A 57,671-nucleotide genomic window follows, 5' to 3' on the forward strand; every position below is an offset into this window, starting at 1 on the left:
TACTTCTCCTTCTCTCAACCAAACTCTTGGATCATAGATTTTTTTGTTCGGTTTATCGTCTCCTTCCGGATTTCCGATTTGCGCTTGTAAATAATCTTTTTTCGCATCAAAATATTTACGCACACCTTCCATAAATGCAAATTGCAAATCGGTATCGATGTTCATTTTGATCACACCATATCCGATGGCTTCTCTGATTTCTTCTAGTGTAGAACCAGAACCTCCATGGAATACGAAATCAACCGGATTTTTATTTGTTCCAAATTTTTCTTCGATGAATTTTTGCGAATTATCCAATATCTTTGGTGTCAAAACCACATTTCCGGGTTTGTAAACACCATGCACATTTCCAAATGCCGCAGCTACCCAGAAATTGTCACTTACTGATTTCAATTGCTCATAAACATAAGCAACTTCTTCCGGTTGTGTATATAATAAAGAATTGTCCACACCACTATTGTCAACTCCATCTTCTTCTCCACCCGTGATACCCAATTCGATTTCCAATGTCATTTCAACTTTGGACATTCTTTCCAAATATTTCTTCGAAATCTCCATGTTTTCTTCCAATGGTTCTTCTGAAAGATCCAACATATGTGAGCTAAAAAGCGTTTTTCCGGTTTTATGGTAAAAGTCTTCGTTTGCATCCATTACTCCGTCGATCCATGGCAATAAATTTTTGGCGCAATGGTCTGTATGCAAAATAACCGTCGCTCCATAAGCCTCTGCCAAAGCATGAATATGTAAAGCACCTGCGATAGAACCTTTGATGGCTGCTAATTGGTTTTCACCTTTCAAACCCTTTCCGGCATTATAAGCAGCACCTCCATTTGAGAATTGAATGATCAATGGAGAATTTACTTGAACTGCAGCTTCCATAGCGGCATTCACAGTACTTGACCCAATAACATTACAAGCCGGCAAAGCATAGTGATTTTCTTTTGCGTCTTGAATGATTTCTTTTACTAATGAGCCGGTAGCTACACCGGCAGGAAATTTTCTACTCATAATTGATTTTTTGATGCTTTATCTCTCGACAAATATAGAGAACTTAAATTATTTAAAAAGGATAATTGATTCCAAATGCTAAGCGTGGTTTGAGAATATTCAAATTGTCAAATTGCCATCGGTCGCCAAGCGGATAACTCGGGTCGTGAATTTTATAAGCCAAATCCAAACGAATGATCAAATAGGTCAAATCCAAACGCAAACCAAATCCTGAACCTATACCCAATTCTTTGTAAAAATCCTTGAATCTAAAGAGTGTCAACTCATTGTCTTTATCAGTCCCCCAAATATTTCCGGCATCCACAAAAAAAGCACCGTGAAATAAATCGGTCATTTTAAATCGGTATTCGACATTGAACAATAATTTCAAACGCTCGATAGCAAAAACATCATCTCCTCCTGCATATCTCGGGAAATCTGCAGGGCCCAATGTTGCTGCCGTCCAACCTCGGACGTCATTGGCTCCACCTGCGGTGTAACTACGTGAAAAAGGTATGAAATCCGTATTTCCATAAGGTTGGATAAATCCAAATAATGCACGAGTTGCCAATGTTGATTTGGAATTGATATTAAAATATTTGCGGATGTCAACATCCAATTTTACAAATTGCGAATAAGGAACATTGAAAACCATCCCTGACTCATCTCCTTGTTCGTTTTCTGTTTGGTAAAAACCAAAAGCATTATCGAGTAAACTCAAAATATTTCCTGAAGTTTCTACTCTTCCTTTGAATAACCAAGGATTTTTTACATTTCGACGCTGACTTTGGTCCCAAGTGTATTGATAAATCAGCGATGTAATCAACACGTCTTGCGTAATGGTTTGTCTTCTGAAATTCATGTTTTCAAAAATGGACAAAGATTCTAAACCATCTTCATCAAGAGAAGTTAAAAAAGCTTGATCATCATAAATCATTTCTATTACATCTATGTCCGATAACTCTCCATTATAATGCTGAATTGCCGCTGCAGGGTTATACATAAAGTAATATTGATTGAAAAAATTATTTTTAATGTTTTTATCACCTTCAAATACATTGAAATAATTTTCCTTTTGAAGATTGTTCACAAACTCTGTATTCAACACACTCAACATGTGCGAGTGAGTGTCCCGGTAAGAAATATTATAATCCAATCCGGTCGAATAAGTAACCCTTCCCAATCCGATGTTTCGCTGAACGGAAGTACCGATTCTGAAGTCGGTTTGTTTATAAAAGCGTTTGGAAAATAGATTATCTACTTTTAAAGGAAATAATAAATACGGAAAACCGATTTTTGACTGAAAAGCCAATTCAAAAGCATTGAAAAAACTGCCTTCGTCTGTAAATTTTTTGTTGACATTTCCGAGCGTTCCTCTTACGGTTGTTTCCAGATTTTCTCCTCCACCAAAAAGATTTCGAGCCACCAAAGACACTCTAGGTGAAATCCCGAAATTCATGAATTCAGACCAAGAAAGTTCTGCACCATAATAGATATCGTATTTCTTTTTTGCCCGGAAATACAAATCCACATCTAGGATACTGTCATTTCTGATCAATTCAGCATTTTGTTCATCCCATTTATAGGAAAAGGATGTTAAATTGATTCCTTCCCTTTTGGAGAAATTTCGTTTGGTTTGAGATTCAGAAATAAATCGATACAGTGAAGAATCACGAACAACCATTGCGTCTGTAAAAAATTTAGGACGGTATTTCATCTTTGGATCTACATAGTGCAGATGATAACCTTCATAAATGGTATCATAATAAACCGGCGGTTCTTTATCTTGCGGAACAGGGTCAGAATCGGGATAAAGGTGGATTTCTCCATAACGGTATTTTGCAAACTTTTCTTTCACCCTTATGGAATCTTTATCGGCTCCTTTTGGGATCAATAACGTAATTGCGAGTTGTTTATCACTCAAAGTCGTATCAGCCGTAAATTCTACCGCTTGACCGTCTTCATTGAACTTCCAATATCCTCTGTTTTTAAAATATTCTTCTATTTTATCGCGTTCTGACATGAAGTTATCCATGTCATAACGCTCTCCCACTTTGATATCAGAACCTCTTTTTACCAAATTTTCATATTGGCGCAATAGGGCTGTATCTTTTATGATGTGTGCATAAGATTCGATTATAGAAACTTCACCGGGTTGGATGTTATAAATCACTTCACCCTTTTTTGCAGCACTGTCCAAATCATGTTCAGATTTCACTTCGGCATCAAAATAGCCGCGATCAAAATAATAATTCTCCAAATTTTCTTCCGAAAAAGCGGACATCGCAGTATCGATTAAAACCGGAGGTTCGCCTTGGTTGTATCGAAATCTTTTTAGCCAAAGAGAATTCCCGGTATATTCTTCCAAACCATTTTTCTGCAACAAACTATCCAAAGACTCTTGCGTCCTACGCTTTTTGGTCAAATCATAATATTCGGCAAACGTGGTATCAAATTTAGCCGGAACAGAATTGTACAATAATAATTTTAAAGGAAACAATCCAAAGAGCGCTCCACCATTTGGCTTTTGTTTGACGTAATCCGGTAAATTGGATTTAAAAGGTTTTTCTTTTTCTTCGAATTTGAATTCGTTTTTGGTAAGCAGATGTTGTCCCTCAGGAACTTTTTTTGTTACGTTACAACTATAGACAATCATCAACAGAATAACGAATAATATTATCTTTGCATTTAGATACTTCATTTCAGATGCTTACAAATAATGAAACCAAACTAATCAATTCTTTGGTCAAAAAAAAATTTAGGCAAAAATACAATAACTTTATCGTTGAGGGTGTTAAAATCATCGATGAAGCATTGAAAAGCCCGCTGAAAATACACAAAGTTTATTCCATAGATCATGTTTTTGGAGAGAAAAATGCTTTTGTAGAATTGATTTCTGAAAGAGAATTAAAAAAAATCAGCCAATTGGTACAACCCAATACAGCATTGGCTCTCTGTGAAATACCTGATGAAAAACCCATTCAAACCGAAGGATTGATTTTGGTTTTGGATGACATCAGAGATCCGGGAAATTTAGGAACAATCATTCGTTTGGCAGATTGGTTTGGTATCGAACAAATCGTTTGTTCTACAGAAACAGTTGACGTTTACAATCCAAAAGTGATCCAATCCACGATGGGCTCTTTCCTACGCGTTCAGATCAATTATACCGATTTACCTACTTTTTTTGATCAGTATAAGTATCCGGTTTTAGGAACTTTCATGGAAGGTAAAAATATCTACCAATCTCAATTTCCTGAAAATGCAGCGTTGGTTTTAGGTAATGAGGCCAATGGAATTTCTGATGAATTGGTTCCCTATATTTCAGAAAAAATCAGCATTCCACGTCTTGGCAACCTTCAACAAACGGAAAGTTTAAATGTAGCGATGGCAACGGGAATTATTCTCGGCGAAATCGCTTCACATCATTTTAAGCTGAATTCTTAGCAAAAAGTTAATTATTTGTTTTGGAAATTAGTTTTGCAGTAAATTGGCTCGCAAACAAAACACACAAAAGAAATTTGACGAAATGAAACCTACATGATTAAAATTATTATTAGTCACACAGTGAAATGATTATTTTAATCTTCAAAGGTTACATGTGAACATTGAAAAGCAATAAAAATAAACACATGAAAAATTGGAACTGGCTTCTACTTATCCCTTTACTTATCAACTTTACACAATGTAAGAATTCTAAAACCGACCAACTTCAAACTTCAAAAAACATCAACGACACGATCCCTCAATTTGATTCGATCAATTGGGCATCAGCATATCAATTTCAAAAAATAGATCTGGTTGACCAAGCCAACAAATACCGGTTTTTGGACAAATTTTATCATGATTTTTGGATGCATAAAAATGTAAGCGGCGGCTTTTTAGTTGCCCAACATGGAAAAATCATTTATGAAGGTTATTCGGGATTTTCAGACATTGAAAATCAAATTCCGCTCACTGCTGAAACGCCCATCCATATAGCGTCAATCACAAAGGTACTTACAGGATTGGCCATATTAAAATTGGTAGAATTTGACAAAATCAAATTGAACCATAAAGTTTCAAAATACCTCAAAGGATTTCCTTATGAAGATGTAACGATTGAAGATCTCATGAATCATCGAAGCGGTTTACCCAATTATCTTCATTTGTCGGACGATAAAAACTATTGGGACAATTCAAAAAAAATGACCAATCAAGATGTTTTGGAGATATTGATTCAGAAAAAACCGGAAGCAACCGGGCCAGCCGGTAAAAATTTCTCCTATAACAATACCAATTTTGTATTGCTAGCGCTTATCATAGAAAAAGTAACCGGACTGAGTTACCCAAAAGCCATGAAAAAAATGGTCTTTAACCCGCTGGGGATGAAAAACACCTTCGTGATGGAATTTGAAAAAGATTCAGCTCGCGTTTCCAAATCTTACTATAATAATGGACGCCCTTGGAACTATGATCACCTCGATGTTACGTACGGTGATAAGAATATTTATTCGACACCCAGGGATTTATTCCAAATGGATCTTGCGATGTATTCGGACCAATTTTTACCCAAAAAATTAAAAGAAAAAGCATGGAAAGGCTATAGTTATGAGTCGAAAGGAGTGAAAAATTATGGACTGGGAATCAGGCTTATGGAATGGGACAATGGTGGCAAAATCCTTTACCACAACGGTTGGTGGCATGGAAACAACACGACTTATGTAAGGGATTTTGAAAATGAAGCAACCATCATTTCACTTGGCAACCGAAAGAACAGAACGATTTACAGTACTTTCAGATTGGTGAGTTTGTTTGGGGATTACCCATTTCGGTTTCCGGACGCTTCCGATAGCCACTCTGGAAAATCGGAAGATTCCTTAAAAAATCTAGAAAAACAAATGGACAGTGTGAAACAGAAAACGCGAAAAGATAAAGTTGAACATTTGGAAGAAAAAGTGGATTCCATCAAGGGGAAAATAAAAAAATAAATAAAAAAAGGTGTCTGATGCTGACACCTTTTCTATTTTGCAGAGAGGAAGGGATTCGAACCCTCGATACAGTTACCCGTATACTACCTTTCCAGGGTAGCTCCTTCAACCACTCGGACACCTCTCTGTTTGGGTTGGCAAATGTAAAAAAATAAATTCAGTTTGTATCAATATTCTTTTAAATAGGTCAATTCCCCTCTTAAATCCATCTCATACAGCTTCTTAAATTCTGCAGAATTAAGATTTTGACCTAACAAATAAATGGTTTTAGCGATAGAAGCCTCTGTCGTCAGATCAAATCCATTGATCGCACCGATTTCCTGAAAGATCTCACTGGTTTCATAACGACCGATTTCTACCATTCCACCCGCACATTGCGTGTTGATGATAAACAATAAGCCTTCTGCTGATTTTTTACGAAGTAATTCTTTGAACCAACCGAACGAAAAAATATTGCCTGACCCAAAGGCTTCGATGATCATCACTTTCATTTCATCCGTTCGAAACATACTTTCTATAAAAGCTCGGGACATTCCCGGAAAAATTTTCATCAAACCTAAATCTGTATTTAAATCTGTGTGAATGGTAAAAGGAATACTTGGATCTTCAGTCCTTAAAACATGCGACCGAACATCCAACCTTATCCCCGACTCTCCTAGATCAGGATAATTGGGAGATGCAAATGCATCAAAATTCTCGGCATTGATTTTAGTGGTGCGATTGGCACGTAAAAGTTTATATTCGAAATAAATACAAACTTCCTTGATACTTGGTTTCCCATTTTCTTGTAAAGAAGCAAAATGGATAGAAGTAATTAAATTCTCTTTTGCATCCGTTCTGAGGTCACCCACCGGCAATTGAGATCCGGTAAAAATCACAGGTTTCTGCAAACCACTCAACATGAAACTTAAAGCAGAAGCCGAATAAGCCATCGTATCAGTTCCATGCAAAACGACAAACCCATCGAAAAATTCATAATTCTTTTGAATAATTTTGGCCAACTCTACCCAATGATCAGGATTCATGTCTGAAGAGTCGATGGGAATTTCAAAGCCGGTAAATTGGATCTCACTATCGATCAAACTCAATTCCGGTATATGTTTCAAAAGATTTTCAAAGTCAAAAGGCTTCAAAGATTGCGTTTCATAATCTTTGGCCATCCCGATCGTTCCACCGGTATAGATCAATAATAATTTGGTTTTCATGTTTGAATTTACGATTGGCCAATTTAAAGAATTCATGGAATCTAGGCAAGGTTTCGTTCCAATTGGTACAGAAATTGTGTTATAAAAGGAAAATTCTTAAATCGTTAAAAAATTTTAGGGTTAATTTAAAACTAATGGAACAATAATTGTTTACTTTTACTTACTATTAACCAATAAAAAATAGAGAATTATGGGATTATTTTCATTTATTAAAAATGCAGGTGAGAAAATCTTCGGAGGAAATGAAACTCCAGAAGAAAAAGCTCAAAAAGTTAAAGACCATGTTTCAAAATATGGATTTGACCTATCACAAGTTACCTTTTCCGCAAACGGAGACAAAATTGCGGTAAATGGTTCCGCCAAAAATTTGGACGAGAAACAAAAAATTCTTGCAACTGCAGGAAATGTAGACGGAATTGAAGGTGTTGAGGATAATCTTACGCTTGTCGAGCCTTTAAAATTTGAAATGCCAGACTTTTCAAAAACCATGTACACCGTAAAAAGCGGAGACAACCTTTCCAAAATATCAAAAGAAGTATATGGTGACCCAAATAAATACAATACGATATTTGAAGCCAATACCCCAATGCTCTCAGATCCAGATAAAATTTATCCGGGACAAGTATTGTACATTCCGCCACAAGGATAAAAAATAGGCAGAGTTCCGGGATTACTCCCGGAATCTGTTTTAATTCTGACCAATAAACTAAAACCTTTTATTTAACGTTGTAATCAAGTATAATAAATAAAGTTCTTATGAGATTAACCAGTTTTTCAGTAGTTGCAATTGCCGCAATAGTGTTGGCAGGATGTGTACCGCAAAAAAAGTACGATGAGCTACAAAACAGATTTAACAGTGTTTATGCAGAAAACCAAGGCTGTCAAACCGAATTGGCTTCGGCTAAATCCAAAATTGAAGGATTAGAGGATGCCATTCGTTCTGAGAGAGGAAATTTGGCTTCACTACAAAATGCTTTGGCTGAATGTTTGGCCGGAAGCAAACAAGGTGGCGCAAACATCGCTAAACTAGTAGACGAAATCAATGCTTCAAACAAATACATCAAGCATTTGACAGAAATCAACCGTAAAAATGACTCGTTAAATATGGTTTTGACCAACAACTTAACACGTTCTTTGAGTCGTGAAGAAATGAAAGATGTTGATGTTCAAGTTTTAAAAGGTGTAGTATTCATTTCATTGTCAGACAATATGTTATACAAATCAGGAAGCTACGAAATCAGCCCTGCTGCCAATGAAACCCTTTCAAAAATTGCAAAAATCATCAAAGATTATAAAGATTATGATGTGATCATTGAAGGTAATACTGACAATGTTCCTATCAGCAGACCTAACATCCGAAACAACTGGGATTTAAGTGCATTGCGTGCTTCATCCGTGGTCCAAGAGCTTCAAAATGCTCATGGAGTTGATCCAAAACGTATGACTGCCGGTGGTCGTGGTGAGTACAATCCGGTTGCTTCCAATGCTACTGCAGAAGGTAGAAATAAAAACCGTCGTACACAAATCATCATCACACCTCAGTTAGATGAGTTCATGGAATTGATCGGTCAAGCGCCTGATACGGGAGATGTTAAATAAATCAATTGGATTCCAATAAAAATATGGCGGGCTTTTTATGAAAGTCCGTCTTTTTTTTGGCCCAATTTTTTAATGAATCCGTTAAAATAAATTCGTCATCCATCGTTAAATTTGCCGCAACACAAAGTTGGGTATTGGGATGGCAACTTTTCACCAAATCTTCTAGCAATTGATTGTTGCGATAAGGCGTTTCCATAAAAATTTGGGTAGAATTATTTTTACGGCTTTCAGCCTCTAATTTTTGAATGGCTTTCTTTCGTTCCAATTTATCAATCGGCAAATATCCATGAAATGCAAAATTTTGACCATTCATACCCGAAGCCATCAATGCCAACAAAATAGAAGACGGTCCAATCAACGGTACAACCTGAATACCACTTTCATGTGCCAATTTCACCAATCTTGAACCTGGATCTGCTACCGCCGGTAATCCCGCTTCAGATATAATCCCAATCGGTTCTTCTCTTTTAAATAAGGAAGCCAGTTCAAATAATCCCGCTCCAGTTGTATTTTTATCCAAAATATGGATTTCCAATTCAGACTGCTTTTTTTCTGGTAATACGGTTTTGATGAACTTTCGGGCCGATTTTTCATTTTCAACCACAAAAAGTTGAATTTGATTTAAAATTGCCAAATTAAAATCAGGTAGCGTTCGTTTGGCATCGTCGTTTCCCAATAGATTTGGGATTAAATAAAGCGCGGTTTTCATTTGATTTGAAATTCGCTTAAAAATGTATCAGTGGCTTGATCCAATAGATGAAACACCGTTTCAAATCCTTCTTCTCCTCCATAATAAGGGTCTAGAACATTTTGATCTCCCAAAATCAATTTCACTTTTTGTCTTTGCTCATCATTTTTGGTCAATTTCAAAACATTTTCAAAATTGGATTGATCCATCACAAAGATCAAATCAAATTTCTCAAAATCATCTAGTTGGAATTGTCTGGCGCGTTGCTTGGAAATATCAATTCCATATTTTTTGGCCACTGCAATAGAACGTTCATCAGGCGAGTTTCCCACATGCCAATCGCCTGTACCTGCAGAATCTACGGTGAATCCATCGGTCAATTTGGATTGCAAAATACCTTCGGCCAATGGTGATCGACAGATATTCCCCAAACAGACCATTAAAATTTTCATGGGATTTATTCTACAGAAATTTTACGATTGAGATCTTCCACATATCCACGGAAAACTTTATCGGTTTCCGATAGGTTTTTCACGGTTTTACAAGCATGTAAAACGGTTGCATGATCCCGATTTCCTATTTGAGAACCTATACTGGACAGCGAAGCTTTGGTATATTTTTTGGCAAAATACATGGCCAATTGCCTTGCTTGAACGACATCTCGTTTACGGGTTTTGGACTGGATCTGATCAAAAGGAATTTTGAAATAATCGCTCACCAAACGTTGGATATAATCGATGGAAATTTCTTTTCTTGTGTTGTTGATGAAATTGGCCAAAGTCTTTTGGGTCAATTCCAACGTGATTTCCTTTTTATTCAAAGTTGCTTGCGCAATGATAGAGTTCAATGAACCTTCTAATTCCCGGACATTTGATTTGATGTTTTTGGCGATATGATCGATAACTTCCTCAGGAATCTCGATGCCGTCTTTCTCAACTTTGTGTTTCAAAATCGCAAATCGGGTTTCATAATCAGGCGCTTGTAAATCCGCTGAAAGTCCCCATTTAAAACGGGAAATCAATCGCTGTTCCATGTCCTGAATATCTACTGGCGGTTTATCAGATGTTAAAATGATCTGATTTCCTTTTTGGTGTAGATGGTTGAAGATATGGAAAAATGCTTCCTGAGTTCCTTTTTTACCTGAAAGAAATTGGACATCATCTATGATCAAAATATCAATCATTTGATAAAAATGAATAAAATCATTTCGGTTATTGCTCTGAACTGCGTCGATGAATTGTTGTGTAAATTTCTCAGTCGAAACATACAAAACGGTTTTATCGGGATGATTTTCCTTGGCTTCCAGACCTATCGCATGAGCCAAATGCGTCTTACCCAAACCTACTCCACCATAGATAAACAATGGATTAAATGAGGTTCCACCAGGCCTTTTGGCTACAGCTTTTCCTGCGGAACGAGCCAGTCTATTGGTTTCTCCTTCTATGAAATTATTGAAATTATTGGACGTATTGAGTTGGGAATCAATTTTGATTTTCTGTAATCCCGGGATGATAAAAGGGTTTTTCACCTTTTTGCTGTCAATCGGCATAGGAGCATCTATTTCCTGAAGCTGAACTTTCTCTCGATTGGAGCTTGGTATTTTTACCGTGTACGGATCTTTACCAGAATATTTCTGATCCATTACGATACTGTAAACTAACTTTGCTTCTTTCCCCAGTTCTTTTTGCAAAGCTATTTTTAACAATTTGATATAATGTTCTTCCAACCATTCATAGAAAAATTTACTCGGAACTTGAATGGTCAGAATATTTTCATTTAATTTAATTGGACGAATGGGCGAAAACCAAGTTTTGAAAGCTTGTTCCTGAATATTGTCTTCCACAAATTTCAAGCAATTTTCCCAAACCGATCCTGCAGTTTTTCCCATAGTAATGTTGATTCTTTTTAGTTTAAGATTTTGTTAAAAAAAGGAATTAGCCTACTAATATAGTTGGTTTTTTTCGTAAAGCAAAAGTGCTCATAATTTTTTAGTAAAAAAAACCGATTGGGTATTGACTTTTTAAAAATATCTTTGTAACGGTTTAATGCAACACTTTAACATGATTTCAACAACAATTTCAATCCGTGTAAGATACGGCGAAACAGACCAAATGGGCGTAGTTTATCACGGAAATTATGCAACCTATTGCGAAGTTGCCCGTGTGGAGTTTTTCCGTGAATTGGACATGCCTTATAAAGAATTGGAAACAAGTGGAATAATGCTTCCCGTTACCGAATTAAATTTAAAATTCATCCAACCTGCCTACTATGATGAAGTGTTAAAAATCCAAACAACTTTGATGGAAATTCCTTCCGGTGTTCGTTTAAAATTTCAATATGCAATTTATAATGAATCTAACGAGTTATTAACAACCGGATTTTCCGCTTTGGCTTTTATCGACATGAAGACCAGAAAACCTGTTCGCTGTCCTGACTATATGATTGAAAATCTGAAACGAATTTCTTCTTAATGAAACTCTCCGGTTTTTAATTTAAAATGGTTTTTGATTATGCTTAATTTTGATTCGAGAAAGGCAATAACCAATCGAAAAAGAATTCTTAAAATTTTTATCAATTTAAACTATTAAAAAGGCAAGCCAAAATTTCAAATCAGAAAATTTTAATCTTCACTTGATACAACGGCTCAAATGAAGCCATAAAATTGTCCAAATGCTCTTTTCTGATTCTCACCTCAACTTTGCATTTGTCTGTAAATTCTGTGTTGATGACTTCTGCATTAAATTTATCGATGTTCCGCATCACACTTCCTTGGTCTTCATAAGAGAAATCAAATCGGACTTTTTCGGTCAAATGTTTTTCGATGATTTCTGCTTGATCCAAAGTCATTTGGGCCGATAATTTATAGGCTTTTATCAATCCTGAAACCCCCAATTTCGTTCCGCCATAAAACCGAACCGAAGCTACCAAAACGTTGGTTATTTCTTTGGAAACAATTTGATTATAAATCGGCAAACCCGCACTACCGGAAGGTTCTCCATCGTCATTGGCTCGATAATTCTCACCTGAAATCCCTAGTCGATATGCATAACAAATATGCGTGGCATCTGGATATTTCGCCCATAAATTGGACAATTTTTCTTTTATTTCATCTTCATCCAAAACCGGATAAGCAAAACCGATGAACTTGCTCCCTTTTTCTTTGAAATCGATTTCTTCAACCGGAGTTTTTATGGTTTGATAGGAAAAAATCATGGCTTAAAAATTTCCAAACGATCACTTTGGATCATTTTAGTTTCAACCAATTCTCCGTTTATTTTTGGAGATTCAACACCCTCTCCCCAGTTTTCTTTCGAGGTAAAAATTCTGGCTTCATCCCAAAGTCCTTTTTGAATAAAAGTTTCCAATGTTTGTTTTCCTCCTTCGATTATGATTGACTGAATATCCATATGGTATAATTTATTGAGAATCTGCTCTGCTAAACATTCATCAAACGCAATGGTCTCAAACTGTAAATTCTCTTGATCTTCTGCTCTTTTTTCAGTAAAGACAATGGACTTTTGAGAAAGATCAAATAAATTTAAATTTCTTTCCAATTTCATATCCTTATCCAAAACCAAACGAATCGGTTGATTCCCACTCCATAATCTTGCATTTAACTGAGGATCGTCTACTTTCGCTGTTTTTGTTCCTACCAAAATGGACTGCTCTTCCGTTCGCCATTTGTGGACGATTTGCTTTGAAAATTCATTGGTAATCCATTTTTTTTTATCGTTTAACGGCGAAATGAAACCATCTGCGGTTTTTGCCCATTTGAGAATAATATAAGGCCTTTTTTCTTGATGAAATGTAAAAAACCGTTTGTTCAATTCTCTGCTTTCCTTCTCCAAAACACCTAAAATCAATTCGGTTTCGGCGTTTTTTAATTTTTGAATGCCCAATCCATTGACTTTTGCAAATGGATCAACTGTTCCGATGACAACTTTTGGAATTGAATATTTAACGATCAAATCAGCGCAAGGCGGTGTTTTACCAAAATGAGCACAGGGCTCCAAAGAAACATAAAGCGTGGATTCTTTTAAAATTTCTTTGTTTACAATTTGATTGATCGCATTGACCTCAGCATGTGGCGCTCCTGCTTTTTGATGCCAACCTTCGGCTATGATTTCACCATCTTTTACGATCACACATCCCACCAAAGGATTGGGATAAGTATTTCCCAGACCATTAGATGCAAGTTGTATGCATCTTCGCATCATATTTTCGTCAAATTCCTTCATTTCTTTTATAAAAACACCTCACAAACTTTCCAATCTGTGAGGTGCAATATTTTTCTTATAATTTTTATTTAAGATTCTGATGAACCTTCATCAGCCTCTTCTTCATCTTCAAAATCAATTCGATGCAACTTTCTCAATCGGATTTCCGCATCGGTCAAACGGGAACGTTTTTCTTCGATTTGGCGGTAAACATCTTTAAGCAACGGACTGTTTTCATCTGCATTGGCAAAGAAGCCGACGTTGGTTTCCAATTGGTTGATTTCTTTTTCCAAGTCGTCAATGAGCTTACGGCTTTTACGGATTTCATCATCCAAAAGTCGTTCGTCATGTCCAGACTTTATTTGATCTACCAAACTTGCCATTTTGAAATCTTGGATTTCAGTGTCACTTAATCCAAATGATTTGACAAGATCGCCCACTGTTTTATTGAACTCCTGGTTGATGCTCATTTTGGCCAAAGGAACTTTACCTATACTGTTCCAACGCACATGAAAATCGTTCACTTTATCTAAATTATCCTGAATATTTTCAGTTGCTTGAAAAGATTCGATTTCTTTTAGTAATTCTTCTTTTTTCACCAAATTTTCTTCATACTGCTTATTGGCTTGATTTCCTCTTTCTTTATAATGGTCAAAAAAGTTGTTACAAGCTTCTTTAAATTCCTTCCAAATAGCATCTGAATACTTACGCGGTACATGCCCTATTTTTTTCCAATCAGCCTGAATTCTCTTTATCACTTGAACAGACGCATTCCAGTCAGTACTGTCTGCATGCTCTTTTGCGATGCGTAGAAGTTCTTGTTTCTTTTCTAAATTGGTTTGCTGTTCAGATTTTAATGATTTATAGAATTCATTTTTCGCATGATTAAAATCACGTGTTACAGATTTGAACTCATCCCACATTTTTTGGTTGAATTCTTTTGGAACTCTTCCTGCCGATAAAAAGTTTTCGCGAAGTGCATTTAACTTTTTGATACCGGATTGCCATTCGCCATGAGACTTTTTCTCAGCATTTTCAACCAATTTGGCGATTTCAGCCAATATTTCTTGCTTCTTCTTTAAGTTATCTTCTTGTTCGGCTTTAATTTTTTCTCCCAACTCTGACTTACGGTCATGAATTTTATGGGTCAAATCTTTGAATTTCTGCCAAGTTGGCTCACGCAATTCTTCTGCAACCGGAACGGCTTCTTCTTTCCAAAGTCTGTGTAAATATTGTAATTCGTTTAAAGCTTTTTGGACATTTTCCTCACCTACTAGCTCCTCTGCGCGTTTGATGATGGATTCACGGACTTGCAAATTATGTGCATAGTCCATTTCGCGAAGCTCTTTATTTAGATCTAAATATTCGTAGAAATTATCCAAATGATGGAAATAAGTTTTAAAAACATTTCCTGCTTGGGCTTTTGGGATAGAACCGGCGTTATGCCAACGGGTCTTTAAATTTCTGAATTGGACAAAAATATTGGAACTTTCTTCATTTGGCTCCATATAAAGCGCCTTCAATTCATCGATGACCTGAAGACGTTCCTTTAAATTTTCTTGTTGATTTTTTTCTTGTTCTTTGAAAAAAGCATCCAGTTGTTTACGGTAATCGTTGAATACAGCATTGAATTCTCTTCTCGCAGGATTATCATATTGAAAATCCAAAGCTTCTCCACCATTTTCTACAAATGCTTCTTTTTTGGAAGTTTCATCCTCTTCCAATTGTTTTTTTACAGCATCTCTAATTTGATGAAAATGTTCCCGAAGCTTACGTGCAGGATGATTTTTTAATAGGTTTTTTGCTTCTCCTATTAAAACTGCAATCGGCAATTCATCATAATTTTTAAATGGAATTTCTTCTTCTACAGCTTCTTCGGATTCTTCTGCATCTTCATGCTCCTCTGATTTATAATTTTCAGCATCAACTGTATCATGAGGTTTTTCTTCTCTTTCAACTGACTCAGATTGACTTTCCGTCACTTCATCTACTGTTTCTGCAGAAGCACTCCCCGTGCCCACTCCCTGCTTATCAGACTCATTATCAGTAGATTCTGTCGGGCTTTCTGAGGGATTTAAGTTTTGATTATTTTCTCCATCTGCCTCGTTGTGCAGGTTATCCAATTCAGTTGTCATATCAGATTTTTCTTTTAGATTAACAAATCTAATAAATCATCTGCTATTTACAAAGGTTGGTTCCAAATTTCCCAAGATTTCTCTGCTTGTAAAAGCCACATTTCATAACCGTTTTTGATTTCTGCATTTTTACGCTCACCCAATTTTAAGAATTGGGTTTTTTCCGGATTGTAAATCAAGTCATAAAGCAAATGTCGCTCGCTTAAACTTTCATAAGGAATTTCAGGTGCATCCTCGACATTTGGAAAAGTTCCAACCGGCGTACAATTGATGATGATTTGGTGGTTTTGGATGGTTTCAGCTTTCAAATCAGCATAAGTTAAATCTCCTTTTCTGCTGACCGTTTGAAATGGAATATTTAGTTTTGACAACACAAATCTGACTGCTTTCGCAGCACCTCCATCACCTAAAACCAATGCGTTTTTATGATGCTCTTTTAAACAAGGTTTCAATGAATTTTCAAATCCAAATGCATCTGTATTGAACCCCAATTTTTTATTTCCATGAATTTTCACACAGTTCACAGCACCTATTGCGGCCGCTTCTTCACTTAATTCATCTAAAAAAGGGATGATTTGTTCTTTATATGGAATGGTTATGTTAAATCCTTTTAAGGCTTCTTTTTGGAACAATTCAACGATGGAATCGAGGTTTTCAAAATCAAATATTTCATAAATCGAATTTGAAATATTTTCACTTTCAAATTTAGACGTAAAATAGGCTTGTGAATAAGAATAAGCAATATTTCTACCTAAAAGTCCAAAACGATTCATGTGATTTATTTTTTAGAAAATCGGGATTTAAACAAACGCATGATCAGCGGTAAATTTGCAGCTATTATGATCCCAAAAATGAAATACTCTAAATTATCCTGAACAAATTTAAATCCGCCTAAAAAATAACCCAACAATGAAATCACGCCTACCCATAAAACAGCCCCGATGAAACTATAGGTTATAAAAGTTCTATAATTCAACTTTGTTGTACCGCAGATAAAAGGAATGATGGTTCTCACTACCGGCATAAATCGGGCGATGATGATGGCTTTTTTCCCGTGTTCTTCAAAAAATTGCGTGGCTTTTTCAATATGTTTGGGTTGAATATAAAATTTTCCCGGGTTGGCCAACAACCAACTCCCAAAACGACTTCCTACATAATAATTTAAGGTATCTCCTAAAATAGCGGCCACCATCAAAAGCGGAATAATGTACTCGATATGCAGATGATTTTGTTGATCATTGGCAGCAATCATTCCAACGGCAAAAATCAAGGCATCACCCGGTAAAAACGGCATGATAAAGGACGCGATGATCAAACCGGTTTCGGCAAAAATGATAAGAAATAAAAAAACATAAATCCAATTCCCATAATTATTGATAAAATCCATCAAAACCTTATCGGGACGACTTACAAAATTGGCTATAAAATCGAGAATCTCTTGCATTTAAAATTATTTCAGCTACAAACTTTCAAAAATTAAGCCCTTATGATATCGGCTCCGATTGCGCGTAATCTTGTGTCAATTTGTTCGTAACCTCTGTCAATTTGTTCTATGTTATGGATGATACTTTTTCCTTTTGCTGACAATGCGGCAATCAAAAGTGAAATACCGGCTCGGATGTCAGGCGAACTCATCGTCGTTCCGCGCAATGGTGTTTCATGATTCAAACCGATTACTGTAGCACGATGCGGATCACATAAAATAATCTGTGCTCCCATATCAATCAATTTGTCTACAAAAAACAATCGGCTTTCAAACATTTTTTGATGAACCAAAACACTTCCCTTGGCTTGAGTTGCCACAACCAAAATGATACTCAACAAATCGGGTGTGAATCCCGGCCATGGCGCATCTGATACCGTCAAAATGGAACCGTCCATGAATTTTTGGATTTTATAATGTTCCTGAGAAGGAATATAAATATCGTCATTTACTTTCTCCAACTGAATGCCCAATCTCCTGAAAACATCCGGTATGATCCCCAAATTTTCCCATGAAACATTTTTGATGGTCAATTCAGATTTGGTCATCGCTGCCAATCCTATCCAAGAACCAATCTCAATCATATCCGGCAAAACTGTATGTTCCGTTCCGGAGAGTTCTTCAACTCCTTCGATGGTCAATAAATTGGAACCGATTCCTTCTATTTTTGCGCCCATTCGCACCAACATTTTACATAATTGTTGCAAATAAGGTTCACAAGCCGCATTATAAATCGTGGTTTTTCCTTTGGCCAAAACTGCTGCCATCACGATGTTGGCTGTTCCGGTAACAGAAGCTTCTTCTAGTAGCATATAGGTTCCGGTCAATGGCTTTCCATTGTCCAATTCGACTCCATAAAAATCCTCTCCTTCTTCAAATCTGTATTTGGCTCCCAAATTCATAAATCCTATAAAATGGGTATCCAGTCTTCTACGGCCAATTTTATCTCCACCTGGTTTGGGCATAAAGGCTTTTCCATATTTCGCCAAAAGCGGCCCCATCAACATGATAGATCCGCGAAGAGCTGCGCCATCTTTTTTAAATTCTTTGGACTGAAGATATTCCATGTGTATGCTGTCAGCCTGAAAAGTATAATCCCCTTTTCCGTTTTTCTGAATCTTAACACCCAAATCTTCCAAAATTTCAATCAAACGATTGACATCACGGATATCGGGAATATTTTTAATTCGGACAAGTTCTGTTGTAAGCAAAACTGCGCAAAGGATTTGAAGTACTTCATTTTTTGCACCTTGGGGAGTAATCTCACCACTTAAGCGATTTCCTCCTCTGATTTGAAATACAGACATTTTATTTATGTTTGGATTTATTGCGGTTATTTTGGTTGTTTTTGTTTTTCCGGGTTTTGTTTGAATTGGAATGGGTATTTACCTGTAAACGTTCATTGGACAATAAAACTTCTCCCGATTCTCTTAAATCAAATTCTCCATCAGATAATTCAAACAAATGATTAAAAATCGCTTTGTCCTCTACCGTATCTTTGTTCCACAATAAATAACATTTTTTCATGTGATTGGCAATGACCATCACTAATCCTTCTTGTTTGTCTCCCTCCCATTTTTTGGCAACTGCAATCATATTTCGGATGTTTTTTCCGTAATATTTGTATTTGTATTCGCTTCCGGGATAACGGACTTTATTGGGTTTGCTGTACACTTCTTCCTCCGTAGGAATCGGATAAGGAGATTTCACATCCAACTGAAATTTGGACATGATAAACAATTGATCCCAAAGTTTATGTTGAAAATCAGGAATGTCGCGCAAATGAGGATTGAGTTCGCCCATTACTTCGATGATGATTTGAGCAAAACCATTTCTTTCTTCATCATCCACCAGTGTCAAACAGTAATCCACCATTTCTTGAATATGACGACCGTATTCCGGTATGATCAATGGTGTTCTTGCAGTATTGTATTCCATTATTTAATTTGAATGTCCACAAAAGTACAATTTCTGAAATAAATTGTCTTGGTTTGAAAAAGTTAATATTTCTTAGAGCCTGTTTAAATTTTATAAATAATTCTTTTTATAGCAGTCTTTAGATGGATTTTGTTCTTTTTGATTGAAGTTTTAGCGGGCTAAAACAATATTAAAAAGGATAAAATACGATAAAAAGAGCATAAAAATATATTTAAGGGGAATTATTATTACTACACGTTAAGTCCGTTAAAATTTAATCAGGCTCTTAATTTTTTTCTAATCCTTAGAAAATCAAATCACAGCTTCTCTCACTCTGACCAATTTGCGCAACAAATCTTCGAGTAAATCCAATTGCAGCATATTGGCTCCGTCACTTTTTGCATTTTTAGGATCTGGATGTGTTTCGATAAAAATCCCATCCGCTCCTACCGCAATTCCCGCTTTGGCAATGGTTTCGATGAGTTCCGGTTTTCCGCCGGTCACACCAGATGCTTGGTTGGGTTGTTGCAAAGAATGCGTTATATCTAGAATCACAGGCGCAAAATTTTGCATCACGGGAATTCCCCGATAATCCACCACTAAATCACCATAACCTAACATCGTTCCACGCTCGATGATCGCCACATTTGGATTACCTGAATCCGTTACTTTTTCCACCGGGAATTTCATACTTTCAGGCGAAAGAAATTGTCCTTTTTTCAGCGTAACGTGTTTTCCGGTTTTGGCCGCTGCTACGACCAAATCGGTTTGCCGAACGAGAAATGCCGGAATTTGTAAAACATCTACATATTCGGCAGCCATTTCGGCATGAAAAGATTCGTGAATATCCGTCGTCGTCGGTACATCAAATTCTTGTCCGATTTGTTGGATGATTTTCAATGCTTTTTCGTCCCCGATTCCGGTAAAGGAATCAATTCGAGATCGATTCGCTTTTTTAAAGGATCCTTTGAAAATATAGGGAATCTTTAATTCATCGGTAATTTTGATGATCTTTTCCACAATTCTGCGTGGTGTATCTTCGTTTTCGATGGCACAAGGTCCGGCTATCAGAAAGAAATTCGGCGAATCTTGGTGTTTGATTTTGGGTAAGTTCTGAATCATTTGGTAAAATTAAGGAATTTGAAAATGCATTCAATTATCATATTTCAATTAATTTCGCACAGAATTCATATGCATAAAAATTTCAAAAATAAAATCACCTATTTCAAACCGGAACAAATTAAAGGAATTCCATTACCTGAAAAATTCACCTTTCCATTTTATTATGAGCCACACACATTGACCCAAATCGCAGCGGAAGATTTGCAAAATTATTTGGAAAATGAATTTTCAGAAAACCATAATTTCGGGTTGGATGAAACCCAAGACGGATTGATCATCGGGAAAATGTTTGGGGTTTTGGTGGTGCAGGATTTAGAAGGGAATTTGGGATATTTATCGGCTTTTTCAGGGAAATTAGCTGGAACCAATGACCATGAAAAATTTGTTCCGCCCGTTTTTGATATGCTCACGGAAAATAGTTTTTTCAAAAAGGAAGAGGAAATTTTAAATGCGTTCAATCGGGAAATTGAAAAATTGGAATCTGATGAGAATTATTTGAAATCCAAATCAGATTTGGAGAAATATACCAAAGAATCGATTGAAGAAATTTCGACTTTTAAGATTTGGATGAAAGCAAACAAAGCGGAACGAAAACGAATTCGCCAAGCAAACGAAAAGATAATTTCCGATAAAGATTTAGTCAAACAAAGCAATTTGGATCAATTCAAATTCAGGATGTTAAAGGAAAGTTGGAATCAGGTTTTGAATGAATTAAACAAAAAAAATGATGAATTTGAAACCCAAATTCAATCCCTGAAATCAGAACGAAAAACCAAATCTTCTGCTTTACAAAATCAATTGTTTGGACAATACACTTTCCTGAATCAAGCGGGAAAAACCAAAGATTTAGCATCCATTTTTAGCGAAACGGTGTATGAAAAACCGCCTGCCGGAGCGGGCGAATGCGCAACACCCAAATTGCTACAATATGCTTTTCTAAACGACTTAAAACCCATCGCTTTCGCCGAATTCTGGTGGGGATCTTCCCCTAAATCGGAAGTGCGGAAACACAAACATTTTTATCCGGCCTGCAACGGAAAATGCCGACCGATCTTAAAACATATGCTGAAAGGAATCGAATTGGAAAAAAATCCTTTGTTGCAAAATTTAGCTGAAGGGAAAGACATACAAATCGAATTTGAAGACGAATTTTTAATCGTCGTAAACAAACCGGCTGATTTGCTTTCCGTTCCCGGAATTGAAATTCAGGATTCGGTTTATACGCGATTGCAAGAACGATTAAATCCGGTGGAACCTTTGATTGTCCATCGTTTGGATATGGCGACTTCGGGACTTTTGGTAGTCGCTAAAACCAAAAAAGCGCATCATTTTTTACAAAATCAATTCATCAAAAAAACGGTTAAAAAAAGGTATTTGGCTTTGCTTTCCAAGCCCGTTGAAGGAGAAGAAGGCGAAATTGATTTGCCTTTGCGCGGTGATTTTGACGACAGACCTCGTCAATTGGTTTGTTTTGAACATGGAAAAAAAGCGGTTACAAAATGGAAATTGGTAGAACGAAATGAAAATACCGCAAAAGTTCATTTTTGGCCGTTGACCGGACGCACACATCAATTGCGGATGCATGCTGCGCATGAATTGGGATTAAATGCACCAATTGTCGGAGATGATTTGTACGGGAAACCGGCCGATCGATTGCATCTTCACGCAGCAGAATTGGAATTTGTCCATCCGGAAACTCGAGAAACAATGCGGTTTGAAGTGAAAGAAGACTTTTAACGCAAAGCGAATTGCGCAGTTCGCATAGCGAAAAATGAGTACTTTTGCGCTAATTTAAATTTCAAAAATGAATTCAAATTGGTTTGAATGGATTGGCTACGCCGCTTCGGTTTTTATCGTTTTATCTTTTATTGTGAACCAATTGAAATGGGTTCGGGTCATCAACATGATCGGTTGTTTGTGTTTCGTGGTGTATGGATTTTATTTCGAAGCATGGCCGGTGGTCATTCCCAATGCCATTTTGATATTCATTCAATTGTATTTTCTCATTTTAAAGGACAAAAAAGAAATTCAGAGTTAAGTGATTTGCGTTTATTGTTAAAATTAGAAATTATTTAAAAAGCAAAACTCACACCCTATAACGCAAAACCCATATGAAAAAACGCAAAATCATCACTTCGGTTATCAATAATTTTGACAGCGACCAGCGTGTCCAAAAGGTTTGTGGCTCGTTGATGAAATTTGGTTTTGAAGTAGAAGTGGTCGCAACAAATTTGCGTGGTGAACCGAAACTCAACTTCCCTTATCCCGTTCATTATTTGAATTTAAGCGCACAAAGCGGAATGAAAATGTATTTGGATTTTAACCGGAAATTGTTTTTCAAATTAAATTCGATTGCTAAAAAAGACGATATTTTGTTGGCAAACGATCTCGATGCTTTGTTACCCAATTATTTGATAAGCAAAATAAAAGGTTGCGAATTGGTGTTTGACAGCCATGAAATTTTCTCGGAAGTTCCGACATTGTACAATCGTCCGTTTCGCAAAAAGATTTGGAAAACACTGGAAAAATCCATCGTTCCAAACCTCAAACATTTTTATACCGTAAGCAATGGCTATGCTGATTGGTTTGAAAAAGCATACCAAAATCGGCCCGAAGTGGTGATGAATGTTCCCCTGATTCAAAAAAATGCGGACACTAAACTTTCAATCGATTTACCTGAAATTTCAACTGAAAAAATTCTGATTTACCAAGGTGTCATCAATTTCAGCCGAGGGATCGGAAAAATGATTGAAGCCATGCAATTTCTGGAAAATGTACAATTATGGATCGTAGGAAATGGACCAAAAAAAGTAGAATTTGAAACTTTGACCGAAGATTTAAAATTAGAAAACAAAGTCAAATTTCTAGGAAATGTTTCACCGAACCAATTAAAATGCATCACGCCAAAAGCCGATTTGGGACTGAGTTTGGAAGAGGATTACGGCATCAGTTATCGGTATGCATTGCCCAATAAAATTTTTGATTACACCCACGCAGGTATTCCGATTTTGGGTACTTATTTACCGGAAATCAAAGCGACGATTGAAAATTACCGATTGGGAAAAACGATAGAAAATCACGAACCGAAACATATTGCTGAAAGGATAAAAATGATGCTGGAAGAAGGGAAATCGCCTTATACAGAAAATTTAAAAAGGGCGGCTGAAGTTTTCAATTGGTCGCATGAAGAAAAGAAGTTGGAAGGGATTTATTCGGTTTTCAACGAGCAGAAATAACCCAATTTATACAGTTGGAAAGCCAGTAATGAAGGATTTTCTGACAATAAATTTCGAAGTAATTTTTTTTCTGATTTTTTAAAAACATACGCAATCGGTTGAATCAAACCCAGTTTGTTTAGTTTTTTAAACATTTGCACGATGCGCAGATTTTCAGCCATTTCGGGTTGATTTTTCATCATCCAATTGGCGTTTTGGATCGCTTTTTTAAATTTCTCGATGAATTTTTGATTGGTTTCCAGACCGAGATGAATGCATGGATTGGAAATGATTTTGACTTTGGCTCCAGCTTGTTTTAATTTCAAACCAAAATGCGTGTCCACATAACCATAGTTTTCCGGTAATCCACCAAATGGATTTTCTAAGAAAATTTCCTTTCGCACTAAAAAATTATTACCTCTGATTTCCAAATAAGGATCTTTTCCTTGAATTTGTTCTTCAGTATTTTTTCCATGCAACCATTTTAACCGAAATTCAGGCGCTACTTGATTTTCATAAAGAATTCCACCGCTCATGATGTCGAAATCTGCGATTTGAATTTCCTTTAAATAATTGGCTATAAAATCATCATTTGCCGGAATCATATCGGCGTCTAGAAATAACAGCCAATCGAATTTTGCGCTTCGAGCCAGAATATTTCTCGCTTCAGCATTGCCAACGTTTCCCTGAAGTTGAATCAGCTGAAAATGAGAAAGTTGAATTTGAGTATTGGCTATTTTTGTATTTTGATTTGTCGAACAATCATCGACTGCAAGTATTTCAAATTCGAAATCATGCAACTGACATTGACGATGGATTTCCTTCACCAAATTGCTGACATCCCAATTAAAAACCGGAATACAAACAGTGAGCATCAGCCTAGGAATAAAGATTCGGACTCAGCGACATGGACTTTTCCGTCTTCGCATTTAAAGGTTTTGGCCGGGAATTTCTGGATGATATTGTAGTCATGCGTCGCCATCAAAACCGCTACATTTTTTTCTTTGGAAAGATTTAAAATCAAATTCATGATTTCGACTGAGGTTTCCGGATCGAGATTTCCGGTTGGCTCGTCTGCCAAAATCAATTCGGGATGGTTCAAAAGTGCTCTGGCAATGGAAATCCGCTGTTGTTCACCACCGGAAAGTCGGAATGGCATCATTTTCTTTTTGGAAATCATGCCCACGCTCTCCAGAACTTCATCGATACGATCATTGATCAAGGTTTTGTCTTTCCAACCGGTGGCTTTTAAAACGAAAGAAAGATTTTTCTCAACATTTCTGTCTAGTAAAAGTTGGAAATCTTGAAATACGATGCCTAGATGACGGCGGAGATTGGGGATTTTACCGGTACTCATTCCGTTAAGTTCTATTCCTCCTACTTTCCCATAGCCTTCATTGAGCGGTAAATCTCCATAAAGTACTTTTAACAAACTGGATTTACCACTTCCGGTTTTCCCAATCAGATACGCAAATTCACCTTCATTTAACTCAAAATCCACATTGCTCAGCACCAAATAATTTCGCTGATAAATAAACGCTCTTTCTAACTGGATAACCTTATTTGACATATTTCTGTTTTTTCAGAAACAAATATAAAAAAAAGCCCGAAAGAAACTTTCAGGCTTGGTCTTTTTAATATAATATTAGCGATTATCGTTTAGCTCTAACTTCGCTAACCGTCAATTGCTTTCTGCCCCTTTTTCTACGAGCCGCCAAAACTTTACGACCGTTTTTGGTAGCCATTCTCTCACGGAAACCGTGTTTGTTTCTTTTTCTTCTGTTGCTGGGTTGAAATGTTCTTTTCATCTTCGTAAACTGTTTATACGTTTTCTCAAACGGAGTGCAAATATACTTCTATTTTTCAAATACAAAAATCATTTTTAGAAAATTTCTTCTGTTCTTTAAAATTTCCTTTTTAAATCTATTTCCAAAAGGAGAAATTAATCTGCCCAATATTCATTTGAAACCTCATAACCAGCACTTTTAAACGCTTTCAATAATCTATTTTTAAATTTCTCATTGCCAAATTCTTTTCTGATTTCGAGAAAAAACATATTGTGCTCAATTTGTTGTTCCGAAATCAATTCCTGATTTTCGCCAAACACATTTATGGTTTCCAGTACGCCATCATTTTCAGAAATCAAAATCACATTGATGTCTTTGTCCAATCGAACGACGTTAGCCAAATGAACTTGCCTTCTAAAATGGGTTTCTTTTCCTTTTCCACTGTACTTGAATTCAAAACTGAGGATTCCGTTTTCAATCTGGAAAGGTTGAATCATTTCCGGTTTTTCTTCTTCATAAGGTTCATACATTTTTTGCTCTGAACGAAATTGTTCATTCAAAAGTTTGACGATTTTTGCTTCCTGTCCGAAACTAAAAACAGCAATAAAAGCCAATAAAAGAAAGAGTTTAATTGCATTCATGGAATAAAATTTTATGAGATTTCAGTTTAAACTAAATTATCTACAAAATATTGTGAAAATTGATTTTGAAAATATCCAAAGCTTTCGAAAGTAGAATTCTAGAAAATATAAACAAAATGGAGCAAAATGTTGAAAACTACCTATAATTATAATGGCTCATACGGTGTAAAGTTCGTATTTTAGCACGTTAAATTTCGTTTCAGGTAAAATTCTTACAATTCCATGAAATATTTTCAAATTTTTGAACCTGAAACCTCAAACTTGAAACATTAAACAAAAAATAGTTTAAATGAATAATGACGGAGAAAAATTAATCCCGATCAACATCGAGGATGAAATGAAATCGGCTTACATCGATTATTCGATGTCGGTAATAGTATCACGTGCTTTGCCAGATGTACGAGATGGGATGAAGCCTGTTCACAGGAGGGTTTTATTTGGAATGTATGAATTGGGTGTAATGTCCAACCGTGCTTATAAAAAATCGGCACGTATTGTAGGAGAAGTTTTAGGTAAATATCACCCGCATGGTGACTCCTCTGTTTATGACACCATGGTACGTATGGCACAGCCTTGGTCGCTTCGATACATGATGGTAGATGGACAAGGTAACTTTGGATCTGTAGATGGTGATCCACCGGCTGCAATGCGTTATACCGAAGCCAGATTGCAGAAAATTTCGGAGGAAATGCTGTCCGATATCGACAAAGAAACCGTTGATTTCCAATTGAACTTTGACGACACCCTTCAAGAACCAAAAGTACTTCCTACACGTATTCCCAATCTTTTGGTAAACGGTGCAGCAGGAATTGCTGTAGGTATGGCGACCAATATGGCTCCGCATAATTTAACTGAAGTCATTGACGGAACGATTGCCTATATTGAAAACAACGAAGTTTCCATAGATGAGTTGATTCAACATATCAAAGCGCCTGATTTCCCAACCGGAGGAATTATATATGGTTACAGCGGGGTAAAAGAAGCACTTGAAACAGGTCGTGGGCGAATTGTCATGCGAGCCAAAACCAACTTCGAAACCGTCCAGGGTCGCGATTGTATTATCGTTTCAGAAATCCCTTATCAGGTCAACAAAGCAGATATGATCGCCAAAACGGCCGATTTGATCAAAGAAGGAAAACTAGAAGGCATTTCTGAAATCCGTGATGAATCTGACCGTAAAGGAATGCGCATCGTCTATGTGCTAAAAATGGATGCCGTTCCCAACATCGTTTTGAATTTATTGTTCAAACATACTGCACTTCAATCTTCTTTTAGCGTTAACAATATCGCACTGGTAAACGGAAGACCTGAACAATTGAATCTCAAAGATTTGATCAAACATTTCGTGAACCATAGACACGATGTGGTCGTTCGTCGTACCGAATATGAATTAAGAAAAGCAGAAGAACGTGCACATATCTTGGAAGGTTACATGAAAGTAATCGGTACCCAAGATGATTTGGACAGAGCCATTAAAATCATCCGCGAAAGTGCAACACCAGATGATGCTCGCGCAGGTTTGATGGAAGCTTTTGAACTAAGTGAAATCCAAGCCAGAGCTATTCTTGAATTGCGTTTGAGAACGCTTACCGGACTTGAAATCGATAAAATCAGAGCCGAATACGAAGAATTGATGAAAACCATCGATTATTTAAAAGAAATTTTGGAAAGCTATGATTTGAGGATGAAAATCATCCGAGACGAACTCGAAGAAATCAAAGAAAAATACGGAGATGAAAGACGTTCAGATATCGACTACGCAGGTGGTGATATGAACATCGAAGATTTGATTCCGGATGAAGAAATGGTTTTGACCATCTCTCATATGGGTTATATCAAACGAACTCCACTTACCGAATACAGAAAACAATCTCGTGGAGGAGTTGGAAACCGTGGCGCAACTACACGTGATGCTGACTTCCTGGAATACATGGTCGTCGCAACCAATCACCAATATATGCTTTTCTTTACCGAAAAAGGAAAATGTTTCTGGATGCGTGTATTCGAAATTCCGGAAGGTTCAAAAACTTCAAAAGGAAGAGCAATTCAAAACCTCATCAACATCGAACCGGACGATAAGGTTCGTGCATATATCCGCACCCATGATTTGATGGATGCAGAATACGTAAACAATAATTACGTCATCATGGTGACCAAAAAAGGTGTGGTGAAGAAAACTTCCCTTGAAGCTTATTCTCGTCCACGTGTCAACGGTATCAACGCTATCACCGTACGTGAAGGTGACCAATTATTAGAAGCCAAATTAACTGACGGCAAAAGTGAAATCATGATTGCTTCCCTAAGCGGAAAAGCGATCCGATTTGAGGATGAAAAAGTTCGTCCGATGGGAAGAACGGCTTCCGGTGTTCGTGGTATCAATTTGGGAACTGATGACAATGAAGTAATCGGTATGATCGTGATCCGTGACAAAGAAAACGAAACCGTTCTTGTGGTTTCTGAAAAAGGTTATGGAAAAAGAAGTTCCATCGAGGATTATCGCATTACAAATCGTGGCGGAAAAGGTGTTACAACCTTGAACATCACAGAAAAAACCGGTAAATTAATTGCGATTCAATCCGTTACAGACGAAAACGATTTGATGATCATCAACAAATCAGGTGTAACCATCCGTACCGGAGTAAAAGAAATGCGTGTCATGGGGCGTGCAACACAAGGTGTCCGATTGATCAATTTAAAGAAAAATGACGAAATCGCTGCTGTTGCAAAAGTAGCCATTGAAGAAGATGAAGAATTGGAAAATTTAGCAGATGAAACGTTAAATGATGTTAACGAAAATTCAAATGGCTCAGATGTTGATAATGACACGCCAGAAAATTTAAATTCTGACAAAGAAACAAACGAATAAATTAGAAAAAATGAAACCGATTTGTTAAAAATGGTCTATAAACACATAGTGGAATGACCATTTTAAACATAAAAGGTTCCATCTGATGATTGAAAAACAATAATAATAAACAGATGAAAAAAATAGTTTTATCATTAGCGGCTTTGGTGATGTCCTTGGGCGTTTTTGCACAAGAAAAAGAAATTGAAGCTGCATTTTCTGCCGTTGAGTCCAACAATACTTCTTCAGCTAAAACTGAATTGGCGAAAGTGGCTTCGCAAATGAATGCCAATACCATCAGTCCTGAATTAAAAGCAAAATATTATTATGCCGCAGGACAAGTCGCTTTAAAAGAAGGAAATTCTATAGAAGCTGCCAAAATGTTTGGCGAAATGGGAAAATTTGAAAACGGAACCATGTATTCCGTGAAAAACAAATCCACCAAACAAACCGAATATTATGCAACAAAAGCAGATGCTGATGCAGCTGTTGCCAATGGTGATTATGCTAAACCAAAAGAAGAAAAACTGACACCTAACTTAAGTTTGAAAGTGCAAGAATCTTTGCGTACAAAAGCCGAAGCTGTCTTAAAACAAGCCAATGATGCTTATCAAGCTGATAATGCAAACCTTGCTGGTGATAAATTTTTAGAAGCATCTTATTTAGCGAAGGCAATCGGTGGTGATGGTGATTTATTTAAATATAATGCAGCTCTCAGCTACCACAAAGCCGAAAACTTTCAAAAAGCATTTGATACTTATAAAGAATTGATCAACGAAGGTTATACCGGAGAATCTTCTTCTTGGGTCGGTAAAGACAAAGCTTCAGGTCAAGAAGTTTCATTTAACACCAAAGCAGAAGCAGACACCCAAGCCAAACTAGGTTTGGTAACCGGCGTGAAAGAAGTAAAATCACCTTCTGTTGAAAAAGAATTGTATATGTATGCTTTGCGCACATTGGTTGGACAAAAAAAATACGACCCTATCGTTGAAAAAATTTCCAACAAATACGGTAAAGACAACGAAATCCAAACTTTGGTCGGAAATGTTTACCATAACTCTGGTCAATCAGATCTTTTTCTAGAAAAATTGATCGAAAACACCAAAATCGATCCAAACAATGCAACCAATTATTTCAACATCGGAATTCTTTACATGGATCAAAATAAGAACGAAGAAGCTTTGGCCTACTTTGACAAAGCCATTCAAGTAGATCCGAAGTTTAAAAATGCTTATACCAATGCGGCAATTACCATTGTAAAACCGGAAAAGGAATACATTGAATTGATCAATGCGAATTTAGGAAATTCAGCAAAAGAGAAACAATTGTATAAAGAAAACACTGAAAAACGTAAAGCACTTTATACCAAAGCTATTCCTTATTTGGAAAAAGCATTTGAACTCGACAAAACCAGCTTTGATAGCGCTAGATTACTAAGACAAGCCTATCAAACCGCTGAAATGTTTGACAAAGAAGATGCCATGCGCGCAATTGAAAAATCATTGGAGAAAAAATAATTTTTCAAATCAATACATTTTAACCTGTTGTACCGAGTGAAACAAAGTATAACAGGTTTTTTTATATTTTTCAATCAAAGAATTTCCTAATTTTGACCTTCAAATTTTAATCCGTGGCGACAACTTACTCTGATTCCCAATACCTCGAATTCTATAAAAAAATCCTCCTTCCTCGTATGATCGAAGAGCGAATGCTCATCGGACTCAGACAAGGAAAAATATCCAAATGGTTTTCTTCTTGGGGACAAGAAGGAATTTCTGTCGGAACGGCTTTGGCAATGCATCCCGACGAATACATGTTGACCATGCACCGGAATCTCGGGGTTTTTACCGCTCGCGAAATTCCTCTAAAAAGACTTTTCGCCCAATTTCAGGGAAAAGCCGAAGGCTTTACCAAAGGCCGTGACCGTTCTTTTCATTTCGGAACGCAGGAATATAAAATCGTCGGAATGATTTCCCATCTCGGCTCCCAAATGGGTGTCGCAGACGGAATTGCACTGGCCAATTTGTTGCAAAAAAACAAACAAGCCACGCTCGTTTTTACTGGAGACGGTGGCGCAAGCGAAGGTGATTTTCACGAAGCGGTTAACACCGCTGCCGTTTGGCAATTGCCGGTGATCATCATCGTCGAGAATAACCAATGGGGACTTTCCACGCCTTCATCCGAACAGTTTCGCATGAAATCTTTTGCTGACAAAGGAATCGGATATGGAATTGACGCGGTTTCCATCGATGGAAATAACTTTCTTGAAGTTTATGAAACCGTCAAACATTGGGCAGAAGAAATCCGGAAAAATCCACGTCCGGTACTTATCGAATGTATGACTTTTCGTATGCGCGGACACGAAGAAGCCTCAGGTACGGCTTATTATCCCGAAGGGTTGATCGAATCTTGGGAAGACAAAGACCCGATTCTCCGATTTGAAAATTTATTGAAAGAAAAAGGAATTCTGACCGACAAATCCATTCAGAAATTGCGAAATGATTTAAGCGAATTTGTTTTAAGCGAATTAGAAGCTGCCGATGCTTTACCGAAAATCATTCCTAATAAAGAAACCGAAATCAACGATGTTTTTGCTCCGTTTTCCAACGAAGAATTTGTTCCTAAATCCATTTCCAATCGGGAAATTCGGTTCATCGATGCGATTTCAGAAGGATTGGACGAAGCGATGAAACTCTATCCCGAATTGGTTTTTATGGGACAAGACATCGCCAAATATGGCGGTGCTTTTAAAGTTACCGAAGGATTTTTGGATAAATATGGAAAAGACCGTATCCGAAATACACCACTTTGCGAAGCCGCCATCATCGGTGCCGGTTTAGGATTATCAATTTCGGGACAAAAAAGTATGATCGAAATGCAGTTTTCCGATTTCGTAACGGAAGGATTCAACCAAATCGTGAATAATTTGGCGAAAGCTCATTACCGATGGAACCAGAATGCCGATGTCGTAGTACGAATGCCGACGGGCGGTGGCGTAGCAGCCGGACCTTATCATTCGCAATCCACAGAAGCTTGGTTTACAAAGGTTCCGGGACTGAAAGTGATTTATCCGGCGACACCGGAAGACGCCAAAGGTTTGTTGTTGCAATCTTTTGCCGATCCCAATCCCGTAATGTATTTTGAACATAAAAAATTATACAGAAGTTTAAAATCAACTGTTCCGGAAGGTTATTATACAGTCCCGTTTGGGAAAGCAAGAATTCACCGAAAAGGAGAAGAATTGTCCATCATCACTTACGGTATGGGCGTTCATTTGGCATTGGAAACTTTAAAAAAACATCCTGAAATCGATGCGGAAATTGTCGATTTACGGACGTTGGTTCCTTGGGATAAGGAAACGGTTTTGAATTCGGTACGAAAAACAGGAAAAGCAATTGTTTTGCACGAAGATACGTTGATCAGCGGATTTGGAGGAGAGATCGCGGCGGTCATTTCAGAGGAATTATTTGAAGAATTGGATGCGCCGGTTTTCCGTGTAGGCAGTATGAATACACCGATTCCTTTTGATGCAGAATTGGAAAAACAATTTTTGCCGGATGCAGAATTTGAAGAGAAATTATTTAAATTGTGGAGGTATTAAATATGAAACTTTTCTAAGGAACAATTTTTGTGGAATTCATCGGAAATCTCAAATTATGCATTTCCGAAATCCAATTTTTCTTTGCAGCTTTTTATTTTTTATGCTAATCAGTTGTTCGCAAAAAAACACGAGTTCTACGGCTTCGAATTCTTCTAATTCTACAGAAAATCTCGCTCCGGTCGAAACCGAAAAACCGAATTCCGATTACAAATCCGCTTTCAAAGGCCAAACCCGAGTTGCCGGCGTGAAAACTACAACGCCTTATCAAGTGGATGTTTTAGCGGAAAGTCTGACCAAACCTTGGGCCGTGATTCCCCTACCCGATAGTCGTTTGCTCATCACCGAAAAAGCCGGGAAAATGCAAATCTATGATGCGACCGGATTGCGAGTCAAAACCATCGAAGGATTTCCGGAAGTGGATGACCGCGGACAAGGCGGATTGCTCGATGTAGCTTTGGATCCGGATTTCCAAACCAATCAAATGATTTATTGGTCGTTTTCTGAAGAACAAGCCGACGGAAAAAATTTGATGGCGGTTGCCAAAGGGAAATTGAATGAAAATTCCGGGAAAGTTGAAAATCCAACCATTATTTTCCGTGCGGTGCCGGCGATGGACAGCTCCTTGCATTACGGTTCCAGATTGCAATTTGATAAAGATGGAAATTTATTTGTGAGTACGGGCGAACGTTCGATCATCGAAGGTCGTGTGCAGGCACAGGATTTAAAATCGGCATTGGGAAAAATATTTAAAATCACGAAAGACGGCGATCCAGCTCCGGGAAATCCGTTCGTCGGAAAAGAAGGTGTTATTCCTCAAATTTATGCATACGGAATTCGGAATGCGCAAGGTTTGGCGATTCATCCCGAAACAGACGATTTATGGGAAACGGAGTTTGGACCTCGTGGGGGCGATGAGTTAAACCGCATCGAAAAAGGAAAAGATTACGGTTGGCCGACGATTACGTATGGAATCGAATACGGCGGCGAGGAAATCGGAAATCCGCCGATCCAACAAAAAGAAGGAATGGAACAACCGATTTATTATTGGGATCCGGTGATTTCGCCAAGTGGAATTGTGTTTTATGAAGGAAATCAAATTCTCGAATGGAAAAACAATCTGTTCATCGGTTGTTTGAGCGGTCAACATATCAATCGTGTCGTACTAGAAAATAATAAAGTGGTTGGAGAAGAACGATTGTTAGAAGATGAAAATCAGCGTTTTCGGGATATTGCCTATTTTGATGGAATGCTGTATGCGGTGACAGATCAAGGAAGGTTGTATAGAATAAAAAGAAAATAGGAATTTTGTTAACCTCCAAGGTTTTCGTCGGAATGAAAATTAACCTTGGAGGTTAATTACAATTATATTAAAGATAAATATCGTTCTTTAATCACATTAAAATGATGAATCTGATGTCCAACTATCGAATAACCCAATGCAAAAATCGACATTTGGTTTTGATGGTTTTCGCCATAAAAATAAGGTTTCATCAAATCTTCTTTGTCAAAAGATTGGAACAAAGCAATCGTAGCGCTTCGGGTTATGATGAAATCGTCTTTTAACGCTTCCCAAGTTTTTTGATTGGCTTTTGAATTTGAAGCCAAAATATCTTGATCGTGACCCGGCGGTCGATTTTCCTCTTGCCGTACATAAATCAAAGCCCGATAAGCAAAAATCCTTTCCCAATCGATGATATGCTGGATGATTTCTCGGATTGTCCATTTCCCAGGTGCATAAACATTATCGCCGATGGCTTTTAATTCCTCCCAATTCCAGTCTTGAAATTCTGCCAAATGTTTATCCAAAGCGGCTTTCAAAGGTAAATCTTGTACCAATTGGATATAGGTTTGGTAATGAACCGGTTGTTCTTGAATATCTGATTTTTTCATAGTATTTTTAAACTTTGTGTTCTAAACAAAAACATTGTGTCCTTTTGTGATTCACTTTGTGTGCTTTGTGGTTTTCACACCGAACCGCCTGTCAGCGAAAAGAGGATCGAAGGCTTAACCACAAGGTACACAAAGAATACACTTAATCCCGATGCATCGGGACACAATTTTATTACCTACCCTAAATTATAAATCTCCATAATTCCTTTCAATTCTTTTTCAAAATCGAAATTCAAATCGATCAATTTCCCCGAATGAATGTCAAAAACCCAGCTGTGCACTTTCAGATTTCGTTCTTTGTAAGCTTTTTGAACCGCAGCGGTTTTCACCAAATTGATGCATTGTTCTTTGACGTTCAATTCGACCAAACGATTGTATCGCTCATTTTCATCCTGAATTTGGTTCAATTCTGTTTTGTGTAAACGATACACATCGCGAATGTTTCGGAGCCAAGGATTCAAAATCCCCAAATCTTTTGCTTCCATCGCTGCCTTCACGCCCCCACAGAAATAATGCCCGCAAACCACGACGTGATTTACTTTCAGATGATCAACTGCATAATTTAAAACCGACATTACATTCAAATCAATGCTGATGACCATATTGGCAATGTTACGATGAACAAAAATTTCTCCCGGTTTTGCACCGATCATTTCTTCTGCAGAAACACGGGAATCCGAACAACCGATGTAGAGAATTTCAGGGCTTTGGCCTTTTGAAAGTTCTTTGAAATATTCGGGTTCTGTTTCGATTTTTCCCTGAATCCATTTTTCGTTATTGATAAAAATTTGTTTGAAATCCATAAAACGAATTTAAAAAGAAAAAGCCGACAATCTCTGCCGGCTCCATATAAAATTATGAATAAAAACCAATTATTCTTCTGAAACGATTTTGGCACTAAGATATTCACGGTTCATTCTAGCGATATTCTCCAACGAAATTCCCTTTGGACATTCCACTTCACAAGCGCCGGTGTTGGAACAGTTTCCAAATCCTTCTTCGTCCATTTGGGCGACCATTTTTTGTGCTCTTCTTGAAGCTTCCACTCTACCTTGCGGCAACAAAGCGAATTGGGAGATTTTGGCACCGACAAACAACATCGCCGATCCGTTTTTACAAGCCGCTACACAAGCACCACATCCGATGCAAGTCGCAGCATCAAAGGCATTGTCAGCATCGGCTTTTGGAACGGGAAGTGAATTGGCATCGATGGTATTTCCTGAAGTTCCGATGGAAACGAAACCTCCGGCTTGTTGAATTCTATCAAAAGAAGAACGATCCACGATCAAATCTTTGATCACCGGAAAAGCAACAGAACGCCAAGGTTCGACATAAATGGTTTCGCCGTCTTTGAACATCCTCATATGCAATTGGCAAGTCGTGATTCCGGTGTCAGGACCATGCGGACGACCGTTGATGTAAAGCGAACACATCCCACAGATTCCTTCACGACAATCGTGGTCAAAAGCAACAGGTTCTTTGTTTTCCGAAATCAATTGTTCGTTGAGTTGATCCAACATTTCCAGAAATGAACTGGCAGTGGAAACATCGTTTAGTTTGTATGTTTCGATTTTACCTTTGGCTTTGTCGCTTTTTTGTCGCCAAATTTTCAACGTGATATTTATATTTTTTGCTGCCATATTTTAATTTTTTCGATATACGAATTTCGAAGTTCGAATTTCGTTTTATTTATAACTACGTGCTTTCAGTTCGATAAACTCGTATTTCAATTCTTCTTTGTGCATTTCTTCTTGGTTGATGTCGGTTCCTTTGTATTCCCAAGCCGCTACGAAAGTAAAATTCTCATCGTCACGAAGCGCTTCACCTTCTTCCGTTTGATATTCTTCTCGGAAATGACCGCCACAAGATTCATTTCTCATTAAAGCATCTTTTGCCATCAATTGTCCCAATTCCAAAAAGTCTGCTACACGTATCGCTTTTTCCAATTCAGGATTCAACTCATCATTGGTTCCGGGAACAAATACATCTTTGTAGAATTCTTCTCTGAGTTCTGCAATTTCTTGAATTGCTTCTTTCAACCCTTCTGCATTTCTCGCCATCCCAACTTTGTTCCACATAATATGTCCCAAAGCTTTGTGGAAACTATCTACGGAACGCGTACCTTTATTATTGATAAAGAAATTGATTTGATCTTTCACTTCTTTTTCTGCTGCGTCAAATTCAGGAGAATTCTCCGAAATATGTCCGGTTCGGATATCTGCTGCCAAATAATCGGCAATCGTATATGGAATTACAAAATAACCGTCGGCCAAACCTTGCATCAAAGCTGAAGCACCCAAACGGTTCGCTCCGTGATCGGAGAAATTGGCTTCGCCCAATACGAAACAACCCGGGATCGTACTCATTAAATTATAATCCACCCAAACGCCACCCATCGTGTAGTGAACCGCCGGATATATTTTCATCGGGGTTTCATACGGATTTTCATCTGTAATTTTTTGGTACATCTGAAAAAGGTTTCCGTATTTGTCCTCTACCCATTTTTTACCTAATTTTTCGATTTCCGCATCAGATGGGTTGTGATTTCCTTGCGCAAAGGCAACTTCTTTTCCTTTCTTTTTGATTTCGGTTGAGAAATCAAGAAAAACGCCTTCATTTGTATCATTGCTTTCAATTCCAAATCCGGCATCACATCTTTCTTTTGCCGCTCTGGAAGCCACATCACGCGGCACTAAATTTCCAAAAGCCGGATATCTTCTCTCCAAATAATAATCTCTTTCCTCTTCCGGTATGTCTTTGGCTTTTAATTTTCCTTCGCGTATTGCAACTGCATCTTCTTTCTTTTTCGGCACCCAAATTCGTCCTGAATTCCGCAATGATTCGGACATCAAAGTCAATTTGGATTGGTTGGTACCGTGAACCGGAATACAAGTCGGGTGAATTTGCACATAACAAGGATTCGCAAAATAAGCGCCTTTTTTATGGATTTTCCAAGAAGCCGTGACGTTAGATCCCATCGCATTGGTCGACAAGAAATATACATTTCCGTATCCGCCGGAAGCTATGACCACAGCGTGCGCCGAATGTCTTTCGATTTCTCCCGTTACTAAATTTCTGGCGATGATTCCTCTTGCTTTTCCGTCAACGATTACCAATTCCAACATTTCGTGTCGGTTGAACATTTCAATTCGTCCCAAACCGATTTGACGGTTCATCGCGGAATAGGCACCCAACAATAATTGTTGTCCGGTTTGACCTTTGGCATAAAAAGTACGACTGACCTGAACACCACCAAATGAACGGTTGTCCAAATATCCGCCGTAATCCCGTGCAAAAGGAACGCCTTGTGCTACACATTGGTCGATGATATTGGCCGATTCTTCCGCCAAACGGTGAACGTTTGCTTCACGTGCGCGGTAGTCACCACCTTTAATGGTATCATAAAACAATCTATAAACAGAGTCGTTGTCTCCTTTGTAATTTTTTGCAGCGTTGATACCTCCTTGAGCTGCAATAGAGTGCGCTCTACGAGGCGAATCTTGGTAACAAAATGCTTTGACTTTGTAACCCAATTCGGCCAATGAAGCTGCAGCTGAACCACCTGCCAATCCGGTTCCGACCACGATGATTTCGATGCGGTCACGGTTGTTTGGCGCTACTAAATTCAAATGCGCTTTATGTTCGCTCCATTTTTGAGAAATATGTCCTGCAGGTATTTTTGAATCTAATTTGCTCATATGATTTCATTGACTTTTAAATAATTAATAATGGCAATCAACACAAATCCAATTGGAATCACGATTGCAAATGCTTTTCCGAAAGATTTGATCAACGGATTGTATCTTTTGTGGTTGGCTCCTATGGACTGGAATGCAGACTGGAAACCGTGTAACAAATGCATCATCAATAAGAAGAAGGCGAAAACATACGCCAACACTCTCCATGGACTTTGAAATTTATGAAGCAATTCTTCATAATATCGGTTGGGATCTTCCGGTAATGCATGCACGTATTTATGCGAAATTTCCGGAATCCAGAAATCGATAAAGTGCAAGACCAAAAATCCGAGAATCACTGCTCCACTCCAAATCATGTTTCTGGACATCCAAGTAGAGTTCGCAGCTTTATTGCTCACCGCATAATTCACCGGACCTCTCGCGGATTTGTTCTGGATTTCCAACACAAAACCCATTACAAAATGAAAAACAACCGCAAAAATTAAAACCGGTTGCATCAAATATTGAATGAAAGGATTGTATCCCATAAAGTGGGAAGCTTCGTTAAATGCTGATGGGCATATAACGGATAACGAATTGATAATGAAGTGTTGTAACAGGAAAATCAGCAAAAATAATGCTGACAAAGCCATCGCAAATTTTTTCCCGATGGATGACCGGAATAAAGCTTCTTTTGCCATAAAGCAGATTTTGATTTGATTGGAAACAAATGTAGAAAAGTTAAAAAATTTTAACAATGAAAAATATCATTCAATTGCGCTCTAGGCTTAGTTTAGAATGATTCTATAAAATTAAGGCACTTTTTTTTAGGCTTTCTGAAGGATGGAATAATACAATTCTTCATACAGAGGAAGGACGTTTTTTTTGTCGAATTTAAAGGCTTGTTTTTTGGCATTTTCTTTAAATTCGGACAAAACTTTCTCATCTGAAAGCATTTCAATTCCTCTTCGTGCCATACCTTCCACATCTCCTACCGGTAAAACAAATCCGGTTTGCCCATCGATGTTTACTTCAGGAATCCCTCCTGCATTGGAGGAAATCACGGGAACTCTTGCTGCCATCGCTTCCAAAGCCGCCAATCCGAAACTCTCTTTTTCTGAAGGCAATAAAAATAAATCGGACGAACATAAGACGTTATACAATTCATTTATTTTTCCTAAATTTTTGACTTTATGTGCAATGCCCAAATTTTGAATCAAAGCGTTTGCATTTTCCCATTCAGGTCCTTCGCCCACGATGATCAATTTGGAAGGTATTTCTTTTTGGATTTCGTAAAAAATGCTCACCACATCATTTAATCGCTTCACTTTTCGGAGGTTGGAAACATGAATGATGACTTTTTCTTTTTTTTCTGCCAATTGATTTCGACAACCACAGTCCTCCTCTATTTCATATTGTTCATTGTCAATAAAATTGGGAATCACTTCAATTTCGTTTTTGATAGAAAAGAATTCGTAGGTTTCTTTTTTCAAACTTTCTGATACGGCTGTAACTTTATCAGAATGGTTGATGGAAAATTCGACCGCCGGTTTATAAGCTGGATGATTTCCTACCAACGTAATATCAGTTCCATGAAGTGTCGTGATGATCGGCAATTCGATTCCTTTTTCACGCAACATTTGCTTCGCAAAATAGGCTGCGTATGCATGAGGAATGGCATAGTGTACATGCAACAAATCCAATCCATGCGACTGCGCAATGTTGACGATGATGGTACTCAACGCCAAAGAATAAGGTTGATATTCTTCAAATAAAGGATAAGTTTCGACGTTGACTTTATGAAAATAAATATTGGAAATCGTGATGTCCAGCCTTGCAGGTAAACTCGTACTGATGAAATGAATCTCATGACCGCGTTCTGCCAAATCCATCCCCAATTCTGTCGCCACAATTCCACTTCCGCCATAGGTCGGATAACAAACGATCCCGATTTTCATTCCTTTAAATTTGGGTATAAAATTAGTTTTTTTTTGTCGAATTGGATTCGTTATAATTAAGTTAAAACTAAGGCATCATAAAAATCCTCCCGATTTCAGAAGCATAGTTCTCCAATTTTCCGTTTTCATCCATCAATCCAAACAGATGAAATCCCTTTTTTCCGTAGTAATCTTTGAAATAAAATGCTGGATAATCCGGAAAAATCGGCTCGATGATTTCAACAATTACTTCTTGATTTTCTGAATTAAAATTGGACATCACAACACCATAATTTCCATCTTGTTTCAACACCATGAACCGATGAACCGCTGAACCTCTGGTTTTTAAATTATTCATCCCTATTGCATCATACTGCAAAGGCAGAACCATTTGGTTGTCGATTTTTACCAGTCCCATTTTTCCGTTTTTGTAGATAGAAATATTGGGCGAAATTTTCACATAATAAGATGTCCTTTGTTCTTGAACTTTTACCGGCGAGGTTTTTTTCTCGACTACCAATTCCAGTTTTCCTGATTTTGGGTTCAATTCAAATACTTTCATTTGACCAAAAATTGAATCATATTCCATCGGAATCACTTGATTTCTATTCAAATCCAATGTTCCACATTTCAGTTTGCCTTCAATTTTTTTACAAGCCAAATAATGCTGCGTACCGAAATAAGCCAGTGAATCAAAATCGGCCTCCATTATTTTCCCATTTTGAATGAATCCAAATTTCCCCTCTTTTTTATACAACATATCTTCAGCTTGTTTTTGCAAATAAGGCTGAATAAAAAGTGGTTTGATTTTTTGATTCAATGGGATTTTGGTTGAAATACCATCTTTCTGATAAATTAAAGTATCCTCTTTTAAATCATAGAATTTTTCTGAAACTTGTTTTTTCGATGGATTTTCAGCTTCAACTTCGGGTTTATTTTCTATCCTTTCTTCATATTTTTCTTGGCTGGATTTTTTTTCCGGGACTGCGCCCACCAAATCTTCAATTGTAAAATAATCCTTTTCTCTTTTGACGACTTTTTTTCGATCTGTTCCGTTTTTGTCTTTATAAGCCAAATAAAAAACTTTGGCATTTACATCAGCATCTACGATTTTAAAATCGGTTACATCTTGAAACAGGCATTCTTTAAATTTCCCAGCATCTGCATCAAAAACACACATTTGGAACTGTTTCTGAAAATTTTCTGTAAACAATAAAGCGTATTTGGAACGAAGCGAATTTCGATTGCTTACGCCGATCGTATCCACCAACTCCAAACGTCTAAACCCTTCAGAATGAACATTTTCCCCTTTTGAATTGAACAAAAAGAAAAGTGGACCCTTTCCATTTAAATTGTCAAATTCGGTTTGATTCAAACTTATTTTTGCCGGATCACCTACAACCCTGGCTTGTATGAACATTTCTGGAAAAACTTGAAATCCACTATAAGGACCAGCAGAAATTAATTCTTTTCCTTTGTACAACAAACCTTTGGCAGAAATCATTTGTTTTCTTTCTACAAAATTTCCTGGTGCGGTTTCCAATTTGTCGTTCAATTGTATTTTTGCTGTGGTTTGAAAATAATCACCTCCTAACCAAATTATTTCTTCATATTTTGGTTCTACCACAATTTGCTCTTGCTCATCTACCAATCCAAATTGATTCCCAACTTTATACGGAATCATCATTTCTTGTGCAGATGCCAATATTCCTAAAATTAAAAACCCAAAAACTATTATCTTATTCATTTATTAAACGTATAATGTTTTACTTTAACCGAAATAACTCCTTAAATCATCATTTTGTCATGATTTTTGTTTGCTTCACCCCAAAAATACACGCCAAAATTTTCATTTCACAATTACCTTAACCTCTCCAACTCACCCACTCATCCACGCAAAAACTACATCACCTTACTCCCGTCCCATTTGGTTTGAAACGGAACTTCATACAAATTCATCTGACTGAGCAAATCATCAATCGAATCACTCACCAACAGCATTTTTTTGTATTCGTCTTTTAACAATCCGGCAGCAATCATCGATTCGACCAATTGTATCAACGCATCATAATATCCATTGACATTTAAAATCCCTATTGGTTTTCGGTGCAAATCCAATTGTCCCCAGGTTAGGATTTCAAATAACTCCTCCATCGTCCCAAATCCGCCCGGAAGCGCAATAAACCCATCCGATTTTTCTTGCATCAGCGCTTTTCGTTCGTGCATAGTTTCAACAGTAATCAGCTCAAAAAGAGTTTCATGTGCGATTTCTTTGGTTTGAAGAAATTCAGGAATGATGCCGATTACTTTTCCATTTTTGGAAATTGCACCATCGGCGACTTTTCCCATCAGTCCGACTTTGGCTCCACCGTAAATCAATTCGATTCCATGTTCCGCAATCGTCTTTCCCAACTCAAACGCAGTTTCACCGTAAATCGGGTCGTTTCCTAAACTTGAAGCACAATACACACAAATGGATTTCATGAATTATTTTGAATTTTGAATGTTAAATTTTAAATGAATTTGTTTTAATGAAACTTCACTACTGCGTCATATAAAGCTTGACGGACATTTTCTCGGTATTTTCCGTTGGCCAATTTTTTATTGTCCACACTCGGGTTCACGCGGTTCGACAAAAAAACCAACACCAATTGCTCGTCCGGGTCATTCCAAACCATCGTCCCGGTATAACCATAATGACCATAACCATTATTGGACGAACCGGAAAGTTTATCAAAACCAGCTCCTCGCCTATTGCCTGAATATTGGTCTTTGGTAAATTCAGCAATGGTTTGTGGACTGAAAAAGGTTTGACCGCCATAACTTCCACCGTTCAGATACATCTGCATCAGCTTGGCTAAATCCTGAGCGGAAGAAAATAATCCGGCGTGTCCGGCTACACCACCCATCATCGCTGCACCTTCATCCTGTACAAATCCATGCAACAATTGATTTCGATAGATTTTATCTTTTGCAGTCGGAATAATTTGTTCCAAATCCAATTGATTTCGTGGAAGATAGAAAGTTGAGCTCATTTGCATAGGTCTGTAAAGCTTTTCATGCACCAACGAATCCAACGGCTTTTTGTATTTCTTCTCTAAATATTCTTGAAACAAATAATACCCTAAATCGCTGTATTGATACTTTTTCGACCCCAATGGCGCATACAAAATATCGGTCATGATGGTATCTTTAATCGTCCCGATGATGTAAATGTTATCAGTCACTTTGATGGGATGTTCTTCGTCTTGTTTCCGCGAATAATAATCCAAATACAAACGGGCGTTTTGGACATTGACCGATTCTTTGTAAAACCCAATCCATGGCGGTAATCCGGCTTGGTGTGCTAGAATTTCCCGAAGTTTCAGCGTTCCTTTATCGGTACGTCCGGATTCCGGTAAAATACTCGCCAAATTCTGATCGAGATTCAATTCGCCTTTGCTCACATCTTCCATCAAAAGCGGAAGTGTAGCGGTAACTTTCGTTACTGAAGCTACATCGTAAACATCTTTAGAAGAAACTTTTTTTTTTCGTTCGATGGTTTGGTAACCAAAGGATTTATCGTAGATCACTTTTCCGTTTTTTGCAGCGACGATTTGAAGTCCGGGCGTAGCGCCATCGTCAATTGCTTTTTGTGCCAATTCATCAATTTGTTGGATCACTTCAGCTTTCATCCCAACTGCTTCCGGAATGGCAAATCCCAAACGTTGCATCGCATCTGTTTTCAGCGTTTTCCCAAATTTCCAATCCGAATTTACATCCACCGGCAATTTTCCTTTTGCACCGATAGCGCCAAAAATAATTTCGGCAGCTGCGTTTTGGGTCATGTCCAGATTCTGATACATCACCATCGCTGCTTTGGTCGAACTCAAATCCAAATTCATCAATCCATAAGGACTTCCAAACAAAGCCAGGATCACATTTCTATTTTCAGAAGCTGCTTTTACGATGGCTTTTGCATTATCTGAAATTTTATAACTTTTATACGGCGATTCATTGGATTTATGCAATCCGATGATGACATAATCATAGTCTTTTAATTTCGAAACTTCAGCTGCCGATTTGATTTTGACCAAATCTGTCGTAACGTGAAAATTTAGATTTTGATAAAAAACACCATAATCCGACTCTTCTAAGGGAACATACGCAATTTTAATGTTGATCAAATTTTGAATCGGCAGGATTTCTCCTTCGTTTTTGATCAAAGTGGCTGCATTTTCATAGATTTTAGAAGTCAAAATCTGATAATTGGGTTTGTTTAGATTTTGAACCAAATCTTTTGTGTCGATGGGTTTGGAATTATTTAGACCTACGAAATATTTCGCCATCAATATTTTTTTCACACTTTCCGCCAATCTTTCTTCGGTGATTTCGCCCGAATTAATTTTTTCGATGATTTTTTGTTTGGCCGTTTTCACATCCTGCGAAAAAAGCAAAATATCATTTCCCGCTTCAAATGCCATCAAATCCACTTCTCCAGGCGGATATTTCTTTGCAACACCGTCCATGTTTAAAGCGTCCGTTACGATCAACCCTTTAAAATGCATTTCGTTTTTCAATAAATCCGTTACAACTTTTTTAGATAAAGTTGTCGGAATTCCACTGTCATCAAGCGCCGGAACGCTTAAATGTGCGACCATAATCGCCGGAACACCTGCATCGATCAATTTCTGAAAAGGCGCCAATTCTATGGATTTCAATCGCGCTAAATCATGTTCCACAACCGGAGTTGTATAATGCGAATCTGTACTGGTATCGCCATGACCGGGAAAATGTTTGGCTGATGCCAAAACGCTCTTTTCCTTCATTCCAAGCATATAATTAATGCCTTTATCGGCCACATTTTGCACATCTGATCCGTAAGAACGATTCCCGATAATCGGATTTTTTGGATTGGTATTGACATCCACAACCGGTGCAAAGTTAAAATGAACACCCATCGTATTGGCTTGTTCGCCGATGGCATTTCCCATTTCTTTGACGATTTGATTGTCTTCCACAGCACCTACGGTCATCGCCCATGGAAAACGTTTCACTTCTTTTAAACGCATGGAAAGTCCCCATTCCGCATCCATCCCTATGAGCAATGGAATTTTCGCGACTTTGTTGTATCGGTTAGTCAATTCTCCTTGTTTCACCGCCAAATCTTGCATAAAAATGAGTCCGCCGATGGCTTCTGTTTTGACTAAATTTTCGATTCCTGCTTCATGCGCTGCATCTTTGTTGGAATAAGCAGCGACGATAAATAATTGACCTACTTTTTCTTCCAACGTCATGGCCTTGTACTTTTCATCGACCCATTTCAACTGCAAAGAGTCGACAAATAAGGGCGAATCTATTTGTGCAAAAAGATTTTGGACAAAAAGAAATAGGGTAATGACGGTAAGGATCTTCTTCATTTATCTCAAATTTAGTTCGGGATTTATCAAAATTCTTTCCAAAAAACGTAAATTTATTTGAATTGGAAAAATACTATTTAAATTCCAAATCCTTTACACCCTGCGTTGCTGTTTTTCGGATGACTTGGATGTGGGGATTGTTTGGAATAGAAACGGAATGGGGATCGATTACAAAAATAGGTTTTCCATATTCCATAAAATCAATCAGAGATGCAGCCGGATAAACCTGCAAAGATGTTCCGATGACCAACATGATATCTGCGGTTAAAATTTCTTCAATTGCTTCTTCCAATTTAGGAACCAATTCACCAAACCAAACGATATGCGGTCGGAGCTGTGAACCGTCTGCTGCTACATCTCCAATATTTATATCTTCCGACCAATCCAGAATTAGATTCTCATCTTTTTCACTTCGAACTTTTAACAATTCGCCGTGCAGATGGATGATTTTAGAAGAACCAGCACGTTCATGTAGGTCATCCACGTTTTGCGTAATGACGACGACATCGTATTTTTCTTCCAATTCTTTTAGAAAATAATGCGCTGAATTGGGTTGTACTTCTTTTAATTGTTTTCGCCTCAGATTGTAAAAATTTAACACCAGTTCCGGATTCCTTCTCCAACCTTCGATAGATGCAACTTCCATGATGTCATGATTCTCCCAAAGTCCGTTTGCATCCCGGAAAGTTGAAATCCCGCTCTCCGCACTGATTCCTGCTCCAGTGAGAACGACTATTTTTTTCTTGATTGGATTCATTTGACTAAAATATCAAATTTGTAGAGACGGATTGCAAACCGTTTTTAGGTTTTGATTTATTTTTGCATTTGATGAATAAACTACCCGCATCATTTTTGGAGCGAATGAAATCGAAATTTTCTGAAGGAGAATTTCAAGACTTTCAAAATGCTTACGAATCAAAAATTCCGCAATCGATTCGTCTAAATCCCAAGAAAAACATTCAAAAATTTTCAGAATTACCAACTATTCCTTGGAATGAAAATGGGAAACTTCTATCGGAGAATCAAATGTTCATTACAGATCCGCTCTGGCACTCAGGCGCTTATTATGTTCAGGAGTCTTCTTCGATGATTTTGAGAGAAATTTTTCATCAAATTTTCACGGAATCCAAACCGAAACGCGCTTTGGATCTCTGTGCAGCTCCAGGTGGAAAATCTACTTTATTGCAAAGTTTATTGTATGAAAATTCGGTGTTGATTGCCAACGAAGTCATCAAACCAAGAGCACAAATCTTAAAGGAAAACCATATCCGTTTGGGAATTTCTGAAAATCTCATCATCACGCAAAACGATCCCAAACAATTCACAGAATTGGACGAATTTTTTGATTATATCCAAGTCGATGCGCCTTGCAGCGGTGAAGGAATGTTCAGAAAAGATGACATAGCGATGCGCGAATGGTCAGAAGCCAATTGTCAACTTTGCGCAGAACGCTCCAAACGAATTCTCGCAGACATTCTCCCAACTTTAGCTAAGGATGGTTATTTGGCGTATAGTACGTGTACTTTTAACCCAAAGGAAAATGAAGAATTGGTGAATTGGGCGTGTGAGGAATTTGATTTGAGTTCTATCCAATTTGATTTTCCGGAAAATTGGGGAATTGAAGAAGTTGAATTAAATGGTGTTTTTGGGTATTATTTTTATCCGCATAAAGTTCAGGGTGAAGGTTTATTTGTTTCGGTCATGAAAAAGAATTCGGGTTTTGGATTACTCAATCTTCCCGATTCAAAAAAAGGGAAATCCATTCAAATTCCAGATTTGGTTGAGAGCGAAAACATCAAGGAAGAAAATGGAATGATCATTTGGGAAACAAATGAACTCAAAACGGTAAAAAATTATATTTCGAAGAAATTGAATATCGTTTATTCGGGCATAGATTTAGGTGAATTAAAAGGCAAAGATTTCATTCCGGCACAAGCTTTGGCCAATTTTCATCAAAAATTACATCATTTTCCAGAAGTAGAATTGGATGAAAAATCTGCTTTGGAATTTTTACGTGGAAATGACCCAGATTTAGATTTAGAAAAAAAAGGAATTTATCTTTTGACTTATGAAAATTTAGGTTTGGGATTTGTGAAATTCATCGGAAACCGATCCAATAATTATTATCCAAAACCTTGGCGAATTAAAAATTATTAATTTTAATCCATGAGAAATTCAAAAGTTCTTGCAGACCGTTTCAGAGAAGTTATCCTGAACGGAACATTTATCGCGTATACCAACTACAAACAGGAATTAAATAATTTGTCGTGGGAAATAGCGGTTAAAAAAGTAGAGAATCTCAATACGATTGCTGACTTGGCGCAGCATATACATTATTACATCGCCGGTGTAAAACAAGTTTTCAACGGAGGTTCGTTAGACATAAAAGATCAATTCAGCTTTGATTTCCCTCCCATTACAACTCAGAAAGAATGGGCAGATTTTTTAGATAAATTTTGGGAAGATGCAGAAGAATTCGCCTTTTTGACAGAGCAAATGAGCGATGAAAAATTGCAAGAAAGTTTCGTGGATGAAAAGTACGGAACCTATTTGCGAAACATAGATGCAATGATCGAACACGCCTATTACCATTTGGGACAAATTGTTTTAATAAAAAAAATGTTGCTTTCCTAATTCAAATCGAATTTCTTAATTTTGATAAAACTACGGTATGAAATCAATCGGTTTACTCATTTTCATTTTTCTTTTTCTAACTTCCTGTACGGGCGAAACCGCCATTGATTATAACGACACCATAATTAAACCCCAATTGAAAATCGTGGAGCAAATGGACTCTATTTTCATTCCGGAAAACAGTTATGCAACCATTCAGAAACATCGGAAAAAATTGGTAGAAACGGCAGAATCGGGTTTAGAAGAAACACAAATTTTGAGTGATTTCCAAGGCAATGAAACTTTCAAAAAATCGGCAGTTGATTATTTTACTTATGTGAAAACGTATTTCGGAGAAACACCCGGAATCGATAGTATTTTGTATAAATTCAATTCTCCGGAACGACTCAAATCCCTTTCAGAAGGCGTTTATAAGGATACACAAGGTCATTTCAATCGATTTTTGGAATTGGAAAACAACTTATTGAGCGAACAACAAAAATTTGCTGTCGAATTCAATTTAAAATTGGACTATCGACAACTGGAAACGCCTTAAATTTGCACTATGTTTGTCGTGGTCATTTCTTGGTTATTTGCAAAAAACTTTCGGGGTTTGGCGATTTATCCTTTTATTTTTTTGCGTGAAAAAGCCCTAAAAGAAAATCTAAATATCATCAACCATGAACGCATCCATTTGCGTCAACAAATCGAAATGCTTTGGATATTTTTCTTTTTGTGGTACGGATTCGAATTTTTGATTCGCTGGATTCAATTCAAAAACCCATTGGTAGCTTATTTCAACATCAGTTTTGAAAAAGAAGCTTATGCAAATGAAATCAATTTGGACTATCTGAAAAACCGGAAATTTTGGTCTTTTACGAAGTATTTATAATCATAACTTTGCACTCTTCCTTTCATTCTTTGCGAACTTTGCGGTTAACTACACAATCAGATGATCTCATTCCCTAAAATACAATCCGAAATTCAATTTCTTGAAAAGAAAAATGACATAGAAATTTCAATTTTGCGTGAAGATCAAATTCATGCTGAAATTTCCGGCAATAAATTCCGAAAGTTAAAATACAATTTGGAAGCATTCTCCAAAGGAAATCATGATGCACTTCTAACTTTTGGTGGAGCTTATTCCAATCATATTTCCGCTACAGCTGCTGCCGGAAAAGTATTTGGCGTAAAAACCATCGGCATAATTCGCGGAGAAGAATTAGCTGAAAAAATAAATGAAAACCCGACACTGACTTTTGCTCAAAGTTGTGGAATGCATCTCAAATTCATTTCGCGAGAACAATACCGAAACAAAAATTCTCCGGAATTTTTGGACAAATTAAAATCGGAATTCGGGAATATTTACATTTTACCGGAAGGTGGAACTAATGAACTAGCGGTAAAAGGTTGTGAAGAAATTCTCCGAAATCATACAAAGGATTTTGACTTTATTTGTTGTCCGGTAGGAACTGGAGGAACGATTTCGGGATTGATCAATTCGGCTGAAAATCATCAGAAAGTTTTGGGTTTTCCGGCTTTGAAAGATTCCGACTATTTGGTCAATGAAATAAATCGATTTACAAATCGTTCCCATTTTGAGCTGATTTCTGATTATCATTTCGGCGGATACGCCAAAGTAAAACCCGAATTATTGGATTTCGTTAACGGATTTAAAGCGCAATTTGATGTAACTTTGGATGCGATTTATACCGGGAAAATGATGTTTGGAATATATGATTTGATAGAAAATGGATATTTCCCTCCAAAATCAAAAATTCTTGCCGTTCACACAGGTGGAATTCAGGGAAATGCGGGTATGAATCAAAAATTGAAACAAAAAAATAAAAAGCTGATCGTATGATGAAACGAAATTTGGGATTGATTTTACTCTTTTTTATTTCACAAATATTCGCACAAGAATCCCGGGATTTGGATTACATACGTGCGCATGCCCTTCTGGCAGTTGAAGAAATGGAATTGTACAAAATCCCTGCGAGCATCACGCTTTCGCAAGGTATTTTGGAAACCGGAGGTGGTCAAAGTCGTTTGGCCGAAATCGCCAACAATCATTTCGGAATCAAATGCAAAAGTCCGAAAGAATGGAGCGGACCGACCATCAGCCATACCGATGATGCACCAAACGAATGTTTCCGCAAATACGGAACTGTTCAAGAAAGCTATCGGGATCATTCCAAATTTCTGGCGGAAAGACCCTACTACAAAGATTTGTTCAAATTAAAACTGCATGATTATAAAGCTTGGGCGCATGGTCTGAAAAAAGCCGGATATGCGACCAATCCAAAATATGCAGGAATTTTGATTTCGAGAATTGAGAAATACAATTTGGATCAATTTGATAAAATTACTTCTTTAGAAGTTTATGCCAAATTGGAAGAATTATATGGAAATTTTGACAAAAAGGTCATGCTTTCAAGTGTTCCGGTTCCTGCTGTTGTTCCGGTACCGGTTCCAGTGGTCACAGTAAAAGACGAACCGCTTATCGCATCTGCAAAACCTAAAACATCCAATGCATCAAAAGAAATTAGAGTTGAGAAGCGAATGGAAAACCCATTTTTGCGCATAAAAAATCATCCGGTTGGTGTGAATTATGTCGTAGCACAAGAAGGTGAATCATTAGTTTCATTAGCACAGCTTTATGAATTCAAAACCAAAGAATTAGCTTCCTATAACGAACTACCAGTTGATGGGAAATTAATTCCTGGCCAATTGGTATTTTTAGACAAAAAGAAAAACAAAGGAGCGCAAAAAAATTATACTGTACAAGCTGGCGAAACCATGTATTTGATCGCCCAAAAAGTTGGAATGAAAATTTCAAAATTATATAAATTGAACAAAATGGAAGCCGGTCAACAACCGAAAGCCGGAACAATATTGAATCTGAAAACCCGAAAAAGATAATGATTTACCAAAGAAGCAGTGCGCTATTTCAAGAAGCGCAAAATTTCATTCCCGGAGGCGTAAATTCACCAGTACGCGCATTTAAATCTGTAGGCGGAACACCTATTTTCATGAAAAAAGCACAAGGTGCTTATCTGTACGACGAGGATGGAAGAAGCTATATCGACTACATCAATTCTTGGGGACCGATGATCTTAGGGCACACCCATCCCAAAGTTCTGGAAGCCGTAAGTTTACAATTGGAAAAAGGGTTTTCATTTGGAACGCCTACAGAATTAGAAGTTGAAATCGCAAAATTCATCACAGAAAACGTCCCAAATGTGGACAAAATCCGAATGGTGAATTCAGGAACAGAAGCTTGTATGAGCGCAATTCGACTTGCTAGAGGCTTTACAAGGCGCGATAAAATCATCAAGTTTGAAGGCTGCTATCATGGTCATTCGGATTCGTTTCTGATCAAAGCCGGAAGTGGCGCGATTACATTTGGAAACCCGAACAGTCCCGGCGTTACACAAGGAACTGCAAAAGATACATTGTTAGCGATTTACAACGACATTACATCTGTAAAAAACTTATTTGAAAACAATCCGGAGGAAATTGCTGCTGTGATCATCGAACCGATTGCCGGAAACATGGGCTGCATCGTTCCTGAACCTGGATTCATGGAAGAGTTAAGAAGAATTTGTACTGAAAATGGCGCATTGTTGATTTTTGACGAAGTGATGACCGGATTCAGACTAGGATTTGAAGGCGCTCAGAAAGCATTGAATATCGATGCGGATTTGGTTTGTTACGGAAAAATCATCGGCGGCGGATTTCCGGTTGGAGCTTTTGCTGGAAGAAGCGAAATCATGGAGCATTTGGCACCAATCGGACCGGTTTATCAGGCAGGAACCTTATCAGGAAATCCCATCGCCATGCGTGCAGGGTTGACCACATTATCCATTTTGCATGAAGATTTAAAATTATACGAACGCATCAACGAAACCACCAAAATCCTTCACGAAGAAATTTCATCCCTTCTCTCCGAAAAAGGAATTGCGCATACTGTGAACCGATTTGGATCGATGATTTCATTCTTTTTTGGTGATCATAAAGTGAAAAATTTCGATGATGCGCAAAAAGCTGATCACGGTGTTTTTAACCAATTTTTTCATCATCTGCTGAAAGAAGGAATTTACCTCCCACCTTCTGGTTATGAAACTTGGTTTATTTCGGACTCCATCGGAAATGAAGAAATTGAAAAGACATTGGAAGCGGTGAATACTTTCGAAATTTAAATTCGTAAATATTTAAATGTCAATAATTTAATTGGATTAATTGATCTTATTGTTCAATTAGAATAACTACATGAAGTATGTTAATAAATTAGATTTTTATCATGATTTTTGATAATCAAATCATTAAACCAGAAACCATATACTGCACTACGCGTTAATAATTTACCATATCGGCCAATTCTTCACCAACCAAACTCCCTATCGCAATTCCGGTTCCGGTAAGCCTAACGCCGCAATAAACGTTCTCTGAGAGTTGTTTGACGATAGGATTTCGATGCGCACCCATGCCCATGATTCCGCTCCATCGGTGTTCGATTTCGAACGATTCACCTGGTAAAATGATTTCTTTTAAATAGGTTTCCAATTGATTTTGAATCAAATCAGTCGTGCCAAATTCGGTTGTAGTTTCACCATGGATATCTAGATTTCTTCCACCACCAAAGAGAATTCGGTTCCCTATATTTCTAAAAAAATAAAAACCCTCATCCATGTGGAAACAGCCTTTCAATTTTAAATCTTCAATCGGCTTGGTTACGAGCACTTGCGCTCTTGCCGGAACCACATCTAGATCATAAAGTTGTTGCGTAAATGCGTTGGTACAAAGCATAACTTTTTTGGATTTTAACTTGAACTTATTGTTTAATTCTAATTCAACAAAATTCTCTAAATCAGATAAATTGGATACTTTCATGTTGTTCAACACACCTATTCCCTTTGATTGAACCAAAGCCAATAAAGCTTTCATCATTTTTCCGGTATGGATTTGTCCTTCAAATGATGTTTCAATCATACCGATGGTATTTTGAAAGCCAAAATTCTGATTGGATTTTTTAAAGGATTTGGCATCAAAAATTGGGAAAATCCATTGGTTAATTTCATCGATTTGATCCAAACTTTTTTCCATCATTTCCCGATCTTGATTTCGGAAAACTTCGTATCCTCCCCAACTATGAAAGTCAATTTTCTGATCTCCTAAAAGCTTTCTTAGTTTTTGCAATCCCTTCCATCTTCTTTCGACCAATCGATAGATTTCTTCCACTGGATTGGATTCTAAATACCAAAGGATTTCAGAAAGGGTTCCAAAACATGCAAATCCGGCATTTTTAGTACTGGCGCCTTCCGGTAGAATTCCTTTTTCAAGCACCAGAATTTTGGCCTCCGGATACTTTAATTTTAAATGGTAAGCCGTACTCAATCCGACGATCCCACTACCGATGATGGTAAAATCAACGTTTCGGAAATAAGTATCCAATTCCCAATAACTTAAATTCATGATAAATCTTTTAAAAGTCAAATTTAGATTTAAATTCTCTAAAATTTTGTAGGTTTGGGGAATGGATTTACAAGATCAATTGAAAAATTTATTTCCGGATCATATTGTTTCTGAAGAGGAAAATCTAGAGGAAACTTCCGATTTATGGATGCAAGATGAGCCTATCATTTGCAAATATGAAAAGCGAAAGGGAAAACCTCAAACCATCTTAGAAGGCTATACCGGAGCGGATGAAGATTTCAAAAAATTGGCCAAAGAAATCAAAAAATTACTTAGTGTGGGAGGTAGTTTTAAGGATGAAAAAATCATCATTCAAGGAGATTATCGCGATAAAATCATGGCATTTCTTAAAGAAAAAGGGTTTAAAGTGAAACGCGTCGGCGGTTAAAAATCATTATTAAAATAAAAAACGGAATGAATCTGCTCATTCCGTTTTTATATTTAATCCTGAATTTCTTCAACGTTTAGAATTTCTAATTTTCTTTCTCCTTCTTTAAAAGGCCAAAGAAAACTATCACCCGTTTTTCTCCCAATCACGGCTAGTGCGATGTTTGAAGTAATGGAATATTTACCTTTCTTTCTTTTTTCCTTGTTGGAATCTACAAAAAAGTAAATATCTTCCGAGTTCAAAGTATGGTCTTTTATGGTAACTTTACGGTTAACCGTCACCCTATCTTCCGGTAGATCTTTTCTTAAAACTTGCTGAGCAAATTTCAATTCATTATTGAGTAAATCTTCTTCTGATTGGGTTACTTTTTTTCTTCTGACCTGATCTTTTACCAAGTCATAAATTCCGGTTGTAACAATAATATTATCTAACATTTTAATTCTCTTTTTTAACATTTGCTATCCGCCATAAATCAAACTCATACCATAAAGAAAGCCTCTTGGCCTTCCAAAAGTTCCAAACGGTAAGCACAATAATTTAATTCACCTCTAAATTCCCTGTCATGAGTTGAGACAGGGGTTAAAAAAGAAATTCTTTTGAGTCTTGAAGAAATATATCATCCAAAAGATAGGACAACGACTGAATAAGTGTTGCAGCAAAATAGACGCTATAAATAAAATATACCCTCATTTCACTAAAATCTTTACGAAGATAGGACTAAAACTTTGGACAAACAAACTTGTTAAGGTAATAAAACGGGGGTGCTATTTAAGGCATTGTTGCACTTCAAGTGAATTTAATTGCGAATGCTAAATAAATTCTGTGGCAGAAAAGCAATTGACCTAAAACGACCCCCTGAAAGGAATAATAATTTTGATATTATTCAAATTCTTGTTGACTCAAAGATACAAAATATTTTAACTAGCCGATCTAATTGCTTGATCTTACAGAAGATTAAAGGTCTTCCTTTTCTAAAGGTGAGTTTTCTTTGGGACGATTGGAGAACTCTAATTTATAGATTCTAAACATCCAAAAGAAAAGGGAAAGTAATATAGGACCAAATATAATTCCGATGAATCCAAATAAACTAACGCCAAGAAAAACACCGAAAATGGTAACCAATGGATGTACATCTGCAATGACTTTCTGAATCCAAAGTCTGAATATATTATCTGAAAAACCGACCACGATCATACAATAGGCAAATAAAAGATAGGCATTGGTCGTTTCGCCTGTCGCCAACAAATAAAGACAAGCCGGAATATAAATGATGGCAGCTCCAATCACTGGTATCATCGCTCCAAATATGGTCAATATAAACCAGCCAAACGCACCTTCTAAACCGAAAATCAAATATCCAATATAAGCCACCAAAGACTGAAGCAAAGCGACTAATGGTACGCCTACAGCATTGGAAATGACCAATTCCCTCAGATCTTTATTTAAAATGACGAGATTCTCTGTTTTTAAAGGAATGTTTTGGTAAAACCAATTTTCCATTTTCCGGAAATTCATCAACATGAAATATAAAATCATATAGGCAATGCATAATTGCATAATTCCATTGATAGAAGTATTGAGTAGTTCTTGAACCACCTTAACCACTACAGCAGAAACATCTCCCAAATTGATTTCTTTCTGAATATCTACGCCCAACTCTTTATTGATTTGAGATAGACCAAGCTCTATTTTTTGTTGGATTTCATCTTTGCTGTCTATTGCGGCACTCACTTTATCAGTCAATAAATTAATCAAAAATAATAATGGTGTTGCAATGACCAAAACACTCGTTAGCATGAGAATAACAACTGAAAAGGTTTTATTCAATTTCCATTTATAAATCATCCATCGCAAGGGATGGATCAATAATACATACAAACAAAACGCACCCAAAATCCCTGGAACAAATGCTTTCAGATTGATTAAGATCAAAATCCCCGTTGTGAGTGCAATGATGATGAAAAACAATTGCCTTAAAATGCTATTGGATATGTATTTTCTTTGCATATACTTTGATTTAAATCAAATGTAAACCAAATCTTCTAAATTTACGAGGATAGAAACATGGTTCTTGAATTCAATTTAAAGATCTTATGATCTCTTGTTAAAAACCAAATTAAAATTTCAAACCAATAAATTTCGATTAAATTTACATTGTTTATTTGATGAATGCTTCACAATTTGGTAAAAAATCTATTGGTAGTTTTGTTTGTCTTAGGCTTTGTTTCCTATTGCTTTTCACAAGAAGTTGGGAAAAAAGACTCTATTCCCAATCCTTCCGAAACATCTGAAAATAAAGAAGATAACTTCCAAGAATCACTTGAAAATTATCGAAATAAAAATAAATTCAATCGATTTGTCCATAAATTATTGGTCAAAAAGCCCGGAACAAAAAAAGCCTCCAAAACTTCTGATCGATTTGGTGAAACCCAATCCAATTATTTAAATTTTGAAGGAAAAATCATCCGAAACATCAACATTACGACTCTGGATCCTTTTGGATTTTCTGTTATAGATACCCTGGATATTCCCGAAAAATTTATAGAAAAAGCCGGAAATGCGGTTCATGTCAAAACTAAAAAGTATGTGATAAGAAACTATATTCTGGTAAAAAAAGGAGAAAAACTGGATTCTTTAAAACTCATCGAATCTGAACGTTTGATCAGGAGTGAACGGTTTACGCGAAGAGTAAAAATTGATTTGGTAGCTGTCAATGAAGATAGTGTGGATGTTAATTTCCGTACGTTGGATGCATGGACCATCGCGCCCAATCTAACGCTTTCCGGAAGTAAAGTTGGCGTGCGGCTGAGAGACCGAAATTTCATGGGTTTGGGACATGATTTTGACAATCGGTATAGACAAAATTTCGAAAATGGAAAATACCAGTTTCAAACCCGATATTCCATCCCAAATATCCAAAGATCTTTCATAGGATTTCGCATTGGATATTCAAGTTTTGAAGAAAATGAATATACCAAATCGGTTGCACTGGAAAGACGTTTTTTCTCACCATTGACCAGATGGGCAGGAGGCGCATTGATAGGACAAAGAACCTATAGAGATTCTATTCCAAATTCGGTTGGAATAGGCACTCAGGATTATAAATATGATTTACAAGACTATTGGGGTGCCGTTTCATTTCAGTTGTTTAAAAAAGAAAAATCTGCAGCTGAGAGGGTCAATAATTTGATTTTATCATCGCGCTATTTCCAAGTCAATTATGTAAAAAGCCCTATTCCTGAACTAGATCCGGTCAATTTTTATGCAGATGAACAATTTTATTTATTGGGAATCGGTGTTTCCAGACGAGGGTTTGTGCAAGACCGGTACATCGTCAATTATGATATCGTGGAAGATATTCCCATCGGTCTTTCCTATGGAATCACGACAGGTATTCAAAATAAAAACAACCGAAATCGATTTTATTTAGCCGGTGGATTTAAAATGGGAAATTATTATCGGCTTGGATTTTTCGGATTTGAAATGGAGTATGGAGGATTTTTGGTAGAGGACAATAAAACGGAACAATCCGTATTTTCTTTCGGCACCAATTATTTTACCAGATTGATGTCCTGGGGAAGATGGAAATTCAGAAATTTCATCTCGTCTCAAATCATCATAGGTAATAATCGGGTAGACTCCCGAGGTGACCGATTGACTTTAAATGAAAATGATCCTCAAGGCATCCCCGGATTTTATAGTAAAGATGTAATTGGAACCAATAAATGGTTGACCAATTTTCAAATCCAAACCTATTCACCATACGAATTTCTAGGTTTCCGCTTTTCCCCTTTTCTCAATTCTTCTTTAGGTTTAATCAGTAATGAAGGAGAGAATTTAACCGATGGGAAAATGTACGCCAAAATAGGTTTGGGCATAT

General features: G+C 37.2%; 52 protein-coding genes and 1 tRNA gene (2 of these 53 cut by a window edge). 21 read left to right on the forward strand and 32 right to left on the reverse strand.

The genetic code is table 11. From position 1 onward, the window contains the following. Together fbaA and tamL are read right to left on the reverse strand one after the other, a co-directional pair. Positions 1–1,008, reverse strand: partial view of a class II fructose-bisphosphate aldolase gene (fbaA, locus tag HU137_RS12545; protein WP_182044202.1) — the 5' portion only. The gene continues 63 nt to the left of window position 1, outside the view; only the first 1,008 of its 1,071 coding nucleotides appear in the window; the start codon lies at positions 1,006–1,008; its stop codon lies off the left edge, out of view. Positions 1,009–1,060: 52 nt separating this feature from the next. Continuing rightward, positions 1,061–3,646 (reverse strand): translocation and assembly module lipoprotein TamL, encoded by a 2,586-nt coding sequence (tamL, locus tag HU137_RS12550; protein ID WP_182044203.1) that lies wholly within the window; start codon positions 3,644–3,646, stop codon positions 1,061–1,063. 47 nt (positions 3,647–3,693) lie between these two features. Here tamL and HU137_RS12555 point away from each other — a divergent pair, with 47 nt between their 5' ends. Further along, positions 3,694–4,434: a TrmH family RNA methyltransferase gene (locus HU137_RS12555; protein WP_182044204.1), complete on the forward strand. Its 741-nt coding sequence runs from the start codon at positions 3,694–3,696 to the stop codon at positions 4,432–4,434. A gap of 185 nt (positions 4,435–4,619) precedes the next feature. Continuing rightward, positions 4,620–5,957 (forward strand): serine hydrolase domain-containing protein, encoded by a 1,338-nt coding sequence (locus tag HU137_RS12560; RefSeq protein WP_182044205.1) that lies wholly within the window; start codon positions 4,620–4,622, stop codon positions 5,955–5,957. 40 nt (positions 5,958–5,997) lie between these two features. On the opposite strand, the gene HU137_RS12565 is transcribed toward HU137_RS12560, so the two are convergent. Together HU137_RS12565 and HU137_RS12570 are read right to left on the reverse strand one after the other, a co-directional pair. Further along, positions 5,998–6,084 (reverse strand) — tRNA-Ser (locus HU137_RS12565). 40 nt (positions 6,085–6,124) lie between these two features. Beyond that, positions 6,125–7,162, reverse strand: coding sequence for an asparaginase (locus HU137_RS12570; protein WP_182044206.1), 1,038 nt, complete (start codon positions 7,160–7,162; stop codon positions 6,125–6,127). Between the two features lie 190 nt (positions 7,163–7,352). On the opposite strand from HU137_RS12570, the gene lysM reads away from it, so the two are divergent. Both lysM and HU137_RS12580 read left to right on the forward strand, forming a co-directional pair. Beyond that, positions 7,353–7,811, forward strand: coding sequence for a peptidoglycan-binding protein LysM (gene lysM / locus HU137_RS12575; RefSeq protein WP_182044207.1), 459 nt, complete (start codon positions 7,353–7,355; stop codon positions 7,809–7,811). Between the two features lie 107 nt (positions 7,812–7,918). Continuing rightward, complete coding sequence (locus HU137_RS12580) at positions 7,919–8,761, forward strand: OmpA/MotB family protein (RefSeq protein ID WP_182044208.1); 843 nt, start codon at positions 7,919–7,921, stop codon at positions 8,759–8,761. A gap of 1 nt (position 8,762) precedes the next feature. On the opposite strand, the gene HU137_RS12585 is transcribed toward HU137_RS12580, so the two are convergent. Genes HU137_RS12585 through dnaA form a run of 3 tightly spaced genes read right to left on the reverse strand, consistent with a single transcriptional unit; the run spans position 8,763 to position 11,337 of the window. Continuing rightward, positions 8,763–9,470: an SAM-dependent methyltransferase gene (locus HU137_RS12585; RefSeq protein WP_182044209.1), complete on the reverse strand. Its 708-nt coding sequence runs from the start codon at positions 9,468–9,470 to the stop codon at positions 8,763–8,765. Continuing rightward, positions 9,467–9,901 carry a low molecular weight protein-tyrosine-phosphatase gene (locus tag HU137_RS12590; RefSeq protein WP_182044210.1) on the reverse strand — a complete coding sequence of 145 codons (435 nt, stop codon included), beginning with the start codon at positions 9,899–9,901 and terminating at the stop codon, positions 9,467–9,469. The genes HU137_RS12585 and HU137_RS12590 overlap by 4 nt, the downstream gene beginning before the upstream one ends. 5 nt (positions 9,902–9,906) lie before the next feature. After that, positions 9,907–11,337, reverse strand: coding sequence for a chromosomal replication initiator protein DnaA (gene dnaA / locus HU137_RS12595; protein ID WP_182044211.1), 1,431 nt, complete (start codon positions 11,335–11,337; stop codon positions 9,907–9,909). 172 nt (positions 11,338–11,509) lie between these two features. On the opposite strand from dnaA, the gene HU137_RS12600 reads away from it, so the two are divergent. Next, complete coding sequence (locus HU137_RS12600; protein ID WP_182044212.1) at positions 11,510–11,920, forward strand: acyl-CoA thioesterase; 411 nt, start codon at positions 11,510–11,512, stop codon at positions 11,918–11,920. Between the two features lie 139 nt (positions 11,921–12,059). On the opposite strand, the gene HU137_RS12605 is transcribed toward HU137_RS12600, so the two are convergent. The 8 genes from HU137_RS12605 to kdsA all read right to left on the reverse strand — a co-directional run bounded on the left by HU137_RS12605 (position 12,060) and on the right by kdsA (position 20,323). Further along, complete coding sequence (locus HU137_RS12605; RefSeq protein ID WP_182044213.1) at positions 12,060–12,662, reverse strand: IMPACT family protein; 603 nt, start codon at positions 12,660–12,662, stop codon at positions 12,060–12,062. Continuing rightward, positions 12,659–13,687 (reverse strand): bifunctional diaminohydroxyphosphoribosylaminopyrimidine deaminase/5-amino-6-(5-phosphoribosylamino)uracil reductase RibD, encoded by a 1,029-nt coding sequence (ribD, locus tag HU137_RS12610; RefSeq protein ID WP_246361566.1) that lies wholly within the window; start codon positions 13,685–13,687, stop codon positions 12,659–12,661. Before ribD ends, HU137_RS12605 begins: the two co-directional genes overlap by 4 nt. A 68-nt stretch (positions 13,688–13,755) precedes the next feature. Next, on the reverse strand, positions 13,756–15,801 hold the full coding sequence (locus tag HU137_RS12615; RefSeq protein ID WP_182044214.1) for a DUF349 domain-containing protein: 2,046 nt from the start codon (positions 15,799–15,801) through the stop codon (positions 13,756–13,758). A 47-nt stretch (positions 15,802–15,848) separates the two neighbouring features. Further along, the gene (locus tag HU137_RS12620) at positions 15,849–16,574 is read right to left on the reverse strand and encodes a shikimate dehydrogenase family protein (RefSeq protein WP_182044215.1); all 726 of its coding nucleotides are present in this window, start codon (positions 16,572–16,574) and stop codon (positions 15,849–15,851) included. Positions 16,575–16,579: 5 nt separating this feature from the next. Next, positions 16,580–17,245 (reverse strand): VTT domain-containing protein, encoded by a 666-nt coding sequence (locus HU137_RS12625; RefSeq protein ID WP_182044216.1) that lies wholly within the window; start codon positions 17,243–17,245, stop codon positions 16,580–16,582. Positions 17,246–17,277: 32 nt separating this feature from the next. Continuing rightward, positions 17,278–18,591, reverse strand: coding sequence for a UDP-N-acetylglucosamine 1-carboxyvinyltransferase (gene murA, locus HU137_RS12630; protein ID WP_182044217.1), 1,314 nt, complete (start codon positions 18,589–18,591; stop codon positions 17,278–17,280). A gap of 1 nt (position 18,592) precedes the next feature. Further along, positions 18,593–19,222, reverse strand: coding sequence for a DUF4290 domain-containing protein (locus HU137_RS12635; protein WP_182044218.1), 630 nt, complete (start codon positions 19,220–19,222; stop codon positions 18,593–18,595). Positions 19,223–19,513: 291 nt separating this feature from the next. Continuing rightward, complete coding sequence (kdsA, locus tag HU137_RS12640) at positions 19,514–20,323, reverse strand: 3-deoxy-8-phosphooctulonate synthase (RefSeq protein WP_182044219.1); 810 nt, start codon at positions 20,321–20,323, stop codon at positions 19,514–19,516. A gap of 69 nt (positions 20,324–20,392) precedes the next feature. On the opposite strand from kdsA, the gene HU137_RS12645 reads away from it, so the two are divergent. The 3 genes from HU137_RS12645 (at position 20,393) to HU137_RS12655 (ending at position 23,559) form a co-directional block, all read left to right on the forward strand. Continuing rightward, positions 20,393–22,060, forward strand: a complete 1,668-nt coding sequence (locus HU137_RS12645) for a pseudouridine synthase (RefSeq protein WP_182044220.1) — start codon at positions 20,393–20,395, stop codon at positions 22,058–22,060. Between the two features lie 67 nt (positions 22,061–22,127). Continuing rightward, positions 22,128–22,361, forward strand: a complete 234-nt coding sequence (locus HU137_RS12650; RefSeq protein WP_182044221.1) for a YgjV family protein — start codon at positions 22,128–22,130, stop codon at positions 22,359–22,361. Between the two features lie 73 nt (positions 22,362–22,434). Continuing rightward, a complete protein-coding gene (locus HU137_RS12655; protein ID WP_182044222.1) occupies positions 22,435–23,559 on the forward strand; it encodes a glycosyltransferase in 1,125 nt (374 codons plus the stop codon). Here the strand turns inward: HU137_RS12655 and HU137_RS12660 are convergent. From HU137_RS12660 to HU137_RS12675, 4 genes are all read right to left on the reverse strand, one after another. After that, positions 23,532–24,413, reverse strand: a complete 882-nt coding sequence (locus tag HU137_RS12660; protein WP_182044223.1) for a glycosyltransferase family 2 protein — start codon at positions 24,411–24,413, stop codon at positions 23,532–23,534. The two genes, HU137_RS12655 and HU137_RS12660, sit on opposite strands and share 28 nt — an antisense overlap. Beyond that, the gene (locus HU137_RS12665; RefSeq protein WP_182044224.1) at positions 24,413–25,108 is read right to left on the reverse strand and encodes a cell division ATP-binding protein FtsE; all 696 of its coding nucleotides are present in this window, start codon (positions 25,106–25,108) and stop codon (positions 24,413–24,415) included. The genes HU137_RS12660 and HU137_RS12665 overlap by 1 nt, the downstream gene beginning before the upstream one ends. An 82-nt stretch (positions 25,109–25,190) precedes the next feature. Next, entirely contained in the window at positions 25,191–25,346 is a 156-nt protein-coding gene (gene rpmH, locus HU137_RS12670) for a 50S ribosomal protein L34 (RefSeq protein WP_084018001.1), read from the reverse strand. 134 nt (positions 25,347–25,480) lie between these two features. Further along, positions 25,481–25,966: a hypothetical protein gene (locus tag HU137_RS12675; RefSeq protein WP_182044225.1), complete on the reverse strand. Its 486-nt coding sequence runs from the start codon at positions 25,964–25,966 to the stop codon at positions 25,481–25,483. A 289-nt stretch (positions 25,967–26,255) separates the two neighbouring features. On the opposite strand from HU137_RS12675, the gene gyrA reads away from it, so the two are divergent. The 4 genes from gyrA (at position 26,256) to HU137_RS12695 (ending at position 33,712) form a co-directional block, all read left to right on the forward strand. Continuing rightward, positions 26,256–28,832 (forward strand): DNA gyrase subunit A, encoded by a 2,577-nt coding sequence (gyrA, locus tag HU137_RS12680; RefSeq protein ID WP_182044226.1) that lies wholly within the window; start codon positions 26,256–26,258, stop codon positions 28,830–28,832. A 113-nt stretch (positions 28,833–28,945) separates the two neighbouring features. Next, positions 28,946–30,328: a tetratricopeptide repeat protein gene (locus tag HU137_RS12685; RefSeq protein WP_182044227.1), complete on the forward strand. Its 1,383-nt coding sequence runs from the start codon at positions 28,946–28,948 to the stop codon at positions 30,326–30,328. 113 nt (positions 30,329–30,441) lie between these two features. Beyond that, positions 30,442–32,412 (forward strand): alpha-ketoacid dehydrogenase subunit alpha/beta, encoded by a 1,971-nt coding sequence (locus HU137_RS12690; protein WP_317169926.1) that lies wholly within the window; start codon positions 30,442–30,444, stop codon positions 32,410–32,412. 100 nt (positions 32,413–32,512) lie between these two features. After that, positions 32,513–33,712 (forward strand): PQQ-dependent sugar dehydrogenase, encoded by a 1,200-nt coding sequence (locus tag HU137_RS12695; protein ID WP_182044228.1) that lies wholly within the window; start codon positions 32,513–32,515, stop codon positions 33,710–33,712. Positions 33,713–33,774: 62 nt separating this feature from the next. On the opposite strand, the gene HU137_RS12700 is transcribed toward HU137_RS12695, so the two are convergent. The 10 genes from HU137_RS12700 to HU137_RS12745 form a co-directional block, all read right to left on the reverse strand. Beyond that, entirely contained in the window at positions 33,775–34,302 is a 528-nt protein-coding gene (locus tag HU137_RS12700) for a DinB family protein (RefSeq protein ID WP_182044229.1), read from the reverse strand. Positions 34,303–34,478: 176 nt separating this feature from the next. Next, entirely contained in the window at positions 34,479–35,105 is a 627-nt protein-coding gene (locus HU137_RS12705) for a carbonic anhydrase (protein ID WP_182044230.1), read from the reverse strand. Between the two features lie 69 nt (positions 35,106–35,174). Beyond that, positions 35,175–35,942 (reverse strand): succinate dehydrogenase/fumarate reductase iron-sulfur subunit, encoded by a 768-nt coding sequence (locus HU137_RS12710; protein ID WP_182044231.1) that lies wholly within the window; start codon positions 35,940–35,942, stop codon positions 35,175–35,177. Positions 35,943–35,987: 45 nt separating this feature from the next. Then, the gene (locus tag HU137_RS12715; protein ID WP_182044232.1) at positions 35,988–38,000 is read right to left on the reverse strand and encodes a fumarate reductase/succinate dehydrogenase flavoprotein subunit; all 2,013 of its coding nucleotides are present in this window, start codon (positions 37,998–38,000) and stop codon (positions 35,988–35,990) included. Next, a complete protein-coding gene (locus tag HU137_RS12720) occupies positions 37,997–38,680 on the reverse strand; it encodes a succinate dehydrogenase cytochrome b subunit (RefSeq protein WP_182044233.1) in 684 nt (227 codons plus the stop codon). Before HU137_RS12720 ends, HU137_RS12715 begins: the two co-directional genes overlap by 4 nt. A gap of 126 nt (positions 38,681–38,806) precedes the next feature. Then, complete coding sequence (gene bshA, locus HU137_RS12725; RefSeq protein ID WP_182044234.1) at positions 38,807–39,937, reverse strand: N-acetyl-alpha-D-glucosaminyl L-malate synthase BshA; 1,131 nt, start codon at positions 39,935–39,937, stop codon at positions 38,807–38,809. Between the two features lie 67 nt (positions 39,938–40,004). After that, positions 40,005–41,663 (reverse strand): WG repeat-containing protein, encoded by a 1,659-nt coding sequence (locus HU137_RS12730; protein WP_182044235.1) that lies wholly within the window; start codon positions 41,661–41,663, stop codon positions 40,005–40,007. Positions 41,664–41,818: 155 nt separating this feature from the next. Beyond that, complete coding sequence (locus HU137_RS12735) at positions 41,819–42,400, reverse strand: LOG family protein (protein WP_182044236.1); 582 nt, start codon at positions 42,398–42,400, stop codon at positions 41,819–41,821. Positions 42,401–42,444: 44 nt separating this feature from the next. Continuing rightward, positions 42,445–45,315, reverse strand: coding sequence for a glycoside hydrolase family 3 N-terminal domain-containing protein (locus tag HU137_RS12740; protein ID WP_182044237.1), 2,871 nt, complete (start codon positions 45,313–45,315; stop codon positions 42,445–42,447). A gap of 73 nt (positions 45,316–45,388) precedes the next feature. Beyond that, a complete protein-coding gene (locus HU137_RS12745; RefSeq protein ID WP_182044254.1) occupies positions 45,389–46,063 on the reverse strand; it encodes an SIR2 family NAD-dependent protein deacylase in 675 nt (224 codons plus the stop codon). Between the two features lie 80 nt (positions 46,064–46,143). Between HU137_RS12745 and HU137_RS12750 the strand changes: the two genes are divergently transcribed. Genes HU137_RS12750 through hemL form a run of 7 tightly spaced genes read left to right on the forward strand, consistent with a single transcriptional unit; the run spans position 46,144 to position 52,130 of the window. Next, positions 46,144–47,472, forward strand: coding sequence for an RsmB/NOP family class I SAM-dependent RNA methyltransferase (locus HU137_RS12750; protein WP_262890140.1), 1,329 nt, complete (start codon positions 46,144–46,146; stop codon positions 47,470–47,472). A 9-nt stretch (positions 47,473–47,481) separates the two neighbouring features. After that, on the forward strand, positions 47,482–47,949 hold the full coding sequence (locus HU137_RS12755) for a DUF1572 domain-containing protein (RefSeq protein WP_182044239.1): 468 nt from the start codon (positions 47,482–47,484) through the stop codon (positions 47,947–47,949). Between the two features lie 37 nt (positions 47,950–47,986). Beyond that, the gene (locus tag HU137_RS12760; RefSeq protein WP_182044240.1) at positions 47,987–48,484 is read left to right on the forward strand and encodes an LIC11966 family surface protein; all 498 of its coding nucleotides are present in this window, start codon (positions 47,987–47,989) and stop codon (positions 48,482–48,484) included. A gap of 9 nt (positions 48,485–48,493) precedes the next feature. Beyond that, complete coding sequence (locus HU137_RS12765; RefSeq protein ID WP_182044241.1) at positions 48,494–48,820, forward strand: hypothetical protein; 327 nt, start codon at positions 48,494–48,496, stop codon at positions 48,818–48,820. A gap of 60 nt (positions 48,821–48,880) precedes the next feature. Further along, positions 48,881–49,792, forward strand: a complete 912-nt coding sequence (locus HU137_RS12770; RefSeq protein WP_182044242.1) for a 1-aminocyclopropane-1-carboxylate deaminase/D-cysteine desulfhydrase — start codon at positions 48,881–48,883, stop codon at positions 49,790–49,792. Continuing rightward, entirely contained in the window at positions 49,789–50,850 is a 1,062-nt protein-coding gene (locus tag HU137_RS12775) for a glucosaminidase domain-containing protein (RefSeq protein WP_246361567.1), read from the forward strand. Before HU137_RS12770 ends, HU137_RS12775 begins: the two co-directional genes overlap by 4 nt. Further along, complete coding sequence (gene hemL, locus HU137_RS12780) at positions 50,850–52,130, forward strand: glutamate-1-semialdehyde 2,1-aminomutase (protein WP_182044243.1); 1,281 nt, start codon at positions 50,850–50,852, stop codon at positions 52,128–52,130. The genes HU137_RS12775 and hemL overlap by 1 nt, the downstream gene beginning before the upstream one ends. Positions 52,131–52,284: 154 nt before the next feature. On the opposite strand, the gene HU137_RS12785 is transcribed toward hemL, so the two are convergent. Then, on the reverse strand, positions 52,285–53,403 hold the full coding sequence (locus HU137_RS12785) for an NAD(P)/FAD-dependent oxidoreductase (protein ID WP_182044244.1): 1,119 nt from the start codon (positions 53,401–53,403) through the stop codon (positions 52,285–52,287). Between the two features lie 61 nt (positions 53,404–53,464). On the opposite strand from HU137_RS12785, the gene HU137_RS12790 reads away from it, so the two are divergent. Then, the gene (locus tag HU137_RS12790) at positions 53,465–53,791 is read left to right on the forward strand and encodes a translation initiation factor (protein WP_182044245.1); all 327 of its coding nucleotides are present in this window, start codon (positions 53,465–53,467) and stop codon (positions 53,789–53,791) included. A 53-nt stretch (positions 53,792–53,844) separates the two neighbouring features. Here the strand turns inward: HU137_RS12790 and HU137_RS12795 are convergent, their stop codons facing one another. Then, positions 53,845–54,225: a GreA/GreB family elongation factor gene (locus HU137_RS12795; protein ID WP_182044246.1), complete on the reverse strand. Its 381-nt coding sequence runs from the start codon at positions 54,223–54,225 to the stop codon at positions 53,845–53,847. A gap of 520 nt (positions 54,226–54,745) precedes the next feature. Next, positions 54,746–55,798: an AI-2E family transporter gene (locus HU137_RS12800; protein ID WP_182044247.1), complete on the reverse strand. Its 1,053-nt coding sequence runs from the start codon at positions 55,796–55,798 to the stop codon at positions 54,746–54,748. 162 nt (positions 55,799–55,960) lie between these two features. Between HU137_RS12800 and HU137_RS12805 the strand changes: the two genes are divergently transcribed. After that, positions 55,961–57,671 carry the 5' portion of a BamA/TamA family outer membrane protein gene (locus tag HU137_RS12805; RefSeq protein ID WP_182044248.1) on the forward strand. Its footprint extends 185 nt past the window's final position, so the window shows 1,711 of its 1,896 coding nt (coding positions 1–1,711); its start codon is at positions 55,961–55,963; its stop codon lies off the right edge, out of view.

It is taken from the genome of Moheibacter lacus, from assembly GCF_014042165.1.
Classification (GTDB): domain Bacteria; phylum Bacteroidota; class Bacteroidia; order Flavobacteriales; family Weeksellaceae; genus Moheibacter; species Moheibacter lacus.

Coding starts and splice junctions, on each gene's coding strand:
- HU137_RS12620 (WP_182044215.1), bottom strand. CDS start 16,574: ATGAATCGTTTTGGACTTTTAGGTAGAAATATTGCTTATTCTTATTCA.
- murA (WP_182044217.1), bottom strand. CDS start 18,591: ATGTCTGTATTTCAAATCAGAGGAGGAAATCGCTTAAGTGGTGAGATT.
- lysM (WP_182044207.1), top strand. CDS start 7,353: ATGGGATTATTTTCATTTATTAAAAATGCAGGTGAGAAAATCTTCGGA.
- HU137_RS12720 (WP_182044233.1), bottom strand. CDS start 38,680: ATGGCAAAAGAAGCTTTATTCCGGTCATCCATCGGGAAAAAATTTGCG.
- HU137_RS12695 (WP_182044228.1), top strand. CDS start 32,513: ATGCTAATCAGTTGTTCGCAAAAAAACACGAGTTCTACGGCTTCGAAT.
- HU137_RS12605 (WP_182044213.1), bottom strand. CDS start 12,662: ATGATTTTTTCCTATCAAACCATAAAAACTCCGGTTGAAGAAATCGAT.
- HU137_RS12715 (WP_182044232.1), bottom strand. CDS start 38,000: ATGAGCAAATTAGATTCAAAAATACCTGCAGGACATATTTCTCAAAAA.
- HU137_RS12755 (WP_182044239.1), top strand. CDS start 47,482: ATGAGAAATTCAAAAGTTCTTGCAGACCGTTTCAGAGAAGTTATCCTG.
- HU137_RS12675 (WP_182044225.1), bottom strand. CDS start 25,966: ATGAATGCAATTAAACTCTTTCTTTTATTGGCTTTTATTGCTGTTTTT.
- HU137_RS12635 (WP_182044218.1), bottom strand. CDS start 19,222: ATGGAATACAATACTGCAAGAACACCATTGATCATACCGGAATACGGT.
- bshA (WP_182044234.1), bottom strand. CDS start 39,937: ATGAAAATCGGGATCGTTTGTTATCCGACCTATGGCGGAAGTGGAATT.
- HU137_RS12760 (WP_182044240.1), top strand. CDS start 47,987: ATGAAATCAATCGGTTTACTCATTTTCATTTTTCTTTTTCTAACTTCC.
- HU137_RS12645 (WP_182044220.1), top strand. CDS start 20,393: ATGCATAAAAATTTCAAAAATAAAATCACCTATTTCAAACCGGAACAA.
- HU137_RS12685 (WP_182044227.1), top strand. CDS start 28,946: ATGAAAAAAATAGTTTTATCATTAGCGGCTTTGGTGATGTCCTTGGGC.
- HU137_RS12775 (WP_246361567.1), top strand. CDS start 49,789: ATGATGAAACGAAATTTGGGATTGATTTTACTCTTTTTTATTTCACAA.
- ribD (WP_246361566.1), bottom strand. CDS start 13,687: ATGAAGGAATTTGACGAAAATATGATGCGAAGATGCATACAACTTGCA.
- HU137_RS12770 (WP_182044242.1), top strand. CDS start 48,881: ATGATCTCATTCCCTAAAATACAATCCGAAATTCAATTTCTTGAAAAG.
- HU137_RS12700 (WP_182044229.1), bottom strand. CDS start 34,302: ATGAAAAAATCAGATATTCAAGAACAACCGGTTCATTACCAAACCTAT.
- HU137_RS12570 (WP_182044206.1), bottom strand. CDS start 7,162: ATGAAAACCAAATTATTATTGATCTATACCGGTGGAACGATCGGGATG.
- HU137_RS12785 (WP_182044244.1), bottom strand. CDS start 53,403: ATGAATTTAAGTTATTGGGAATTGGATACTTATTTCCGAAACGTTGAT.
- HU137_RS12730 (WP_182044235.1), bottom strand. CDS start 41,663: ATGAATAAGATAATAGTTTTTGGGTTTTTAATTTTAGGAATATTGGCA.
- HU137_RS12705 (WP_182044230.1), bottom strand. CDS start 35,105: ATGGATTTCAAACAAATTTTTATCAATAACGAAAAATGGATTCAGGGA.
- HU137_RS12750 (WP_262890140.1), top strand. CDS start 46,144: ATGAATAAACTACCCGCATCATTTTTGGAGCGAATGAAATCGAAATTT.
- HU137_RS12650 (WP_182044221.1), top strand. CDS start 22,128: ATGAATTCAAATTGGTTTGAATGGATTGGCTACGCCGCTTCGGTTTTT.
- HU137_RS12585 (WP_182044209.1), bottom strand. CDS start 9,470: ATGAAAACCGCGCTTTATTTAATCCCAAATCTATTGGGAAACGACGAT.
- rpmH (WP_084018001.1), bottom strand. CDS start 25,346: ATGAAAAGAACATTTCAACCCAGCAACAGAAGAAAAAGAAACAAACAC.
- gyrA (WP_182044226.1), top strand. CDS start 26,256: ATGAATAATGACGGAGAAAAATTAATCCCGATCAACATCGAGGATGAA.
- HU137_RS12660 (WP_182044223.1), bottom strand. CDS start 24,413: ATGCTCACTGTTTGTATTCCGGTTTTTAATTGGGATGTCAGCAATTTG.
- HU137_RS12740 (WP_182044237.1), bottom strand. CDS start 45,315: ATGAAGAAGATCCTTACCGTCATTACCCTATTTCTTTTTGTCCAAAAT.
- HU137_RS12560 (WP_182044205.1), top strand. CDS start 4,620: ATGAAAAATTGGAACTGGCTTCTACTTATCCCTTTACTTATCAACTTT.
- HU137_RS12735 (WP_182044236.1), bottom strand. CDS start 42,400: ATGAAATCCATTTGTGTGTATTGTGCTTCAAGTTTAGGAAACGACCCG.
- HU137_RS12800 (WP_182044247.1), bottom strand. CDS start 55,798: ATGCAAAGAAAATACATATCCAATAGCATTTTAAGGCAATTGTTTTTC.
- kdsA (WP_182044219.1), bottom strand. CDS start 20,323: ATGATTCAGAACTTACCCAAAATCAAACACCAAGATTCGCCGAATTTC.
- dnaA (WP_182044211.1), bottom strand. CDS start 11,337: ATGGGAAAAACTGCAGGATCGGTTTGGGAAAATTGCTTGAAATTTGTG.
- HU137_RS12590 (WP_182044210.1), bottom strand. CDS start 9,901: ATGAAAATTTTAATGGTCTGTTTGGGGAATATCTGTCGATCACCATTG.
- HU137_RS12655 (WP_182044222.1), top strand. CDS start 22,435: ATGAAAAAACGCAAAATCATCACTTCGGTTATCAATAATTTTGACAGC.
- HU137_RS12615 (WP_182044214.1), bottom strand. CDS start 15,801: ATGACAACTGAATTGGATAACCTGCACAACGAGGCAGATGGAGAAAAT.
- HU137_RS12795 (WP_182044246.1), bottom strand. CDS start 54,225: ATGTTAGATAATATTATTGTTACAACCGGAATTTATGACTTGGTAAAA.
- HU137_RS12790 (WP_182044245.1), top strand. CDS start 53,465: ATGGATTTACAAGATCAATTGAAAAATTTATTTCCGGATCATATTGTT.
- hemL (WP_182044243.1), top strand. CDS start 50,850: ATGATTTACCAAAGAAGCAGTGCGCTATTTCAAGAAGCGCAAAATTTC.
- HU137_RS12710 (WP_182044231.1), bottom strand. CDS start 35,942: ATGGCAGCAAAAAATATAAATATCACGTTGAAAATTTGGCGACAAAAA.
- HU137_RS12665 (WP_182044224.1), bottom strand. CDS start 25,108: ATGTCAAATAAGGTTATCCAGTTAGAAAGAGCGTTTATTTATCAGCGA.
- HU137_RS12580 (WP_182044208.1), top strand. CDS start 7,919: ATGAGATTAACCAGTTTTTCAGTAGTTGCAATTGCCGCAATAGTGTTG.
- HU137_RS12555 (WP_182044204.1), top strand. CDS start 3,694: ATGCTTACAAATAATGAAACCAAACTAATCAATTCTTTGGTCAAAAAA.
- HU137_RS12625 (WP_182044216.1), bottom strand. CDS start 17,245: ATGCAAGAGATTCTCGATTTTATAGCCAATTTTGTAAGTCGTCCCGAT.
- HU137_RS12600 (WP_182044212.1), top strand. CDS start 11,510: ATGATTTCAACAACAATTTCAATCCGTGTAAGATACGGCGAAACAGAC.
- HU137_RS12765 (WP_182044241.1), top strand. CDS start 48,494: ATGTTTGTCGTGGTCATTTCTTGGTTATTTGCAAAAAACTTTCGGGGT.